Here is a 56,820-nt window from a genome sequence, read left to right as displayed (position 1 = left end):
GCGACTGGAGCGAGTTGTCGGGGCCCGCCACATTGCCGTGGGCGCCGATCTCGGCGATCCACTCAAGACCCAGCTCCTCGGCCTTCGCCTTGGACATGACGACGACCGCGGCCGCGCCGTCCGAGATCTGCGAGGAGGTGCCGGCCGTGATCGTGCCGTCCTTGGCGAAGGCCGGGCGCAGCTTGCCGAGGGACTCGACGGTGGTGTCGGCGCGCACGCCCTCGTCCTTGGCGAACAGGACCGGGTCGCCCTTGCGCTGCGGGATCTCGACGGGGGTGATCTCGGCCTCGAAGACGCCGTTCTTCTGGGCGGCCGCGGCGCGCTGGTGCGAGGCCGCCGCGATCGCGTCCTGCTCGGGGCGGGCGATGCCCAGGCGGGTGTTGTGCTTCTCCGTGGACTCCCCCATGGGGATGTTCTCGAAGGAGTCGGTCAGACCGTCGTACGCCATCGCGTCGAGCATCTCGATCGCGCCGTACTTGTAGCCCTCGCGCGACTTGGGCAGCAGGTGCGGGGCGTTGGTCATGGACTCCTGGCCGCCGGCGACCACGATGTCGAACTCCCCGGCGCGGATGAGCTGGTCGGCGAGCGCGATCGCGTCCAGACCCGACAGGCACACCTTGTTGATGGTGAGCGCGGGGACGTTCATCGGGATGCCGGCCTTGACGGCCGCCTGGCGCGCGGGGATCTGCCCGGCCCCGGCCTGGAGCACCTGGCCCATGATCACGTACTGGACCTGGTCGCCCCCGATGCCGGCCCGGTCCAGGGCCGCCTTGATGGCGAAGCCGCCGAGGTCGGCACCGGAGAAGGACTTGAGGGAGCCGAGGAGCCGGCCCATGGGCGTACGGGCGCCCGCGACGATCACTGAGGTGGTACCGGTCGTTCCAGACATGAGGCACGGCCCCTTGGGAGGTGAGGTGTGAACGAGGGTTTACTTCGAATGTACTGAGCGGTACTGCTCCACGTCACCGGGCAGCCGGTGTGATCGCGCGCACGTTGCGTAACCACCCCTGTGAGCGCTGCACTAAGGGCATGCTGACGCGAATCGACCACATCGGGATCGCCTGTTTCGACCTCGACAAGACTGTCGAGTTCTACCGTGCCACGTACGGATTCGAGGTGTTCCACACCGAGATCAACGAGGAGCAGGGCGTGCGCGAGGCCATGCTCAAGATCAACGAGACCGACGACGGGGGTGCCTCCTACCTCCAGCTCCTGGAGCCCACCCGCGAGGACTCCGCGGTCGGCAAGTGGCTGGCCAAGAACGGCGAGGGCGTCCACCACATCGCCTTCGGCACCGGGGACGTCACCGCCGACTCCGAGGCCATTCGCGGCAAGGGCGTACGCGTCCTCTACGACCAGCCCCGCACCGGCTCGATGGGCTCGCAGATCACCTTCCTGCACCCCAAGGACTGCCACGGCGTGCTCACCGAACTCGTCACTTCGGCCCCCCAGGGCACCGTCGCCCACTGAGCCCGCACCATGGAGGCCGGACCTCCGGATACTCGGCCCGGTACAGTGGGCGGTTCCGGGCCGGGGTCGGGTCGGGGCCTGGGACCCACGCCCCTGTTTTGATCTGACACCATTCACCGGGGGCCCGTCCGCTGTCACTCGCGGTCGGACGGCGCTCGTACGGGCAGTGTTCGCGACCAGGGGACGGATGGGACCGCGCAGTGCGGGGCTACGAACGCCAGGAGAGCCAGAGCCACCGGCCTGACGACCACCTCTCGCGGTTCGAGGCCGAGATGGAGCGGCTGAAGACCGAGCGGGAGAAGGCCGTTCAGCACGCCGAGGATCTCGGCTACCAGGTCGAAGTGCTGCGCGCCAAGCTCCACGAGGCGCGCCGCAATCTCGCGACCCGTCCCGCCTACGACACGGCGAACGTCGGCTACCAGGCCGAACAGCTGCTCCGCAACGCCCAGATGCAGGCCGAGCAGCTGCGCACGGACGCCGAGCGCGAGCTGCGCGACGCCCGCGCCCAGACCCAGCGCATCCTCCAGGAGCACGCCGAGCACCAGGCCCGGCTCCAGGCCGAGCTGCACGCCGAGGCCGTCAACCGCCGCCAGCGCCTGGACCAGGAGCTGGCCGAGCGCCGGGCCACCGTCGAGTCCCACGTCAACGAGAACGTGGCCTGGGCCGAGCAACTCCGCGCCCGTACCGAGGCGCAGGCCCGCCGGCTGATGGAGGAGTCCCGCGCCGAGGCCGAGCAGTCCCTCGCCGCGGCCCGCGCGGAGGCCACCCGGATCGCCGAGGAGGCCCGCCAACGCCTGGGCTCCGAGGCGGAGTCGGCGCGCTCCGAGGCGGAGGCGACGCTGCTGCGCGCCCGCAAGGACGCCGAGCGGCTCCTCAACGCGGCCTCCACGCAGGCCCAGGAGGCCACCTCCCACGCGGAGCAGCTGCGTACGACCACCACCGCCGAGTCCGACCAGGCCCGCCAGCAGGCCGCCGAGTTGAGCCGCGCCGCCGAGCAGCGGATGCAGGAGGCCGAGGCCGCGCTGCGCGAGGCGCGCGCCGAGGCCGAGCGGGCCGTCACCGAGGCCAAGGAGTCGGCGGCCAAGCAGGTCGCGAGCGCCGAGTCCGCCAACGAGCAGCGCACCCGCACGGCGAAGACCGAGATCGCCCGTCTGGTCGCCGAGGCCACGAAGGAGGCCGAGACCCTCAAGGCGGAGGCCGAGCAGGCCCTTGAGGACGCCAAGGCGGAGGCCGAGCGGCTGCGCACGGAGGCCGCCGAGAAGGCCCGCACCAGCGCCGCCGAGGATGCCGCGGCCCAGCTCGCCAAGGCCGCGCGCACGGCCGAGGAGGTCCTGACCAAGGCGTCCGACGACGCCCGCGAGACCACCCGCAAGGCGTCCGAGGAGGCCGAGCGGATCCGCCGCGAGGCGGACGCCGAGGCCGAGCGGCTGCGCGGCGAGGCGGCCGAGCAGGCCGACGAGCTCAAGGGCGCGGCCAAGGACGACACCAAGGAGTACCGGGCCAAGACGGTCGAGCTCCAGGAGGAGGCCCGCCGGCTGCGCGGCGAGGCCGAGCAGCTGCGCGCCGAGGCGGTCGCCGAGGGCGAGCGGATCCGGGGCGAGGCGCGGCGCGAGGCCGTCCAGCAGATCGAGGAGGCGGCCAGGACCGCCGAGGAGCTGCTCGCCAAGGCGAAGGCGGATGCCGACGAGCTGCGCACGACCGCGGGCAACGAGTCCGAGCGCGTACGCAATGAGGCCGTCGAGCGGGCCAACACCCTGCGCAAGCAGGCCGAGGAGACCCTGGACCGCACCCGCGCCGAGGCCGAGCGGATGCGCACGGAGGCCGAGGAGCAGGCCGAGCAGACCACAACGGACGCCGAGCGGGCGGCCGTTGGCCTGCGCGAGGAGACCGAGCGGGCGATAGCGGCCCGCCAGGCCGAGGCCGCCGAGGAACTGACCCGCCTGCACACCGAGGCCGAGCAGCGCCACGCCGCCGCCGAGCAGGCCCTCACCGATGCCCGCGCCGAAGGCGAGCGGATCCGGCGCGAGGCCGCCGAGGAGACCGAGCGGATCCGCACCGAGGCCGCCGAGCGCATCCGTACGCTCCAGGCGCAGGCCGAGCAGGAGGCCGAGCGCCTGCGCACCGAGGCCGCCGCCGATGCCTCGACCGCCCGTTCCGAGGCGGAGAACGCGGCCGTGCGGCTGCGCGCCGAGGCGGCCGCGGAGGCCGAGCGGCTCAAGTCCGAGGCGCAGGAGACCGCCGACCGGATGCGCGCGGAGGCCGCGGCCGCCGCCGAGCGGGTCGGCGCCGAGGCCGCCGAGGCGCTGGCCGCCGCGCAGGAGGAGGCCACCCGGCGCCGCCGCGAGGCCGAGGAGACGCTCAACTCGGCGCGCGCGGAAGCCGATTCGGAGCGCTCCCAGGCCCGCGAGCAGAGCGAGGAGCTGCTCGCCTCCGCCCGCAAGCGGGTCGAGGAGGCGCAGGCCGAGGCGCAGCGGCTCGGTGAGGAGGCCGACCGGCGCGCCACCGAGCTGGTGTCGACGGCCGAGCAGACCGCCAAGGACGTACGGGATTCGGTGTCCGGGCTCCGCGAGGAGGCCGAGCAGGAGATCGCGGGGCTGCGCAGTGCCGCCGAGCACGCGGCGGAGCGCACCACGAGCGAGGCGCAGGCGGAGGCGGACCGGGTCCGCGCCGACGCGCACGCCGAGCGGGAGCGGGCCGGCGAGGACGCGAGCCGTATCCGCACCCGTGCCCAGGAGGAGTCCGAGGCCGCGAAGGAGCTGGCCGAGCGGACCGTCGCGGACGCCATGGCCGAGGCGGAGAAGGCCCGTTCGGACGCCTCCGAGTACGCGCAGCGCATGCGCACCGAGGCCTCGGACGCGCTGGCCTCCTCCGAGCAGGACGCGGCCCGCACCCGGGCCGAGGCCCGCGAGGACGCCAACCGGATCCGCTCCGACGCCGCGAGCCAGGCCGACCGCCTGGTCGGCGAGGCGACGGCGGAGGCCGAGCGGCTCGCCGCCGAGTCGACCGCGGAGGCCGAGCGCCTCACCACCGAGGCCCAGCAGGTGCGGGTCGAGGGCCAGGCCGAGGCCGATGCGCTGCGCGCCGAGGCCCGCGAGGAGGCCGACCGGGTCACGTCCGCGGCCCTCGCGGAGGCCGAGCAGGTCACCACCGCGGCGCTCGCCGAGGCCGAGCAGGTCACGACGGCCGCCCGTGAACAGGCCGAGCGGGTCACCGGTCAGGCGCAGGCGGAGGCCGAGCGCACCACCAACGAGGCGAACGCGTATGCCGAGTTGGTCACCACCGAGGCCCGGTCGGACGCCGGCTCCACGCTGGGCGCGGCCAACGCCGAGGCCGAGCAGACCGTCAACGAGGCGCGCGCCGAGGCCGACCGGCTGCTCGACGAGGCCCGCCGGGCCGCCGACAAGCGGCGCTCCGACGCGGCCGAGCAGGCCGACCAGTTGATCGCGGAGGCGAGCGGCGAGGCCGAGCGGCTGCGGGCCGAGGCCGCCGAGACGGTGGGCTCCGCGCAGCAGGCGGCCGAGCGGATCCGCGCGGAGGCCGAGAAGAACCGGTCCCGTGCGGACGAGGCCGCCGAGAAGACGCGCACCGAGGCCCGCGAGGAGGCGGACCGGCTCCTCGACGAGGCGCGTACGGCCGCCGCCAAGCGGCGCGGCGACGCGGCCGAGCAGGCCGACCAGCTCATCAACAAGGCCCAGGAGGAGGCGCTGCGCGCCGCCACCGAGGCCGAGGAGCAGGCCGACACGATGGTCGGCGCGGCCCGCAAGGAGGCCGAGCGGATCGTCGCGGAGTCGACGGTCGAGGGCAACTCCCTGGTGGAGAAGGCCCGTACGGACGCCGACGAGCTGCTCGCGGGGGCCCGCGCGGACGCCACCGCCATAAGGGAGCGCACCGAGGAGGTGCGCTCGCGCACCGAGGCGGAGATCGAGGAGCTGCACGAGCGGGCCCGCCGCGAGAGCGCCGAGCAGATGAAGACGGCGGGCGAGCGCGTCGACAAGCTGGTGAAGGCCGCGACCGAGCAGTCCCAGGAGGCGCAGACCAAGGCCAAGGAGCTGGTGTCGGACGCCAACTCCGAGGCGGGCAAGGTGCGTATCGCCGCCGTGAAGAAGGCGGAGGCGCTGCTCAAGGAGGCCGAGACCAAGAAGGCCGAGCTGATCCGCGAGGCCACCGCACTGCGCGACGAGGCGGCTGCCGAGGCGCGCCGCACGGTCGAGGAGGGCAAGCGTGAACTCGACGTCCTGGTCCGCCGGCGGGCCGACATCAATGCCGAGATCTCCCGTGTCCAGGATGTACTTGAGGCGTTGGAATCATTCGAGGCGCCGACCTCGGGCGGCAAATCCGGCTCCGGCAGCGGTACTTCCGCAGGTGTCAAGGCAGGTGCGGCGGCCGGAGCGACTCGTTCGGGTGGCAAGTCTTCGGAGGGCTAGCCACTCAAAAGGCTGGACATTCTCCAGATCAAACGGGCATCCGCTCGATGACACGCCGCTTGGGCCCCTAGGATTCCCCCTATCACCTCACCGGTCTCATTCGACAGGAACCCCATGAGCGACACTTCCTCCCCCTTCGGCTTCGAGCTCGTGCGGCGTGGTTACGACCGCGGTCAGGTGGATGACCGCATTACCAAGCTCGTCGCCGACCGTGACAGTGCTCTGGCACGGATCACTTCTCTGGAAAAGCGCATCGAGGAGCTCCACCTCGAAACGCAGAACGCCCAGGCCCAGGTGAGCGACGCGGAGCCGTCGTACGCCGGTCTCGGTGCGCGGGTCGAAAAGATCCTGCGGCTGGCCGAGGAAGAGGCGAAGGACCTGCGCGAGGAGGCCCGTCGGGCCGCCGAGCAGCACCGGGAACTCGCCGAGTCGGCCGCTCAGCAGGTGCGCAACGACGCCGAGTCGTTCGCCTCCGAGCGCAAGGCGAAGGCGGAGGACGAGGGCGTTCGGATCGTCGAGAAGGCGAAGGGTGACGCCTCTCAGCTCCGTTCCGAGGCGCAGAAGGACGCGCAGTCCAAGCGCGAGGAGGCGGACGCGCTCTTCGAGGAGACCCGCGCCAAGGCCGCCCAGGCCGCCGCGGACTTCGAGACGAACCTGGCCAAGCGCCGCGAGCAGTCCGAGCGCGACCTGGCGTCGCGTCAGGCCAAGGCCGAGAAGCGCCTCGCGGAGATCGAGCACCGCGCGGAGCAGCTCCGCCTGGAGGCCGAGAAGCTGCGTACGGACGCGGAGCGCCGGGCGCGCCAGACGGTGGAGACGGCGCAGCGCCAGGCCGAGGACATCGTGGCCGACGCCAACGCCAAGGCCGACCGCATCCGTTCGGAATCCGAGCGCGAGCTGGCGGCCCTCACCAACCGCCGCGACTCGATCAACGCCCAGCTCACCAACGTCCGCGAGATGCTGGCGACGCTGACCGGTGCGGCCGTGGCCGCCGCCGGTTCCCCGGTCGACGACGAGCCCGTCTCGCGCGGCGTTCCGGCGCAGCAGTCCCGCTAGCGGCCCCGCAGCCCCTCCCCCGTGGGCTGCGGCCGCAGGCCCCGAAGCCCCCTGCCACTCCGGTGGCGGGGGGCTTTGTCCGCATTTAGCGTTGCCGCATGATCGAGCTTGAGGGCCTCACCAAGCGCTATGGCAGCAAGGTCGCCGTGGACCAGCTGTCCTTCCAGGTCAGACCCGGTGTGGTGACCGGCTTCCTGGGACCGAACGGGGCCGGCAAGTCGACGACCATGCGGATGCTGCTCGATCTGGACAACCCGACCAGCGGTTCCGTACGCATCGACGGGAAGCACTACCGCGAACTCGCCGAGCCGCTGAAGTACATCGGGGCGCTGCTCGACGCCAAGGCGATGCACGGCGGCCGCACCGCGTACAACAACCTGCTGTGCCTGGCCCAGTCCAACCGGATCCCGGCCGCACGGGTCTCCGAGGTCCTGGACACGGTGGGTCTGACGGCGGTGGCGAAGAAGAAGGCGAAGGGCTTCTCGCTCGGTATGGGGCAGCGGCTGGGAATCGCCTCCGCGCTGCTCGGCGACCCCGAGATCCTGATGTTCGACGAACCCGTCAATGGTCTGGACCCCGAGGGAATTCACTGGATCCGCAATCTGATGAAGCAGCTCGCGGGTGAGGGACGAACGATCTTCGTTTCGTCTCACCTGATGAGCGAAATGGCGCTCACGGCGGATCACTTGATCGTTATCGGGCAGGGCCGACTGCTCGCCGATACATCGATGGCGGATTTCATCCGGCAGAACTCCCGGAGTTTCGTACGACTCCGCTCGCCGCAGTGGGAACGGCTCCTGGACGTGCTGCACCAGGCCGGCGTCCCCTTCCTCCAGACCGGGGACGGCGCCATCGAGGTCGACAACGGCAGGATCGAGGCGCTCGGCGAACTGGCCGCCCAGCACCAGCTCGTGCTGCACGAGCTGTCCGGCCAGCAGGCCTCGCTCGAAGAGGCGTTCATGCAGATGACGGCGGGTTCGGTGGAGTACCACGCGCATGGCGCGACCACCCCGGGCGGCCCACCGGCCGCCCCGCCCGACCGGGGCGGCGCCCAGGAGCCGCCGCGGTGGGGCGCCCGCGGCCAGGACAAGGGGGTCTGAGCGATGGCATCGGTACCCGCGGTCCTGAAGTCCGAGTGGACCAAGATCCGTACGGTCTCCTCGACGACCTGGACGCTCGCCTGCGCCCTGATCGTCACGGTCGCGATCGGCGCCGCCCTCTGCGCGCTGATGCGGTCGCAGTTCGACGATCTGGGGCCGGCCGAGCGGCTGACCTTCGACCCCACGCTCATCAGCTTCTCCGGCATGATCCTGGGTCAGCTTGCGATGGTCGTCTTCGGCGTCCTGGTGGTCGGCACCGAGTACAGCTCGGGCATGATCCGCTCCTCGCTCGCCGCGGTGCCCCGGCGCGGCACCTTCCTGTTCTCCAAGCTCGCGGTGGCCACCCTGCTCGCGCTGGTGGTGGGCCTGGTGACCAGCTTCGTCACGTTCTTCCTCGGCCAGGCGCTGCTCGGCCCGCACCGGACGACCATCGGCGCGCCCAACGTGCTGCGGGCGGTCGTCGGGGCCGGGCTCTACATGGCGCTGATCGCGCTGTTCTCGATGGGCGTCGCCGCGATGCTGCGCAGCTCGATGCTCTCGCTCGGCATCCTGATGCCGTTCTTCTTCCTGATCTCGCAGATCCTCTCGGCGGTGCCCGGCGCCAAGACCGTGGCCCGTTACTTCCCCGACCGGGCCGGCTCCCAGATCATGCAGGTGGTGCCGGACGCCATGAACAGCGATCCGGCGCCGTACGGGCCGTGGGGCGGGCTCGGCATCATGGCGCTGTGGGTGATCGCCGCGCTCGCGGGCGGCTACCTCGTCCTCAGACACCGGGACGCCTGAGCCGGGACGGCCGCCGTCCGGTAGATCACGGCTTGGCCGGAACCGTCAAGGCCTGGATAAGCTCCTCACTCATACGGGGGCACGCCGGCCGCACGCCGGACACCGCCCCGACGACCCGAACCGTCGATGGGGCTGGAGAATGATCGAGGCAGTCGGCCTGACGAAGCGCTACGGCGCCAAGACGGCCGTGCACAACCTTTCCTTTCAGGTCCGCCCGGGCACGGTCACCGGGTTCCTGGGGCCGAACGGCTCCGGCAAGTCCACGACCATGCGCATGATCCTCGGCCTCGACCGGCCGACCTCGGGGCACGTCACCATCGGCGGCCACCCCTTCCGCGGTCTGCCCAACGCACCGCGCCAGGTCGGCGCGCTGCTCGACGCCAAGGCCGTGCACGGCGGGCGCAGCGCCCGCAGCCACCTGCTCTCGCTCGCCCAGCTCGCCGGCATCCCGGCCCGCCGGGTGGACGAGGTGCTCGGCGTGGTCGGCCTCCAGCAGGTCGCCAAGCAGCGCTCCAAGGGGTTCTCGCTCGGCATGGGCCAGCGGCTCGGCATCGCCGCGGCACTGCTCGGCGATCCCCAGGTGCTGCTCTTCGACGAGCCGGTCAACGGGCTCGACCCGGAGGGCATCCTGTGGGTGCGCAACCTGATGAAGCAGCTCGCCGCCGAGGGCCGCACGGTCTTCGTCTCCTCGCACCTGATGAGCGAGATGGCGGTGACCGCTGAGCACCTCATCGTCATCGGCCGCGGGCAGCTGCTCGCGGACATGAGCGTCAAGGACTTCATCTCGCACAACTCCGCGGACTTCGCCCGGGTCCGCGCGCCCGGCACCGACCCCGCCCAGCGCGAGAAGCTGACGTCCGCGCTGACCGAGGCGGGCGGCCAGGTGCTGCCCGAGCCGGACGGCGCGCTGCGGGTGACGGGCCTGCCGCTGCCCCGCATCAGCGAGGTGGCCCACGAGGCGGACGTACGCCTGTGGGAGCTCTCGCCGCACCAGGCCTCGCTGGAGGAGGCGTACATGCGGATGACGCAGGGCGCGGTCGACTACCGCTCGACGGCCGACCAGAAGGCCGGCCTCCAGCCCGCCGTGCCGCCCGGGTACGCGCCACCGCCGGTCATCCCCGACGTCCCGCAGCAGGGCTGGTACGCCCCGCCACCGCCCGGCCAGAACCCGTACGCGGCCGGACCTCCCCAGGCCCCGGTGCACCCGCCGCTCGGCTCGGACGCGGTCCGGCAGCCGGACCCGCAGGCCCCGGCCCGGCCGGCCCCGCGGCCGCCCGCCGCTCCCCCGGTTCCGCAGGCCCCGGACACGCCTGCCGCCCCGACCACGCCCGAGGACGCCCGATGACCACCCCGTACCAGCAACAGCCGCACGCCCCGCAGGCGCCGGGCCCGCAGCTCGGCACCTACACCTCGCCGATCGCTCAGCGCCGGCCCGGCTTCGGTGATGCGCTCGCCTCCGAGTGGACCAAGATCCGGTCGGTGCGTTCCACGATCTGGACGCTCGGGGTGCTGGTCGTGCTCATGCTCGGGCTCGGCCTGCTCTTCGCCGTCCTCCTCCGGGCCAACGACCGGGGGGAGACCAACACCCCGGTTCTGGTGTTCGGCGCCTTCGGCGTGCTCCTCGGCTCGATCTGCGTGATCACCCTCGGCGTGCTCACCATCTCCTCCGAGTACGGCACCGGAATGATCCGCACGACCTTGACGGCCTGCCCGAGCCGGGGGCGGATCCTGGCCGCGAAGTCGGTGGTCTTCTTCCTGATCTCGTTCGTCATCGTGACGGCGGGCGCCACTCTCGTCGCGATCCTCCAGACCGCCATGGTGCCGGACGGACCGAGGCCGACCTCCGGGGACTGGCTGCGGGCCACCGTCGGCGTCGGGTTCTACATCGCGATGCTGGGCCTGCTGTCGCTCGCGGTGGGTGCGCTGATCCGGCACTCCGCCGGCGCGATCACGATCATGATCGGGGTGGTGCTGCTGCCCCTGGTCCTCGCCATGTTCATGTTCACCGCCTCCCTGAGCGGCCTGCGGGACTTCCTCATGGCCTACTCGATCCCCAGCCAGCTGATCGCCCTCTACGGCGATCAGCTCTCGACACCGGGCCCGTCCGGCTGGGAGTCGCTGGGGATCATCACCGGCATCACCGCGGTCGCCCTCGGCGGCGCGTTCGTGTCCCTCAACTCCCGCGACGTATAGGGACGCCGGACCCGGCATCCCCACACCTGGGCGCGTTCGCCCGGTAGAGGGCCGGGCCGTTCAGTACCTGGGTGCGTTCCTGGACCGCTGCACCCGCGTGGTGCGGCGGTCCTTCGCGTTCCAGCAGGCCTTGTGCCAGTGCCGGCGCTCGTCCACGCCCCCGTACTCGGGCCAGGCCACCAGGTGCGGGGCGCCGGAGGGGATCTCCTGGTCGCAGCCGGGGCAGCGGTAGCGCTTGCCGGCCGCGCTGGCCCCCGCCACGTGCCGCACCGACCACTCCTCGCCCTGCCAGGACTCGGTGCCCTGGACACCGAAACGGTCGCCGCCCATCCGGCTCTCGGACTCGGGCGGGTTCTCGCCGCCCTTGGGGCGGTTGCGGCGCGGGGACACGTAGACACCTCACGGGGCGGGCCGGACGTTTCTCCCCAGCCTAGGCCCACCCGGTGCGGGTACCCGCCCGGGTGGAGGGCGCGGAGGTCTCCGGCGTCACTCGTTCGAGGGACTCTTAGCGGACAATCGCAAGAAGTTGGCGATGGGCCGTGCCTTTGGCACTTGTCAGGCGTTCTTGCCAGTAAGAGGGGGAGAGCCGCGTCGGCCGCAAGGAGGCAGAAGGCGATGCGTGTCGGAACTTTTGTACTGGCGGCCCAGTTTCCGGGCCAGGGGCAGGGAGAAACGCTCCATCGTGCGGTCAGGTCCGCCGAGGTGGCCGAGGAGTCCGGGCTTGACTCGGTGTGGCTGGCCGAACATCACTTCGTACCGTACGGGGTGTGCCCGTCCGCCGTGACGCTGGCGGCGTTATTGCTCGGGCGCACCCGGCGGATCAGGGTCGGCACGGCGGTCTCCGTGCTGCCGACGGCGCATCCGGTGGCGCTCGGCGAACAGGCCGCGCTGCTGCACCTCACTTCCGGCGGGCGCTTCTCGCTCGGCGTGGGGCGCGGCGGACCGTGGGTCGACCTGGAGGTGTTCGGCTCGGGCCTCTCGGCCTACGAGCAGGGCTTCCCCGAGTCGCTCGATCTGCTCCTGCGCTGGCTGCGCGAGCCCCGCGTGTCCGGCGAGGGGGAACGGTTCAGCTTTCGGGAGGTCCCGGTCGTGCCGCGGCCCGCGGAGATCCTGGACGGCGGCCCGGAGGACGCCTGCCCCGAGGTGATCGTGGCGTGCACGTCGCCCAGGAGCGTCAAGCTGGCCGCGGAACGCGGGCTTCCGATGCTCCTGGGGATGCACTGCGGCGACGAGGACAAGGCCGAGATGGTCGCGCTGTGGCGCAGGCAGGCGCTCGCGGCCGGCCACGCGCCGGAGAAGGTCGCGGCGGCGGGCCATGTGTCGGCCGGGGTGGCGCAGATCGCGGACCGGCGGGCCGAGGCCGCGGAGACGTTGATCAAGTCGATGCCGGGCTGGCTGAAGCAGGGGCTCGACGCCCATGTGACGGTCGACGGCCGCCACCGCGCGATGCGCGACCCGGTGGCGTACACCGAACTGCTCTGCGGTCTGCACCCCGTGGGCACCCCCAGGCTCGCGGCGGACCGCCTCGCGGCCACCTCCGAGCGCACCGGCATCACCCGCTTCGCCCTCCTGGTGGAGGGGTCGGGTGACCTGTCGGCGACGGAGGAGAACGTACGCAGACTCGGTACGGAGGTGCTACCGCTTCTGACGTAGCCCGGGCGGACGGGGCGCCGATACCGGAGGCCGCCCAAGTGGCCGCCGCTCCGCGTCAGTTGCACCTCCCGCGACGCGGAGCGACAGCGAAGACTTCAGCAGTCCCGGAGCTCCGGCGACTGGTTGAGCAGCTGACCCCTGATCGAGGTGAAGCGGGCGAGCCGCTCATCGGACGAGGGGTCCAGAGGGAACACCGCGACACGGTGGCAGTTCTGGAACGCCAGACGGACACCGAAGTGCCGCTGGAGCGCACCGCGAATGGCGTCACTCGCCAGGGCACGCAGCAACTGGCCGCGCGCCTGCTCGTCCGGCGGGGGCGTCTGGTTGTCGGCGAACGCTCCGCCGTCGACCTTCAGCTGGGCCACCAGAGAGCTGATCATCTCCCACGCGTAGGGCAGGGAGGTCCGGACGCAGTCGACGAAGGCGGCTTCGTCGACCTCGCCTCGCTCGGCCTGTTCGAGTAGGGCCGGTGAGACGTCGAGCGACATGGTTTCTCCTCTCGCGACCCCGGAAAGCGGGGCCTTACGGGCAGGGAAAGGGAGCATGACGGCCGTATCTCCCGACAACGCAGCGTGCGCGGCCGACAACCTCCCGCTTCCACGGTAGGCGCGATGTCGGGCCCGTGGCAGGTACTTGGCACATAACCGGCCAATAACGAACAGTGCACTCCAGGGCGAATCGCGTTCCGCGGGGAGAGTCGAGTAGCGTTGCCCACCATGCGTCTCGTCATCGCCCGCTGCTCCGTCGACTACGCGGGCCGCCTCACCGCCCATCTTCCGTCCGCCCCCCGCCTCATCCTGGTGAAGGCGGACGGCAGCGTCTCCATCCACGCTGACGACCGGGCCTACAAGCCCCTCAACTGGATGTCTCCGCCGTGCACCCTGAAAGTGGGGTCGGGGGACGACGAGGGCGTCTGGACCGTCATCAACAAAGCGGGCGAGAAGCTCATCATCACGATGGAGGAGGTCCTGCACGACTCCTCGCACGAACTCGGCGTAGACCCCGGCCTGATCAAGGACGGCGTGGAAGCACACCTCCAGGAGCTGCTCGCCGATCGGATCGACACCCTCGGCGAGGGCTACACCCTGATCCGCCGCGAATACCCCACCGCCATCGGCCCGGTGGACATCCTGTGTCGTGACGGTGACGGCAAGACGGTGGCGATCGAGATCAAGCGCCGCGGCGAGATCGACGGCGTCGAGCAGCTGACCCGCTATCTGGAGCTGCTCAACCGCGACCCGCACCTCGCCCCGGTCCAGGGCGTCTTCGCGGCCCAGGAGATCAAGCCCCAGGCCCGGGTGCTCGCCACCGACCGCGGCATCGGCTGCGTGGTCCTCGACTACAACGCCCTGCGCGGCATCGAGGACGACAAGCTCCGCCTGTTCTGACCAGGTGACCGCGGAAGCGGTACGTACGCGAAGGGGCCCGCAGAGTGCTGCGGGCCCCTTCGCGTATGCGCTGTCCGATCCGCGCGGTGGTCCTACGGGGTGGTCCTACGGGGTGGTCGACGCCGTCGGAGGCTTGGAGCCGGCCGGGCCGGGCGTCGGGGAGTGGGAGGCCTCGCTCGAAGGCGGCGGCGGTTTGGTGGAGGCCGGCGGGCTGCTGCCCCCGCTGTTCGACGGGGTGGGCGCGGTCGTACCCGTGGGCGAGGAGGAGCCGCTCGGCGAACCCGAGGGCGGCTTCGACGAGTGCGACGGCTGACCCGAGGGCGACGACGGCTTGCCCGAGGGGAACGGCTTGGTGGTGCCCGGGCCCGACGGACCGGAGGAGGGGCGGCCCGAGGAGCTCGGGCTGCCGCTGGTGCCGGGGACCGGGTGGCCCGAGGTGCCGGGCGTGGGGGTGGTGCCGGGCCTGCTCGGGCTCACCGGGCCGCCCCCCTTGTTGTCGCCCGGCTTGGCGCCGCCGCTGGGGTTGTTGGGGTCGGCGTCCAGACCGCCGGTCGAGCCGTCCTCGTTGGCGGACTGCTGTTGCGTCACGTCGCCGCCCTGGCCGCCCCCCTTGTCGTTGGAGGTCGCGCCGAGCGTGACCACGGTGCCGAGCACGGCGGCCAGCAGCGCGCCGGCGCCGGCCGCTACGAGGTTGCGCCGGGCTCCCCCGAACAGCGCCCGGCGCCGCGCCTCGGGCATCGCGCCGCCGACCGGGGCGGCCCGGCGGGTCACCAACGTGGCATCGGGACGCGGGAGTTGGGCCGTCACCATGGCCGAGGGCACGCCTCCGGGCGGCGCCTTGGACTCCTCGTACCGGGCCGCGGGCACCTCTTCCCCGCCGGGCGTACGGGAGAGCACGGGCAGGCCCCCCGAGCGGTCCTCGACGAGGGCGAGCGCACGGCGCCCGGCGACGGTGCCGCGCTTGTCGGAGAGTGCTCCGCGCAGCGCGATGGAGGCCTCCAGCTCGGCGCGGGCCCGGTCCAGGCCACCGTTGCAGAGCGCGAGGACGCCCAACTCATGATGGAAGTACGCCTCTTCGCCCACCTCGCCGGTGAGCCGGGCCGCCTCGGAGCCGGCCCGCAGGCTGCGCTCCCAGGCACTCCAGTGCAGTCCCGCGGCGAGCACGGGGGCCGCGGTGCGGGCCAGCTTGACGGCGGTGGCGGGGTGGTCGTCCTGGTCGCCGGGTACGAGCGCGCTCAGGGCGGCGAGCACCGCGTCCGCCTCACCGGCGGCCCGCTCGGGGGTGACGGAGGGGTGCCCGGTCCACCAGGTGTAGTGCTGGGCGGCGGCGTGGGCGCGCTCCCCCGCGCCGGTGTCGTAGCCGTTGCTCTCCAGCTGGGTGAGGACTCCGGCGGCGAGGCGGTAGCGGGAGCCGACCGGGGACAGGAGTCCGCTGCCGAGGAGTTCGCCGAGGGCGGCGTCCGCGTGGGTGTCGCCGATGAGCGCGGGCAGATGGGCCTGGTGCGGCACCTCGCCGCCGAGTGCGACCGCGAAGCGCAGGGTGTCCCGGGCGGCCTCGCTCAGCCGGGAGGCGAGCAGGGCCGCGGGGGCCGCGCCCTCGCCGAGCGTGGGCAGCGGGATCTCGCGGCCCTCGCCCGAGAACACCGACGCATCGGCCGACTCGTCCAGCGGAAAGCCGTACGCGTCACGGGAGTTGGGATCACCGCGCAGCTGGTCGCGCTGGCTCAGCAGGGCGCCGGCCTGGACGAAGCGCAGGGGCAGGCCCTCGGACTCGAACCAGAGGTCGCCCGCCCAGTTGGCCTCCTCGTCGGTCAGCGCCCGGTCGACGGCCTGCTCCAGGAGTTCGAGCGAGGCGCTGCGGCCGAGGCCGCCGAGGAAGACCTCCTCGATGCCCGAGTCGGGGTGCGGGGCGGGTACTTCGGGGGTCGCGGCGAGCACATAGGCGCACTCGGGCGTGGCCAGCAGGAGTTCTTCGAGGGGGGCCCCGCCGAATTCGAGGTCGTCGAGGACCACGACGGCACCGATGTCGTGGACGCGGCCGAGCAGCGTGGCCCGGTCCGGCCGGTGCAGCGAGGTGTGGAACACCGTTGCGTACAGCTCGTGGAGCAGCTCGGTGGAGGTGCGGCGGTGGCCCGAGAGGCGTACGACGCCGTCGGGTGCGAGGTCGGCGCAGTCGCCGGCGACCGCGTCCAGCAGGGCGCTGCGCCCGGAGCCCGCCGGCCCGGTGAGCCGCACGGAACGGCCGCGGCCGAGCAGGCGCACGAGCCGGGCGCGTTGCTCCTCGCGTTCGAGCAGGGCGGGGGTGGGGGCCATCAGGCCGGGCGGCAGGGGCGGCCGGGCGGCCCGTTCGCCCTCGGCCCGCTCGGCGGCGCTGCGCCGCACGGGGGCTCCGGGTATCTCACCCGGCGGGCAGTTCTCGATCTCGCTGCCGTCGATCGGATTGACCGTCAGGAGGAAGTCGCCTGCGACGAGCTGGACCGTGCGCGCGAGTCCGGCCGCGCGCTGTCCGAAGTCGGGTGTGACGGGCTCCCTGTCGCGTGCGGAGTGCTGCGGTCCGGCGCCGGGTTCAGCGTGTGCGCCCGCAACGCCGACCGTGTCGTCGGCATGGCTGAACTCTTCCGGTCCCCGGTTCATCGGGTCCATGGTGAAAGCCCCCAGATGCGTGGTGCGTAAGGATTGCCCCTCCCGGCCCTTGCACACTTCGCTCTTCGCTGTCGCTTCTGGTCCGGTGCCCGCCGTGTGGGTTCGTCGATCGGCGGGAAGCCGAACCCTAGACTCCGCACAGTATCTACGAACGGGCGGGGTGCCGCCCCGCCCAAGACGTCACAGTCTCGTGAGGATTGCGCGCGGAGTCCGTTTCCCGCACTCCTGTCCCGCTCCGGTCCCGGCACCTCCCGCCCGGCGGACGTCCACCGGACAGGCTCTAGACGCGGGGCAGCGCCTCGGCGACGATGCCGCCCTCGATCGCGAGGATGCGGTGCAGCCGGGTGGCGACCAGGAGGCGCTGCATCTGGGGCGGCACGCCCCGCAGCACGAGGCGCCTGCCGCACCGCCCGGCCCGGCGGTGGGCTCCCATGATCACGCCGAGTCCGGTGGCGTCCCACGAGTCCAGTTCGGTGAGGTCGAGCACGAGGTCACCGGCCCCGTCGTCGACCGCCGAGTGCAGGGCCGTACGGGCGTCCGCCGCGCTGCGGACGTCGAGGCGGCCCCCGACGACCAGCTCGACGTGGTCGCCCCTGATGTGCATATGCGCTCCCGAGAGTGCTTGGCTTTTCGACAACCGACTCAACAACTGACTGCCCCACGGCCACAGAAGTTGCCGCCCGTGAGCGAACCGATACCTAATTCACCCCAGGGAGTGAGGTCCGGGGGCGGTCGGCGGTTCAGTGCTTGTAGAAGCCCTGCCCGCTCTTGCGACCGATGTCACCCGCGTCCACCATCCGGCGCATCAGCTCCGGCGGGGCGAACTTCTCGTCCTGGGACTCGGTGTAGATGTTGCTGGTGGCGTGCAGCAGGATGTCCACGCCGGTGAGGTCGGCGGTGGCGAGCGGGCCCATCGCGTGGCCGAAGCCCAGCTTGCAGGCGAGGTCGATGTCCTCGGCGCTGGCCACGCCCGACTCGTACAGCTTGGCCGCCTCGACGACGAGCGCCGAGATGAGCCGGGTGGTGACGAAGCCGGCCACGTCGCGGTTGACCACGATGCAGGTCTTGCCGACCGACTCGGCGAACTCCCGTGCCGCGGCGAGGGTTTCGTCGCTGGTCTTGTAGCCGCGCACCAGCTCGCACAGCTGCATCATCGGGACCGGCGAGAAGAAGTGGACGCCGACGACCCGCTCGGGGTGCTCGGTGGCCGCCGCGATCTTGGTGATCGGGATGGCGGAGGTGTTGGAGGCGAGCACGGTCTCCGGGCGCACGATCTTGTCGAGCGTGCGGAAGATCTCGTGCTTGACCTCCAGCTTCTCGAAGACGGCCTCGACGACGATGTCGGCGTCGGCGGCCGCGTCCAGATCGGTGGTCGTGGTGATGCGGGCGAGCGCCGCCTCGGCGTCCTCGGCGGCCAGCCTGCCCTTGCTCACGAACCTGTCGTACGAGGCCTTGATGCCGTCGGTGCCCCGGGCGAGGGCCTCGTCGGTGACGTCGCGCAGGACGACGTCCCAGCCCGCCTGGGCCGAGACCTGCGCGATACCGGACCCCATGAGTCCGGCTCCGATGACGGCGAGCTTCCTGGCCACGACGCTTCCCTCCAACAGGTTTCCAACCAAGCCTTCTTGAGCCTTCCTGGCGGAGGCTATCGGCCGGGCGGGCTTCTGGGAGTGCTTAGAGATGCGCGTCACGTCTCAGATGACGGACATCACACCGGGCGGCGTGAGGTGGGTCTCAGCGGGCGCCCCGTACGGCGTAGTTGAGCACCTTGTCCCCCAGGAGCCCCTCCATCTCGTCGATCAGGACGAGCACCTCGCGGGAGACCGCCCGGGGGTCGCGGCCGGCCATCATCTCGCGGCCGATGGCGGACATGACCGTCTGGTGGACCCAGTTGATCTGACCCGCGATCAGGGCGGGCAGCGGCTCGCCCGGCCCCGCGCCGACCTCCTCGCGCAGGGTCGCCTCCAGGTTCGCGAGCACGTCCTGGCCGACCGCCCACAGCCGGGCCTTGAGCGCGGGCGAGCCGTCGATGACGGCCATGAACCGGCTGTAGCCCTCCATCAGGCCGACCCTCGGCGAGACGGACTCGACCTCGGCGCGCAGCTCGCGAAGGACGGCCTCGGCGGCCGACTCCCCGTCGTCACGGCCGCGCACCCAGCGCGAGAGCCGGTCGACGATGCCCCGGCTGCGGTCGAGGAACAGGTCCTCCTTGGCGGGGAAGTAGTTGTAGACGGTGTTCACCGAGACGTCGGCCACCTCGGCGATCTCCGCGATGGTGACCGCGTCGAAGCCGCGCTCCAGGAAGAGCCCGGTGGCCAGGTCCGAGATCCGCTGCCTGGTCTCGCGCTTCTTCCGCTCCCTGAGCCCTTCTGCCATGGCCCCAGCGTAGGCGATGTTCTGCACCTTCTTAAATTTTGGAGTCATTGCAAATTTTAAGCGACTCTGTTTTTCTGTCCTCATGGCAATCATCAGCACGGCCGGGCTCGCCCGGACGTTCCGGAGCAAGGCCGGCCCGGTCGAGGCGGTGCGCGGGATCGACCTGACGGTCCGGGCCGGCGAGATCCTCGGCTTCCTCGGCCCCAACGGCGCGGGCAAGACGACCACCCTGCGCATGCTCACCACGCTGCTCCCGCCGACCGGGGGCGCCGCGACCGTGGCAGGACACGACCTGCTGCGCGATGCGGCCGGGGTGCGCCGGGCCTGCGGTTACGTGGCCCAGTCCGGGGGCGTCGACCCGAACATCTCGGTACGCGAGGAGCTGGTCACCCAGGGCCGCCTCTACCGGCTCACCAAGCCCCAAGCCGCCCTGCGCGCACGGGAGTTGACAGCCGACCTCGGCCTCGACGGGCTGCTGGAGCGCAAGACGTCAACGCTCTCCGGCGGCCAGCGCCGCCGCCTCGACATCGCGATGGGCCTGATGCACCGGCCCGAAGTGCTCTTCCTCGACGAGCCGACCACCGGGCTCGACCCGGGCAGCCGCGCCGACCTGTGGGACCTGGTCCGCCGGATCCGCGCGGACCACGGCACCACCGTGTTCCTCACCACCCACTACCTGGACGAGGCCGACGCGCTCGCCGACCGCCTGGTGATCGTCGACAGGGGCGTGATCGTGGCCGACGGCACCCCGGCCGGCCTCAAGTCCCGTTACGCGGGCGGCCCGGACGCCTCCCTCCAGGACGCCTTCCTCGCCATCACCGGGCGCACGGCCGCACCGCAGGACTCCGCCCCCGTAGCCGTCTAGGACTCCCCATGAACCTCGCCCCGCTGCTCTCCGACACCGCGCTGATCTTCGGCAGATACGCCCGCCAGACCCTGCGCTCCAAGTTCCAGATCCTCTTCGGCGTGCTGATGCCGCTGCTCTACCTCCTCTTCTTCGGCCCCCTCCTGACCCGGATGCCGCTGGGCTCAAGCGGCAGCTCCTGGCAGGTCCTGGTCCCCGGCCTGCTCCTCCAACTCGCCCTGTTCGGAGCCTCGTTCGCCGGTTTCGCGGTCATCATCGAGAGCAGCTGGGGCGTCGTGGAGCGGATGCGCGTCACGCCGGTCTCGCGGTTCGCCCTGCTGCTCGGCCGGGTGCTGCGGGACTCCGCGCTCTTCGTCTTCCAGGCGGTGCTGCTGGTGCTCGCCGCCCTGGTGATGGGCCTGCGCGCCCCTCTCGCGGGCATCCTCATCGGCTTCGCCTTCGTGGCGCTCCTGACCCTGTCCCTGGCCTCCCTGTCGTACGCGCTCGCCATGAAGGTGCGCACCCCGCAGGGGTTCGGCCCGGCGATCAACGCCATCGCGATGCCGTCGATGCTGCTCTCCGGGCTCATGCTGCCCATGTCGCTCGCACCGGGCTGGCTGAACGTGCTGTCGCACTTCATGCCGTTCCGCTATCTGGTGGACGCGGTGCGCTCCGCCTACCTGGGCTCGTACGCGACCACGACCATGCTGTACGGGGGCCTGGTGGCGGCCGGTTTCGCCGCGCTGGCCGTGACGGTGGGCACACGCGTCTTCCGGACGGCCGGAGCGTAACTACTCTGGCGGCATGGTCAATCTGACGCGCATCTACACCCGCACCGGCGACCAGGGCACGACCGCCCTCGGCGACATGAGCCGGACCGCCAAGACCGATCTGCGGATCTCGGCGTACGCCGACACGAACGAGGCCAACGCCGTCATCGGCACGGCGATCGCGCTCGGGCAGCTGTCCGAGGAGGTCGTGAAGGTGCTGGTCCGGGTCCAGAACGACCTGTTCGACGTGGGGGCGGACCTCGCCACGCCGGTCGTCGAGAACCCGGAGTACCCGCCGCTGCGGGTCGAGCAGTCCTACATCGACAAGCTGGAGGCGGACTGCGACCGCTTCCTGGAGGACCTGGAGAAGCTCCGCAGCTTCATCCTGCCCGGCGGCACGCCCGGCGCGGCGCTGCTGCACCAGGCGTGCACGGTGGTACGGCGCGCGGAGCGCTCGACGTGGTCGGCCCTGGAAGTACACGCCGCCGTCATGAACCCCCTGACGGCGACGTACCTCAACCGCCTGTCCGACCTCCTGTTCATCTTGGCGCGTACGGCGAACAAGGCGGTGGGGGATGTGCTGTGGGTGCCGGGTGGGGAGCGGTGAGGCTCGGGGGGTCGTATCAGCTCGGGGGGTGATTCCCCTGACCCTCTGCGCAGCTCCCCGCGCCCCCAGCCCCCTGTCGCCCTCGCACCGTGCGTGGTAGCTCGCGCAGTTCCCCGCGCCCCCAACCCCGTTTTCCTCTGCGGGCCTTGCGTGGCTGCTCGCGCCCCCAACCCCGTTTCCGTCCGTCCACCGTGCGTGGCCGGACGCGCAGTTCCCCGCGCCCCTCAAAACCCGTTTTCGTCTGCGGGCCTTGCGTGGCTGCTCGCGCAGTTCCCCGCGCCCCTGAAAGCCTCGGTGCTGGCCCGCGCTGGGCATCTTCGCCTGGCTGGCTGCTCGATGCGGGCCGGTATGGGCATCTTCAGCCCGTCCGGCGTTTGAGGACGAGCGCCCTTTAGGCGCGACGGGGGTGCAGGGGGCGGAGCCCCCTGCGGGGGTTCGAGGGGCTCCGCCCCTCAAGGGGGTCTGGGGCGCAGCCCCAGGGGCCGGACCCATCGACCCCGCCGCACGGGCGGGTGGGCGGGCAAACCCCCCGGGGCCCGGGGCGCAGCCCCAGGGGGCGGACCCGGCGCACGGGCGGGTAGGCAAACCCCAGGCTCAGGGGTTGGCGGAGGCGTCCGCGTCGGCCGCCGCCGCGGCCGACTCCGCGTCGCTGACCTTCGCCTCCATCTGCCGCTCCGTCCCGGACGAGGACGACCCCGCCGCCCCGGGCCGGGGCCCGGACCCGTGCCCACACCCCGTGGCAAACGCGGCCAGCAGAGCCGCGGCAACCACCGCGCCCCGCACCCCCCGCCCCCGCCCCCGCACCCGCCCCCACATCACTTGCCGCCGTTGTTGGACGAACACCACGCCGCCACGTCCTTGAGGTCCTTCTGACGCTGCTGAAGGGTCGTCACAAGCCCCTTGCGATAGGCCAGCTTGTGGTCGAGCAGGGTGCCGATCGCCGCGTGGCCCTCCTTCTTCGCATTGTCCGCCCGCTGCTGCATACGCGCCACCGAGCCCACGGTCGTGGCACCCCCGTCGAGGCGGTTCAGGGCCCGCTCGACGTGCTTCTCGGCCTTGGACTCGCGCTTGCAGATGCCCTTCGCGCCGTCGCCCGTGGGCGGCTTCGCCGTGGTGGCCGGGGCGGGCGTGGAGTCCGCGAAGGCGCTGGGCGCCGTGACGGTCAGTACGGCCGTCGCGGCGAGCACCGCCGCCGCGATCCGGCGACCTCCGGACGTGCTTCGAAACGTGGCGTTGCGCATGACTGCTGCCTCCCAGATGTACGGATTTCCGGTTCACCCGGGAGGCTAGGAAGGCTCTTTGTGGGAACTCTGTGATCGCTCCGCGGTGACCGTCAACCAGTCCCGTCGAAGCGGGAGTTCACCTTCCCTACCGGGATCCGAGCCGGGCAGCCGAACCGTGCACCGAGTGCCGATGCCGTCGGGCCCCGCTCCGAGTTCGGCCCTGCCCCCGTGCAGCGCCGCCTGCTGGGCGACGAGGGTCAGGCCGAGGCCGGAGCCGGTACTGACCGGCCCCCGGTGGAAGCGGCGGAACACCTTCTGCCGATCGGCGGGCGCGATGCCGGGGCCGCGGTCGTCGACGGTGATCAGTACCTGGCCGTCCGCGAGGCCGACGGCCACCGCGATCTCGGCCCGCCCCCGCGGGTCCCGCCCGTGCGCCAGCGCGTTGCGCAGCAGGTTGTCGAGCAGGATGCGGATGCCGGGCTCCCAGCCGTGCAGCGGCGCGGGCCCCGCGCTCAGTGTGAGCACGGCATCCGGGGCACGCCGACGTGCCTCGGCGACGGCGGCATCCGCGACCTCCGCCACGTCGAACACCCGGAACGCGTCGGCCTCCACCAGATCCCCGCGTCCCAGCTCGCGCAGGGCCACCAGCATCCCGAGCAGTCGCCCGTGCTCGCGCCCGAGGTCCTCGACGACCTCGGCCCGCTCGGCGTCCGGCAGATTCGGGTGGGCCAGCACATCGAGGTTGGTGCCCATGCTCATCAGCGGGTTGCGCAGCTCGTGCGAGGCGGCCGCGGAGAACGAGCGGGCGGTGTCCAGGGCCTGCGCGGTGCGAGCGGCCTGCTCGTCGTAGCGGGCCAGGACCGTCCGCAGGGTGGCGGCCAGGTCGTCCACCTCGACGATCCCGGTCGGCCGGTGCTCCAAACGCACCGACGTGGTCCGCGGGTCCAGCCCCGCCGCCGCCTTCCGCAGCCGCCCGAGCGGCCGGGTCGCGGCGCTCGCGATCGCCCAGGCGAGCAGCGCGGACAGCGGGGCGGCGAACAGCGCGGTGGTCACCACGCGCCTGCGGACCAGGGCGACCTCGGTGCGGCTCGCGGTGTCCGGTGAGAACACCCACAGGGTGCCCGAGACCTGCGCTCCCCCGACCGGCAGCGCGTACGCCCGCCAGCTGCGCCCCCCGCCCCGCACGGTGACCGGGCTCCGGCCCGGTGCCGGTAGCGCCACCGAAGGGCCGGGCTGGGGCCCGCCGCTGAAGGTGCCGTCGGGCCCGGTGAGCCGTACGCCGACGTCCAACGCGGCGTTGAACAGCCTGCGTTGGCGGTTCTCCTCGGCGGTCGGCTGCCCGTTGGCGGCGGCCCGCAGCAGTGTGCGGGCGTCCTCGGCGACGGCGGTGGCCCGGGTCTTGAGGTGGCTGTCCTCCGCGCTGTGCAGGTCCCGCGCGACCAGTGTGAGCAGCAGCCAGCCGCAGGCCAGGACGAGCAGCGGAACGGTGACACCCACGGCGATCGCGATCCGCGTGGCGAGCTTCACGGCCGCTCCCGAAGGACGAAGCCGACCCCGCGCACGGTGTGCAGCAGCCGGGGCGCCCCGTCGGCCTCCAGTTTGCGGCGCAGATAGCTGACGAAGGTGTCGACGGCGTCGGTGCGTACGTCGAAGTCGTACCCCCAGACCCGTTCGAGCAGCTGGTCCCGGCTCAGGACGAGACCGGCGTTGCGCGCGAGCGCCTCCAGGAGCGCGAACTCGCGCCGGGTGAGGTCGAGGGGCCGTCCGTCGCGGTGGGCGGTGCGGGCCGCCGGGTCGATGACCAGGCCGCAGGCGCGGACCACGTCGTGCGGGGCGGGCGGGCGGCGGCGCAGCAGGGCGTGCAGACGCAGCACCAGCTCCTGGAGCGCGAACGGCTTGACCAGGTAGTCGTCGCCGCCGGCCTGGAGGCCGGCGATGCGGTCGGCGGTCTCGTCGAGCGCGGAGAGCATCAGGACCGGCAGATCGTGCCCGGCCGCGCGCAGCGTCCGGCACACCTCGATACCGCTCATACCGGGCATGGACACGTCCAGGACCAGCACATCGGGCGGCCCCAGCTCGATCGCGGCCAGCGCGGCCCGGCCGCTGTCGGCGGTGCGGACCCGGAACCCGTCGAGCCGCAGGCCCCGGTCGAGCGAGCGGCGCACCGCGTCGTCGTCGTCCACGACCAGGACCTCTCCGGCACGGCCGGACCCGCTCATCCGCGCTCCCCCACTCCATCCGCCAGTCCGCTATCGACGGGTCAGCGTACGGTCCTCGGCTGTGTGCTTCCGGGGGCGGTCGGAGGGGGGCTTCAGGAAGCGGTCGAGGAGCGAGGGCTTGGGCTCCCCGTCCTTGCCCGGGAACAGGGTGTAGCTCAACGCGATGACCGCGTTGACGCCGATCACGATCAGCATCCGCCCCTGCCACATCCGCAGCGACGCGGTGCTGCCGTCGCCGCCCACGTACCAGATCGCGGCCTGGAGCAGGGCGATCGCGAGCAGCGCGGACACCGTGAAGCGGCCGGCCGTCCGCCACTCGTACGCCATCCTCGCGACGCCTCCCGCGGGCGTCCTGGACGGCCGCGGGCCACCCGCGAAACGGTAGGCGACCCAGGCGTCGGCGCGGGTCACCAGGTAGTGGCCCATTCCGGCGGAGAAGCCGATGTAGACGGCGGCGAGGCCGTGCTTCCAGTCCGGCTGCGCGCCGTGCTTCAGGTCGACGGCGGTCACCACGAGCAGCACCACTTCCAGGAGCGGCTCACACAGCAGCACCGCCACGCTCGCCCGGGGCATGCGGGCGAGGTAGCGCAGGGCCAGGCCCGCGGCCAGCAGGACCCAGAACCCGACTTCACAGGCGATGATCAGCGTCACGATCACGGCGGTCTCCTCTCGTACTGCCCACTCGGGGAGCCCCGCACGTCGTACGGCGTCGTACGGCGTCGTACGACTCAGGGCACCCTCCAAGGCTGGCCCGCGCGCGCCCGCCCCTCGTCGTCGTCAGTGACGAAAGGCGACTGCATCCTTCGATGTAGCGGCACTTCCACTGGTGAGGGGAGGCCCGGGCCCGGGCGGCCGTGTTGGATGGGACCGTGACCTCGTTTCTCCGACCGCACCGCGACGACGTCCTCATCGCCGTCGCCGGCCTGCTCGGCGGCCTCGCGCTGTGGGCCGTCGGACTGCACACCCAGGGCGGCCGTCCGCTGGGCGGCGCTTGGGTGCTGCTGCCGCTCGTGGGGACGGCCGGCCTCGAACTGCTGCGCCGCACCAGGCCCCAGACCGGCCTCGTCCTCGGCACCGTCCTGCTGGTGCTCGACCAGTTCACGCTCGGCAGCCTGGCCACGGTCGTGATGTTCACCGACCTCGTGTACGCGGCCGTCGTGTACGGCACCCCGGCCGCCGCGCGCCGCATCCCGGTCACGACCGGGCTCATCACCATCGGCATGACGATCGGCTTCCTCGCCTGGTTCCACAAGCCGGAGGCGCTGCTCATCGGGGTGGTGACCGGCCTGGTCTCGTTCGTGCCGGCCACCACCGGGGCGCTGGTGCGCAATCATCGCGAGGCCGCCGACAGCGCCCGGCTGCGGGCCGAACAGACCGCGCTGCTCGCCGAGATGGACCGCAGCCAGGCGGTGGTCGCCGAGCGCGCCCGGATGGCCCGCGAGCTGCACGACATGGTCGCCAACCACCTCTCGGCGATCGCGATCCACTCCACGGCCGCGCTCTCCCTGGACGACCCGGCGACCACCCGGCAGGCCCTCACCGTGATCCGTGAGAACAGCGTGGACGGGCTCGCCGAGATGCGCCGGCTGATCGGACTGCTGCGCGACACCAGCGGGCACGACGAGCCGGCCGCGGCGCCCACCCTGGCCGGCCTCGACGCGCTGATCGCCCAAGCCCGCGTCAACGGGGCCGACAGCGGGCTCGGATTCGCCCTCACCGACCGCCGTGCCGCCGAGGATCCGCTGCCCGCGCCGGTGGAGCTCGCCGCGTACCGGATCGTGCAGGAGTCCCTCACCAACGCGCTCAAGCACGCGGCGCCCGGGACCGTCGAGGTCGTCGTCACCGGCGTGGACGGTCTTCTCACGGTGGTTGTCACCAGCCCCTACGGTGACCGGGCCGGGCCGCGCGCACCCGGCTCGGGGGCCGGGCTCATCGGGATGCGCGAGCGGACCGAGCTGCTCGGCGGCACCTTCGCCGCGGGCCCCGAGAAGACGTCGGACGGCACCGAATTCTGGCAGGTGCGGGCCCAACTGCCCGCGGAGGAAAGGGCGTTGAACGCATGACCATCCGGGTACTGGTCGCCGAGGACCAGTCGGCGGTACGCGCGGGGCTCGTCCTGATCCTCTCCAGCGCCCCGGACATCGAGGTGGTCGGCGAGGCGGCGGACGGCGAGCGGGCCGTCGAGCTGGCCCGCGAACTGCGCCCCGATCTGGTCCTGATGGATGTGCAGATGCCGAGGCTCGACGGCGTCTCGGCGACCGCGGCGGTGACCGGCGAGGGCCTCGCCGACGTCCTGGTCCTGACCACCTTCGACCTCGACGAGTACGTCTTCGGTGCGCTGCGGGCCGGCGCCTCGGGCTTCCTGCTCAAGAACGCGGACGCCAAGGACCTGATCGAGGCGGTGCGGACGGTGGCGCGCGGCGAGGGGCTCATCGCCCCGGCCGTCACCCGGCGCCTGATCGCGGAGTTCGCCTCGTCCGCGCGCCCGGCGGCGCCGCGGCGCCCGGCCGCCCTCGACGCCCTCACCCGGCGCGAGGGCGAGGTGCTCTCCTGTCTGGGCCGGGGGCTGTCCAACGCGGAGATCGCGACCTGCCTGGACATGGCGGAGGCCACGGTGAAGACCCACGTCAGCAGGCTGCTCGGCAAGCTGGAGCTGCGCAGTCGGCTCCAAGCCGCCGTCCTGGCACAGGAGTTGGGACTCTGAGGCTCCGGAAGCCGTCGAAGGTCTGGACCTCTTGACGGTTGGTCCAGACCTTTCTACGCTCACCGCACACTGCTGTGGTGGGCAGGCCATCCCTGGAGCTCTGCGGCACGCCCACCGGACGGAGCAGGGTCCCACCCCCACCACCGTCGCACCACACGGGAGCAGCCTTGAGAACCGCACGCAAGCGCTTCAGATCAAGAGCCGCAGCGGCCCTGACCGCACTCACCCTTCCCCTGGCCGCACTCATCGGCCTGGCCTCCCCCGCCGAGGCCGCCACCTCGGCGACCGCCACCTACGCCAAGTCCTCGGACTGGGGCACGGGGTTCGGCGCCGGCTGGACCATCAAGAACACCGGCACCACCGCACTCAGCTCCTGGACCGTGGAGTGGGACTACCCCTCGGGTACGTCCGTGACCTCGGCCTGGGACGCGGACGTCACCAGCTCCGGCACCCACTGGACCGCCAAGAACAAGTCGTACAACGGCGCCATCGCCCCCGGCGCCAGCGTCAGCTTCGGCTTCAACGGCGCGGGCTCCGGCTCGCCCTCGGGCTGCAAGCTCAACGGCGGCTCCTGTGACGGGAGTTCGACGCCGCCCGGCGACACCCCGCCCTCGGCCCCCGGCACCCCGACCGCGAGCAACGTCACCGACACCGGTGTCTCGCTCTCCTGGTCCGCCGCGACCGACGACAAGGGCATCAAGAACTACGACGTCTACCGGGGCTCCGCGAAGATCGCGACCGTCACCGGCACGACGTACGCCGACTCGGGCCTGACCAAGGGCACGACCTACACCTACAGCGTGACCGCGCGCGACACGGCCGACCAGACGGGCCCCTCCTCGGGCTCGGTCACCGTGACGACCACCGGCGGAGGCGGCGGCCCCGGCCCCGGCCCCGGCGGTGACAAGGTGCGGCTCGGCTACTTCACCGACTGGGGCATCTACCAGCGCAACTACCAGGTGAAGAACATCGTCACCTCGGGCTCGGCGAGCAAGCTGACCCACATCAACTACGCGTTCGGCAACGTCACCAACGGGCAGTGCGCCATCGGTGACGCCTACGCCGACTACCAGAAGACGTACGACGCGTCCTCCAGCGTGGACGGCACCGCCGACACCTGGGACCAGCCGGTCGCGGGCAACATCAACCAGCTCCGCGAGCTGAAGAAGAAGTACCCGAACATCAAGATCCTGTGGTCCTTCGGCGGCTGGACCTGGTCCGGCGGATTCGGCGCGGCCGCGGCCAACCCGACGGCCTTCGCGAACTCCTGCTACTCGCTGGTCAAGGACCCGCGCTGGGCCGATGTCTTCGACGGCATCGACATCGACTGGGAGTACCCGAACGCCTGCGGCCTGTCCTGCGACACCAGCGGGGCCACGGCCCTGACGAACGTGCTCTCCGCGCTGCGCGCCAAGTTCGGCAGCTCGGCGCTCGTCACGGCGGCGGTCACCGCCGACGGTTCGACGGGCGGCAAGATGGACGCGGCCGACTACGCGGGCGCGGCGGCCTATGTCGACTGGTACAACGTGATGACGTACGACTTCTTCGGCGCGTGGGACGCCAAGGGGCCGACCGCCCCGCACTCCCCGCTCACGTCGTACAACGGCATCCCGATCGCGGGCTTCAACACGGACGCGGCGATCAGCAAGTTCATCGGCAAGGGCGTCCCGGCGAGCAAGCTCAACCTGGGCATCGGTTTCTACGGCCGCGGCTGGACGGGCGTCACCCAGGACGCCCCCGGCGGCACGGCGACGGGACCCGCGCCCGGCACCTATGAGCAGGGCATCGAGGACTACAAGGTCCTCAAGACCGCCTGCCCCGTGACCGGCACGATCGCGGGCACGGCGTACGCGCACTGCGGGTCCAACTGGTGGAGCTATGACACGCCGGCGACGATCGGCGGGAAGATGACGTACGTGAAGAACCAGGGTCTCAGGGGAGCGTTCTTCTGGGAGTTCAGCGGTGACACGTCGAATGGTGAGTTGATCTCGGCGATCGACAGCGGCCTCAAGTAACCCGGGCCGATCTGCCCGACCCCTGCCTGACCCGGAAAGCGGGTCCGTCCCCCGCCCCGGGTCAGGCTTTCGTCTGCGGGCCGTGGGGGCCGTTCGCGCAGTTCCCCGCGCCCCTAAAGGCACTGGGTGCTGCGGCGTCTTCAGCCCGTCCGGCGTTTGAGGACGAGCGCCGTTCAGGCGCGAACGGGGGTCTGGGGGCGGAGCCCCCAGGGGCACTTCAACCCCCGGAGGGTTGCGGGAAGGGGCGGGGTGGGGCAGCTCCCAGGGTCTGGGGCGGAGCCCCAGGGGGCCGGGGGCCTATGCCACGTTGACCCGCTGGCCGGGCGGGGCCGCCTCCAGCCAGGCGAGGAAACCGGTCAGCGCGTCCTCGCTCATCGCCAGCTCAAGCCGCGTACCCCGATGCGTACAGCCGAGGATGATCGCGTCGGACAGCAACGCCAGCTCCTCCTCGCCCTCGGGCACCCGGCGGGACACCACGTCGATGGCGGACCGCTCAAGAACGCGACGCGGCCTCGGCGCGTACGAGAAGACGCGGAACCACTCGATCCGGTCGCCGTTGTAGCGGGCCACCCCGTACACCCAGCCCTTGCCGCTGGTGTCCGGCACCTCCGGAAGGTTCCAGCGCAGACTGCAGTCGAACGTGCCGCCCGACCGCTGGATCAGCCGCCGGCGCAGACCGAAGACGAAGAGTCCCACCAGTACCAGCGCGACAACCAGACCACACACAAGCAGAGCGAGGGTCATCTACACCGACCTCCTCGCTCAACCAGTAATCCAGCAACGGAAAAATCTGCCTGCATCGCCTCAGCCGCGACCGGCTCCGGAAAATTCCGGACCGAGCCGCGGCTGAGGGAAATCTCCGGCGGGGGTGCTAGCGCACCGCCACCGCACGCAGTCGTACATCGGCGCGTCGCTCAGCGGCGGCGTCCGACTCCGACTTCGCGCTCTCCAGCGCACGCTCGGCACGCTGGACATCGATCTCGTCCGCCAGCTCGGCGATCTCGGCCAGCAGCGAAAGCTTGTTGTCGGCGAAGGAGATGAATCCACCGTGCACCGCCGCGACGACGGTGCTGCCCTCGCTCGTACGGATCATCACCGGGCCCGACTCCAGCACACCAAGGAGCGGCTGGTGACCGGGCATGACGCCGATGTCGCCGGACGTGGTGCGCGCGACGACCAGGGTGGCCTCGCCGGACCACACGCTGCGGTCCGCGGCGACGAGCTCGACGTGCAGCTCAGTAGCCAAGGTTGGCTCCTCGGGTCACCACCCGGCGGTTCGGCCGGGTGTTGGGTCGAATTCTAGTAGGCGTACACGAAGGGGCGGGACGCACCCGCCCCTTCGCGCGGTCGGGCGCGTCAGGAGACGCCCAGCTCCTTGGCGTTGGCCTTGAGGTCTTCCAGGCCACCGCACATGAAGAACGCCTGCTCGGGGAAGTGGTCGTACTCGCCGTCGCAGATCTGGTTGAACGCCGTGATCGACTCTTCCAGCGGAACGTCCGAACCGTCGACGCCGGTGAACTGCTTGGCGACGTGCGTGTTCTGCGACAGGAAGCGCTCCACGCGGCGGGCGCGGTGCACGACCAGCTTGTCCTCTTCGCCGAGCTCGTCGATGCCGAGGATGGCGATGATGTCCTGGAGGTCCTTGTACTTCTGCAGGATCGTCTTGACGCGCATGGCGGCGTCGTAGTGCTCCTGCGCGATGTAGCGCGGGTCCAGGATGCGGGACGTGGAGTCCAGCGGGTCCACGGCCGGGTAGATGCCCTTCTCGGAGATCGGACGGGAGAGAACCGTCGTCGCGTCGAGGTGGGCGAACGTGGTGGCCGGGGCCGGGTCGGTCAGGTCGTCCGCGGGGACGTAGATCGCCTGCATCGAGGTGATCGAGTGACCACGGGTCGAGGTGATGCGCTCCTGGAGGAGACCCATCTCGTCGGCCAGGTTCGGCTGGTAGCCCACCGCGGAGGGCATGCGGCCGAGCAGGGTCGACACCTCGGAACCCGCCTGGGTGTACCGGAAGATGTTGTCGATGAAGAAGAGGACGTCCTGCTTCTGGACGTCACGGAAGTACTCCGCCATCGTCAGACCGGCCAGGGCGACCCGCAGACGCGTGCCCGGCGGCTCGTCCATCTGACCGAAGACCAGGGCGGTCTTGTCGATGACGCCCGAGTCCTGCATCTCCTCGATGAGGTCGTTGCCCTCACGGGTGCGCTCACCGACGCCGGCGAACACCGACACACCGTCGTGGTTGTTGGCCACGCGGTAGATCATTTCCTGGATGAGGACGGTCTTGCCGACACCGGCACCACCGAACAGGCCGATCTTTCCACCCTTGACGTACGGGGTGAGAAGGTCGATGACCTTGACGCCGGTCTCGAACATCTCGGTCTTCGACTCAAGCTGGTCGAAGTTGGGGGCCTTGCGGTGGATCGGCCAGCGCTCGCCGATGTTGGCGTTCTCCTCGGGCTTGTTCAGCACCTCACCGAGGGTGTTGAACACCTTGCCCTTGGTGAAGTCGCCGACCGGCACCGTGATGCCGTTGCCCGTGTCGGTCACCGGGGCCTGGCGGACCAGGCCGTCGGTGGGCTGCATCGAGATCGCGCGGACGATGCCGTCACCCAGGTGCTGGGCGACTTCGAGCGTCAGCGTCTTGAGCTTGCCGTCCTCGGCCGGGTCGGCCACCTGGACGTGCAGCGCGTTGTAGATGTCCGGCATCGCGTCGACGGGGAACTCCACGTCGACGACCGGGCCGATGACCCGGGCGACGCGGCCCGTGGCAACGGCCGTCTCAACAGTGGTCGTCATTACTTGTCACTCCCCGCGGTCGCGTCGGCCAGCGCACTGGAGCCACCGACGATCTCGCTGATTTCCTGGGTGATTTCGGCCTGGCGGGCCGCGTTGGCAAGCCGGGAGAGGCTCTTGATGAGCTCTCCGGCGTTGTCGGTGGCCGACTTCATCGCGCGGCGACGGGCGGCGTGCTCGGAAGCGGCCGACTGAAGCAGCGCGTTGTAGATGCGGCTTTCGACGTAGCGCGGCAGCAGGGCGTCGAGGACGTCCTCCGCCGACGGCTCGAAGTCGAAGAGCGGAAGGATCTCGTCCTTCGTGCCCGTCTGTTCCTGAGCCTTCTCCAGCGACAACGGCAGCATCCGGTTGTCGACCGGCGTCTGCGTCATCATCGACACGAACTCCGTGAAGACGATGTGCAGTTCGTCCGCTCCGCCCTCGGCCGTCTCCGTCTGGATGGCCTCGATCAGCGGTGCGGCCACCTGCTTGGCGTCCGCGTAGGTCGGGCTGTCGGTGAAGCCGGTCCACGACTGTGAGACCTTGCGCTCACGGAAGCCGTAGTAGGCGACACCCTTGCGGCCGACGATGTACGTGTCGACCTCCTTGCCCTCGCCGCGCAGCCGCTCCGAGAGCCGCTCCGCGGCCTTGATGGCGTTGGAGGAGTAGCCGCCGGCCAGACCGCGGTCGCTCGTGACGAGCAGGACCGCGGCGCGGGTCGGGGCCTCGGCCTCGGTGGTGAGCGGGTGCTTGGTGGTGGAGCCGGTCGCCACCGCGGTCACCGCACGGGTGAGCTCGGTCGCGTACGGCGTGGAGGCCGCCACCTGGCGCTGCGCCTTGACGATGCGCGAGGCGGCGATCATCTCCATCGCCTTGGTGATCTTCTTGGTCGCGGTGACGGATCGGATGCGACGCTTGTAGACCCGGAGCTGCGCTCCCATGAGTCAGGTCCCTTCCGTCGTCGTCACTTGCTGGTGCTGACCGGCGCGTCGTCGCCCAGGAGCTTGCCGTCCGAGGTCTCGAACTGCCGCTTGAAGCCGGCGATGGCGTCGGCCACGGACTGGAGCGTGTCGTCCGACATCTTGGCGCCCTCGGCGATCGAGGTGAGGAGCTCCTTGCGCTCGCGGCGCAGGTACTCCAGCAGCTCGGCCTCGAAGCGGCGGATGTCCTCCACGGGCACGTCGTCCATCTTGCCGGTGGTGCCGGCCCAGATGGAGACGACCTGCTCCTCGACCGGGAACGGCGAGTACTGCGGCTGCTTCAGCAGCTCGACCATGCGCTTACCGCGCTCAAGGGAGGCCTTGGAAGCGGCGTCCAGGTCGGAACCGAAGGCGGCGAACGCCTCCAGCTCGCGGTACTGGGCGAGGTCGACACGCAGTCGGCCGGACACCTGGCGCATGGCCTTGTGCTGCGCGGAACCACCGACTCGGGAGACGGAGATACCGACGTTCAGCGCGGGGCGCTGACCGGCGTTGAACAGGTCCGACTCCAGGAAGCACTGGCCGTCGGTGATGGAGATGACGTTGGTCGGGATGAACGCCGACACGTCGTTCGCCTTGGTCTCGACGATCGGCAGACCCGTCATCGAACCGGCGCCCATGTCGTCCGACAGCTTCGCGCAGCGCTCCAGCAGACGCGAGTGCAGGTAGAAGACGTCGCCCGGGTAGGCCTCGCGGCCCGGCGGACGGCGCAGCAGCAGGGACACGGCGCGGTAGGCGTCGGCCTGCTTCGACAGGTCGTCGAAGATGATGAGGACGTGCTTGCCGTCGTACATCCAGTGCTGGCCGATGGCCGAACCGGTGTACGGCGCAAGGTACTTGAAGCCGGCCGGGTCGGACGCGGGCGCGGCGACGATCGTCGTGTACTCCAGCGCGCCGGCCTCTTCCAGGGCGCCACGCACGGAGGCGATGGTCGAGCCCTTCTGGCCGATGGCGACGTAGATGCAGCGGACCTGCTTCTTCGGGTCGCCCGAGCGCCAGTTGTCGCGCTGGTTGATGATCGTGTCGACGGCCAGAGCGGTCTTGCCGGTCTGACGGTCACCAATGATCAGCTGACGCTGGCCACGGCCGATCGGCACCATCGCGTCGACGGCCTTGTAACCGGTCGCCATCGGCTCGTGCACCGACTTACGGACCATGACGCCCGGAGCCTGGAGCTCCAGGGCGCGGCGGCCGTCGGTCTCGATCTCGCCGAGGCCGTCGATCGGGTTGCCGAGCGGGTCGACGACGCGGCCGAGGTAACCCTCGCCTACGCCGACCGAGAGCACCTCACCGGTGCGCTGCACCGGCTGGCCCTCTTCGATTCCGCTGAACTCGCCGAGGACGATCGCACCGATCTCGCGCTCCTCAAGGTTGAGGGCGAGACCAAGGGTTCCGTCCTCGAACCGCAGCAGCTCGTTCGCCATGGCCGAGGGAAGTCCCTCGACCTTCGCGATGCCGTCGCCGGCAACGCTGACCGTACCGACCTCCTCGCGCGAGGCCGCGTCCGGCTGGTACGACTGGACAAAGGTCTCCAGCGCGTCCCGGATCTCCTCCGGCCGGATCGTGAGCTCCGCCATCTGGGTTCCCTGCTCTCCTTGTTGGGCCCGAAGTTTCTAAGGGGGTCTGGGGGCCGACCCCCAGGAATCTTCTGCAATTTCTGCACGGCCCAACCGGGCCGCAGGTGTTGCTAATTCAGTTGCTGTGCCGACCCCGGGGTCAGCGAGCCAGCCGCCGGTTCGCCTCTTCGAGGCGCTCCGCGATGGTGCCTTCGATGACCTCGTCGCCGACGCGCACCGAGATCCCGCCGAGGACCTCGGGGTCCACGTCGAGGTTCAGGTGCATCTGGCGGCCGTAGATCTTCGCCAGAGCCGCGCCGAGACGCGCCTTCTGGATGTCGGTCAGCGGGATCGCCGAGGTGACCACGGCCACCATCCGGTCCCGACGGCCCGCGGCGAGCTTGGAGAGGGACTCAAGTCCCGATTCCAGGCTACGTCCACGCGGCCGGGTCACCAGACGGACGACCAGACGCTCGGTGACCGGGTTCGCCCTGCCGCCCAGCAGGCTGCGCAGCAGCTCGCCCTTGGCCGCGACCGTGGCGGTGCGGCTGGTGAGCGCGGAGCGCAGTGCGGGGCTGGAGGTGACGATGCGGCCGAACCGGAACAGCTCGTCCTCGACGTCGTCCAGAGCGCCCGACTGCTGCGCGGCGGTGAGGTCGGCGGTGCTCGCCAGTTCCTCCAGCGAGTCCACCAGGTCACGGGACTGCGACCAGCGGGAGCGGACCATGCCGCTCACCAGGTCGGCGGTCTCGCCGCCCACCTGGCCGCCGAGCAGACGCCCGGCCAGCTCGGCCTTGGCCTCGCCGGCCTGCGCCGGGTCGGTCAGGACCCGACGCAGCGAGACCTCGCGGTCGAGCAGCGTGGTGACGGCGGCCAGCTCGTCGCCGAGCTTCGCCGCGTCGACGGACGTGCTGTCCATCAGAACGTCGAGACGCTCACGTGCGGCGGCCAGTGCCTCGCGGCTCGCACCGTTCATCGGACGGCCTCGGCCTTCTCCTCAAGCTCGCCGAGGAAACGGTCGATGGTGCGGCTCTGGCGGGCGTGGTCCTCAAGGGACTCGCCGACCAGCTTGCCGGCCAGGTCGGTCGCCAGCTTGCCCACGTCCTGACGGAGCGAGTGCGCGGCGGCCTTGCGGTCGGCCTCGATCTGGGCGTGGCCGGCAGCGATGATCTCCTCACGCTGCCGCTGGCCTTCCGCCCTCATCTCCTGGATGAGCGCGGTGCCCTGCTCGGTCGCCTCCTGGCGCAGGCGGGCAGCCTCGTGGCGGGCCTCGGCGAGCTGCGCCTTGTACTGCTCAAGGACGCTCTGGGCCTCGGTCTGAGCGGCCTCGGCCTTCTCGATACCGCCTTCGATGGCCTCGCGACGCTCGTCCAGAACCTTGTTGATGTTCGGGAGGAGCTTCTTGGCGAGGAAGCCGAAGACGATGACGAAGGCGAGGAGGCCGATGACGAGCTCAGGCCACGGCGGGACGAGGGGGTTTTCCTTGCCCTCGGCCGCCAGCTGAACCATGGTGAGGTTCACATCAGTGCCTTTCGTCGGATCGGTCTAGTCGTGACTGTTCGTCAGCTGTAGACGAACGGCATGACCAGACCGATCAGGGCGAGCGCCTCACAGAAGGCGAAACCCAGGATCTGGTTGGCGCGGATGAGGCCGGCCGCTTCGGGCTGACGGGCGAGAGCCTGCGTGCCGTTACCGAAGATGATGCCGACGCCGACGCCCGGGCCGATCGCGGCGAGGCCGTAACCGATGGAGCTGAGCGAGCCGGTGACGCCGGTGGAGGCAGCGAGGATCTGGGACATGCCAGTTCTTCCTTCTCTTTCACGGACCGGTGGGGGTTGGCCACCGGACGACTGGGGGTATGGAGGGAGCGGACGGTCAGTGGTGCTCGGCGGCAGCACCCTGGAGGTAGCTGCAGGCCAGGAGCACGAACACATATGCCTGAACGGCCTGGATGAAGAGCTCGAAGCCGGTCATCACGATGACCATCACGAACGAGACGCCGGAGTACGCGATGCCGATGCCGTTGAGCATGTACCAGCTGGCGATCGTGAACAGGAGCAGCAGGGTGTGACCGGCGAACATGTTCGCGAAGAGTCGCACCGCGTGCGTGAAGGGCCGGACCAGCACGTTCGAGAAGAACTCGATGACCATGACCAGCGGCAGGACGGCGCCGAGCGACTTGTCGTAGCCGGTGAGGTTCTTGAAGCCGCCGACGAAGCCGTGCCGCTTGAAGGTGACGCTCATCCAGCAGATGTAGACGATCGCGGCGAGCACCGCGGGGTACGCGATGATCGACGTCACCGGGAACTGGGCGAGCGGGATGATCGACCAGAGGTTCATCATCCAGACGAAGAAGAACAGCGAGACCATGAGGGGGACCCACTTCTCGCCCTCCTTCTTGCCCATCGTCTCGTAGACGATTCCGCGGCGCACGAAGTCGTAGCCGGCCTCGCCGATCATCTGGAGCTTGCCGGGAGACTTCACCTGGGGCTTGCGGAAGGCCGCCCAGAAGAAGCCGACGATGACGACCGAGCCCAGCAGGGCCAGCAGCATCGGCTTGTTGAAGTACAGGCCGTTGGTGTCGCCCCAGAGCGGCTCGAAGAGGAACGAGTGCAGGCCGGGACCCTCGAAGCCACAGCCGTTCGACTGGAAGATGTGGCAGCTCGGATCGAAGGCGAGCACCTGCGTCGGGTCAGCACTCACCGCGGGCTCCTTCAGCGTGGCGCATAGGTACGGCAACCTCGTTGTGTCGGCGCGGCGCACAGCCGCGGTTCGGCACTGGACTGGTGTTACGGATGATGGGGCGGCGGTCGGGCATCAAGCCTCGCGATTGAGCAGGCGTCAGCTCAGATGCCCGCGCCCGCAGTGCCGCAGTTGGCACCGGACGATAGCAGGGTCCTGAACACGCATTTATTCCGGCCCTACCGTTCACGACGACGGCCCCGTCTTTTCGGGCTTGCTGCCCTCGGCGGTATCCGGTTCGACGTAAAGAATCTTCGCCTTCATGTGCGCACGCGCCTGTGCGCCGATCCAGACGAGGGTCAGCGCGACGAGGGTGGCGGCGAAGCATTTGGGGTTGAACAGCGTCGTGTTCTTGAAGACCGCGACAAAGATGAAGAGCAGGAGCAACTGCGCGGTGTACAGCATCAGTCCCATCGCCTGGAACAGATGCGGAAGCGATTTGGCAGTGCGTTCCAGGACGACGAGTCCGATGCCCATGAAGAGGATCACGACCAGCGTCGCGACGATGGCGCCCACCGCTCCCTTGCCGCCCGCGACCACACCGCTGATCACGGCGGCAACAGCGCCCGCGGCAGCGGTGGGTAGGACGGTGGGGAGAAGAGTGCGTGCGTCGTTGGACGGCATGGCGGCAGCTCCGCTTGCTGGTGGGGGCAAAGTGGTGTCGTCATGGACGAGCGTAAGCCCGGGCCGAGTTGGTCCCTCGGGCCAACGGACCGTCGCACTACGGTCCTTCGGCTCTGGCGCCGGGTCTCGTGAACCGTATCACAAACTATTTGATGAGGTCTTTACCATGGAAGTGTGACGGTCGGCACACTTGAGAGTGACGCCGCGCGTTTGTGCACAACCGGCTGCGAGATGTCTGGTATTGGGCATCGACGCGGCAAATCGTCAGCGCGATGCACCGGTCTTACGTCGGTCGGGGAAACGCGAACGGGGGCCGATCGCTGTCGCCCCGTTGACGCCGGAGACTCCGGCGACCACGGGAGTGCGTTCGCCGCGCACCGCCTCGTCCTCCTCGGCGGCCATCGAGTGCACCGCCTCCGGTTCCCCCTGCGCGTGCCGGTAGCGCGGCGGCACGAAGCGCTCGGCCCACTGCGGGGTGCGCGGGGCGAACCGCGGCAGCAGCAACAGGACGAGTCCGACCGCGCTCAGCGCGACGATCATCAGCACGATCCACATCGACGCGGAGTGCACCGAGTAGGAGACCGCGCCGAAGGCGATGAGCGCCGACCAGAAGTACATGATCAGGACCGCCCGGCTGTGCGAATGTCCGATCTCCAGGAGCCGGTGGTGCAGGTGTCCGCGGTCCGCGGCGAACGGCGACTGGCCGTTCCAGGTCCTGCGGACGATCGCGAGCACCAGGTCGGCCATCGGGATCGCGATGATCGTCAGCGGCATGAGCAGCGGGATGAAGACCGGCAGCATCGCGTGCGTGGCATCGCGGGTGCCGCCGAAGTTGAGCTTCATCGCGTCCGGGTCGACCTGGCCCGTGATGGAGATCGCGCCGGCCGCGAGCACCAGGCCGATCAGCATCGAGCCGGAGTCGCCCATGAAGATCCTGGCCGGGTGCATGTTGTGCGGCAGGAAGCCCAGGCACATGCCCATCAGGATGGCGGCGAACAGCGTCGCGGGGGCCGCCGCCTCGATCCCGTACCCGTACCAGAGCCGGTAGGCGTACATGAAGAAGGCCGCCGAGGCGATGCACACCATGCCGGCCGCGAGGCCGTCGAGGCCGTCGACGAAGTTCACCGCGTTGATGGTGATCACGACGAGCGCGACCGTGAGCAGCGTGCCCTGCCAGGAGGTCAGCGAGACCGAGCCGATGCCGGGGATGGGCAGCCACAGGATGGTCAGACCCTGCATGACCATGACGCCCGCGGCGATCATCTGGCCGCCGAGCTTGATCAGGGCGTCGATCTCGAACTTGTCGTCGAGGACACCGATCAGCCAGATCAGCGCGGCGCCGGAGAGCAGGGCTCTGGGTTCGTTCGACTGGAAGACGGCGTTGAGGCCGTCGAGGTGGTCGGCGACCAGCAGTCCCGCGCACAGACCGCCGAACATGGCGATGCCACCGAGCCGCGGCGTCGGTTCCCGGTGCACATCGCGCGCACGGATCTCCGGCATCGCACCGACGGCGATGGCGAACTTCCGCACCGGCCCGGTGAGCAGGTAGGTCACCGCGGCCGTGACGCACAGCGTCAGCAGGTATTCACGCACGGGCTGCCCCAGAGGTATCGCTGGCCATCTCAGCCCCACACCCTAGCTTCGCGCGCATGTGGTTGAAGACATTCGTATCCGGCAGATGGTTGCAGGTACCCCGCAGGAGCGGGGATAAGCCCGTATTTCTGCCCCTATGCGAATCCTGTGAAAAGCCCCGAACGCCGAAAACAGGCCCCTCTTATGGACGCTTCGATCAGCGTGGGAGGGTCTCGGGACGCCGGTCTCAAGGAGGCGGGAATCGCCGTGCCAGTTCCCGCACTTCCGCCCGTGTCCCCGGATCCTCCCGCATCGCCATCGCGAAGAGCACCGCGATTCTGGCCATTTCCGCCTCGCCCATTCCCTGGCTGGTGACGGCGGCCGTGCCGAGCCGGATGCCGCGGGCCTCCGCGTGCGGCAGGGCGCAGGAGTCGAGGACGAGCCCGGCGCCCGCGAGCCGGCCGCGCGCGGTCCGGCCGTCGACGCCGAAGGGCGCCGGGTCGGCGAGCACGAGGTGGGTGTCGGTGCCGCCGGTCACCAGCCCGAACCCCTCGGCGAGCAGTCCCTCCGCGAGGATGCGTGCGTTGGCGACCACCTGGTGGGCGTACCCGGAGAACGCGGGCGTGGACGCCTCGCCGAAGGCGACGGCCTTGGCAGCGATCGTGTGCATCTGGGCGCCGCCCTGGGTGAAGGGGAAGACCGCGCGGTCGATGCGGGCGGCGAGGTCGGCGCCGCACAGGGTCAGTCCGCCGCGCGGCCCGCGCAGCACCTTGTGGGTGGTCGCGCACACGACATCGGCGTACGGGACCGGGCTGGGCGCCGCTCCCCCGGCGACCAGACCGATGGGGTGCGCGGCATCCGCGATGAGGTGGGCGCCCACGTCGTCGGCGATCTCGCGGAAGGCCTGGTAGTCGGGGTGCCGGGGGTAGGCAATCGAGCCGCACACGATGGCCTTGGGCCGGTGCTCGACCGCCAGGTCCCACACCTCGCCGTAGTCGATGAGCCCGGTGTCCGGCTCGACGCCGTACCCGACGAAGTCGAACCAGCGCCCCGAGAAGTTGGCGGGCGAGCCGTGCGTGAGGTGTCCGCCGTACGGCAGGCCCATCGCCAGAACGGTGTCTCCCGGCTTCAGGAGCGCCGCATAGGCCGCCAGTACCGCCGAAGTCCCCGAATGCGTCTGTACGTTGGCGTGAGCGGCTCCGAACAGGGCCTTGGCGCGGTCGACGGCGATGCGTTCGGCGACGTCCACGACTTCGCAGCCGCCGTGGTGGCGGGCGCCGGGGTATCCCTCGGCGTATTTGTTGCCGAGCTCCGAGCCCAGGGCCGCGCGGACGGCCGGCGAGGTGAAGTTCTCGGCGGCGATCAGCTGGAGCGAGGTGGCCTGCCGCTCGGCCTCGCCGAGCAGCACATCGGCCATTTCGGGGTCCTGGCGCCGTACGGCCTCGAACCCCGCGCGTTCATCGGTGCGGCTGTCTACGGAGATGACCGGCATGAACTCAGCGTAGGCCGCAACCGCCGGGGGCGCCCGGCGTGTGGGGAGGCGGTACTCCGGGTGGTGTCAGTGGTGGGTCGGGACGCCGGTGAGGGCGGTGACGACCGGGTCCAGGGCCTGGTTGATCTCGTCCCCGATGGAGCGGAAGAACGTGATCGGGGCGCCGTAGGGGTCGTTGACCTCGTCGGCCTCGGCGTTCGGCGCGAGCAGCCAGCCGCGCAGCGCGGCCGCGGCCCGCACCAGTGCCCTGGCCCGCTCGACCATGCCCTCCTGGAGGGGGTCGGGCAGCGTGGCCGGGTCTATGGCCCGGACGAGACGGGTGAACTCCTTCAGGGTGAAGGTGCGCAGGCCCGCGGAGTGGCCCATCGAGATGACCTGGGCCCGGTGGTCGCGGGTGGCCGTGAGGACCAGGTCCGCGGTGATGACGTGCTCGTCGAGGAGCTCGCGCCCGGTGAAGCCGGTCGCGTCCGCGCCGAAGTCGGCGAGGACGGCGGCGGCGTTGGCCTCCATCGGAGCGCCCTCGTGCCCCCAGGTGCCGGCGCTCTCCACGATGAGGCCGCCCGTGAACGGGTCCCCGAGCCGGTCGCTCAGGGCATGGCGGGTCAGCCGCTCGGTGATGGGCGAGCGGCAGACGTTGCCGGTGCTGACGTGGAGGATGCGGAACGAGTCCACCGCGGGGTGAACCGTGCCTATGCCACGCCCCTCAGGGGCGGTCAATTGGCCACCTCAAGGTCGGGTACCACCTTGCGCAGCTCGTCCGCGTCGAGCGCACCGGCGCGCAGCAGCACCGGCACCTTGCCCGTGACGTCGACGATCGAGGACGGGACGATGCCCGGGGTCGGGCCGCCGTCCAGGTACACGGAGACGGAGTCCCCGAGCATGCCCTGGGCCGCGTCGCAGTCCTCGGGCGCCGGGTGGCCCGTGAGGTTGGCGGAGGACACGGCCATCGGGCCGACCTCGGTGAGCAGCTCGATGGCGACCGGGTGCAGCGGCATCCGGATCGCGACGGTGCCGCGGGTGTCGCCGAGGTCCCACTGGAGCGACGGCTGGTGGCGGGCGACCAGGGTCAGGGCGCCGGGCCAGAACGCGTCGACCAGCTCCCAGGCCTGCTCGGTGAAGTCGGTGACCAGGCCGTGCAGGGTGTTCGGCGAGCCGATGAGCACGGGGGTCGGCATGTTGCGGCCGCGGCCCTTGGCGTCGAGCAGGTCCCTGCAGGCCTGCGTGCTGAACGCGTCGGCGCCGATCCCGTACACGGTGTCCGTCGGCAGCACCACGAGCTCACCGCGGCGGACGGCGGACGCGGCTTCGCGCAGACCGGTGGTGCGGTCGGTCGCGTCGTTGCAGTCGTATCGCCGAGCCATTAGCGGGCCTCCTCGTACACATACACGGTCTGGGGGTGGGAGCGGATCACGGGGTGGCCTTGCGGGCCGTGGCGAAGCGGGGGCGCTTGTTCAGGTCGGGGTGGTCGGCGGCGTCCACCCAGCCGGCCTCCTCGTTGAAGATCCACGGCACTTGGCCACCCTGGGTGTCGGCGTGCTCGATGACGACGAGCCCGCCGGGCCGCAGCAGGCGGTGCGCGGTCCGTTCGATGCCCCGGATGGTGTCGAGACCGTCCTCACCGGAGAACAGCGCGAGCTCGGGGTCGTGGTCGCGCGCCTCGGGGGCGACGTACTCCCACTCGGTGAGCGGGATGTACGGCGGGTTCGAGATGACCAGGTCGACCTGGCCGTCGAGCTCGGGCAGCGCGGTCAGCGCGTCGCCCTGGTGGAGAACGACGCGGGACCCCTCGACGTTCTTCCGCGTCCACTCCAAGGCGTCCTCGGACAGCTCCACGGCGTGCACGCGCGAGCGCGGCACCTCCTGCGCCATGGCGAGCGCGATGGCGCCCGAACCGGTGCACAGGTCGACGATGAGCGGCTCGACGACGTCCATCGCGCGGACGGCGTCTATGGCCCAGCCGACCACGGACTCGGTCTCCGGGCGCGGCACGAACACCCCTGGCCCGACTTGGAGTTCGAGGTAGCGGAAGAAGGCGCGGCCGGTGATGTGCTGGAGCGGTTCGCGGGCCTCGCGGCGCGCGATCGCCTCCCAGTAGCGGGCGTCGAAGTCGACGTCCTTGACGTTGTGCAGCTCTCCCCGCTTGACGCCGTGGATGTGCGCGGCGAGCTCCTCCGCGTCGAAGCGCGGGGAGGGCACGCCGGCGTCGGCCAGCCGCTGGGTGGCCTGGGCCACCTCGGCAAGCAGCACGCTTCGGGGGCCTGGGGGTCGCCCCCCAGAGTTTTGCTGCACGCTGGTCCTCCGGCAGTCGTACGGGGGTGTGATTACTGGGCGGCCGCGAGCTTGGCGGCGGAGTCCGCGTCGACGCAGGCCTGGATCATCGCGTCCAGGTCGCCGTCGAGCACCTGGTCCAAGTTGTACGCCTTGAAGCCGACCCGGTGGTCCGAGATGCGGTTTTCCGGGAAGTTGTACGTCCGGATCTTCTCGGAGCGGTCGACCGTGCGCACCTGGCTGCGGCGCGCGTCGGCGGCCTCCTGCTCGGCGGCCTCCTGAGCGGCGGCGAGCAGCCGGGAGCGCAGGATGCGCATGGCCTGCTCCTTGTTCTGGAGCTGGCTCTTCTCGTTCTGGCAGGAGGCGACGACGCCGGTGGGCACGTGCGTGATGCGCACGGCGGAGTCGGTCGTGTTGACGGACTGGCCGCCGGGGCCCGAGGAGCGGTACACGTCGATGCGGAGGTCGTTCATGTTGATCTCGACGTCGACCTCCTCGGCCTCGGGCGTGACGAGCACGCCGGCGGCGGAGGTGTGGATGCGGCCCTGCGACTCGGTCGCGGGCACGCGCTGCACGCGGTGTACGCCGCCCTCGTACTTCATCCGCGCCCAGACGCCCTGGCCGGGCTCGGTCGCGCCCTGGCCGCCCTTGGTCTTCACGGCGACCTGGACGTCCTTGTAGCCGCCCTGGTCGGACTCGGTGGAGTCGATGATCTCGGTCTTCCAGCCGACCCGCTCGGCGTAGCGCAGGTACATGCGCAGGAGGTCGCCGGCGAACAGGGCCGACTCGTCACCGCCCGCACCCGCCTTGATCTCCAGGAGTACGTCCTTGTCGTCGCTGGGGTCGCGCGGGACCAGGAGCAGGCGGAGCTTCTCGGTGAGCTGCTCGCGCTGTGCGGTCAGGTCCTTGACCTCGGCGGCGAAGTCCGGGTCGTCGGCCGCGAGCTCGCGGGCCGTCTCGATGTCCTCGCCCGTCTGCTTCCAGGCACGGTAGGTCCCGACGATCGGCGTCAGCTCGGCGTAGCGCTTGTTCAGCTTGCGCGCGTTGGCCTGATCGGCGTGGACCGAAGGGTCGGCGAGCTTCGTCTCAAGGTCGGCGTGCTCGCCGATCAGGTCCTCGACCGCTTCGAACATCGGTTGCTCCTGGGGTTCAAACGGAGAAGTAGGTCTTGACGGCAAAGCGCCGGTCGCGGCGCCCCCGGAACGGAGGCGCCGCGGACCGGCGCAGTTGGCTCGCTACTTCTGGGCGGAGCCGGCAGCGGCCTTGCCGAAGCGGGCCTCGAAGCGGGCCACGCGGCCGCCGGTGTCCATGATCTTCTGCTTGCCCGTGTAGAACGGGTGGCACTCGGAGCAGATTTCGGCGCGGATGGAGCCGCCGCCGATCGTGCTACGGGTGGTGAAAGCCGCGCCACAGGTGCAGCTGACCTGGGTCTCGACGTACTCGGGGTGAATGTCGCGCTTCAAGGTGTCTCCTAGGTTCGGGAGGGCGCCGGGTCGCAGGCGCGGATTGCGCATACGTGAACCGGGGCCGACGTACCAGTCTGCCAGGACTGGCCGCATCTCCCAAAACCGGGGTGCGGGCCCATCTATTCCCGGGCCCGCCGGACGGTGGCACGGGCCGCTACTGCCCGCCCACGTAACCGCTCGCGGTGCCCTTGTCGCCGGCCGAGTCGGCGGTCGCGGACGCCGGGATCGGCTGGTCCTTGGCGAGGGCGTCCCAGACCTGCCGGGACTGCTCGGGGAGCGGGCTGACCCGGTTGGGGTCGAGCTTGTCGTACTGCACCGGCAGCGTGATCATCTTGACGTTCGAGGCGTCCAGGCCCTTGAGGCCGTTGGCGAAGCCGATCAGCGAGTTGACGGAGCTGATGTCCGAGTCGGTGGTGATCGCCTTGGTGGCCGCGTCGGCGAGACCGTAGAGCTTGGCCGGGTTGCTGAACACGCCGACGCTCTTGATCTGGCCGATCAGGGCCTTGATGAAGGCCTGCTGGAGCTGGATGCGGCCGAGGTCGCTGCCGTCGCCCACCACACCGTGCCGGGTGCGGACGAGGCCGAGCGCCTGCTCGCCGTTGAGGGTGTGCGTGCCGGCCGGCAGGTCGAGGTGGCTCTTGTCGTCCTTGATCGGCTTTTTGGTGGTGACGGGCACCCCGCCGAGCTGGTCGATGAGCTTCTTGAAGCCGGTGAAGTCGACCTCGACGTAGTGGTCCATGCGGATGCCGGACATCTGCTCGACGGTCTTGACGGCACAGGCCGGGCCGCCGACCTCGTACGCCGTGTTGAACATCTGCCGCTTGGCGCCGGGGTCGGTCTTGCCGTCCTGCGTGGTGCAGGAGGGGCGCGTGACCAGGGCGTCGCGCGGGATGGAGACCACGCTGGCCGTCTTGTGGCCCTGGTACACGTGGATGACCATCGCGGTGTCGGACCGGGCGCCGCCCCCGTCGTCGCCGTACTCCTTGTTGGCACCGGCCCGTGAGTCGGAGCCGAGGACCAGGATGTCCTCCGAGCCGTTGTCGACGTTCTGCGGGCGTCCGGTGCCGAGCTGGGCGTTGATGTCGACGCCCTTGAGGTTGCCGTTGAGCTTGAAGTACACGTAACCGAGTCCGCCCCCGCCGACGAGCACCACGCCGGCCGCACTCCAGGCGGCTATCCGCACGGCGCGACGGCGCGTGCTGGGGCGCTTGCGGCGCTTGCCGGCCCCGCGTATTCGGCTGCTGCGTGTGCCCTGCTCGGTCATGGTCTCCTCAGTTCTCGGTGCTCCTCCGATTACCCCCTGCCCAGTCCTTCAGGCACGGATTGTCGACACGTGTCGGACGTCGAAGCACCAAGCAGGGTTGCACAGGGTTCTAAGAAGGCCATAAGAGCGCATTCCGGCCGACGCGCAACCCGGAACCCGTCCCACCGCCCTCACCTGCGGTTTCGCGAGGGCTCGCGGCCGCGTCCGGGGCGGTCGCGGCCGCCGGGCGTGTGTCGAATGCCTCAGCCGGCACCGCGGGGGACGACCGGTCGGCGCGAGACCCCGCGAGGCACACGCCGGGCCCCGGTGCGATCCCGCCGCACACGAGAGCGCCCCCGGCACCGAAGTGCCGGGGGCGCTCTCAACTGGCCCTGCTGGAACCGGAGTTACTAGTCGTTGCCGTTGCCGTTGCCCGGCCCCGGCGTCGTCTTCTGGATCTGGAGCAGGAACTCGGCGTTCGACTTCGTCTGCTTCATCTTGTCCAGGAGCAGCTCGATGGCCTGCTGCTGGTCGAGCGCGTGCAGCACCCGGCGCAGCTTCCAGACGACCGCGAGCTCGTCGCTGCCGAGCAGGATCTCTTCCTTGCGGGTGCCGGACGCGTCCACGTCCACCGCCGGGAAGATGCGCTTGTCGGCGAGCTTGCGGTCGAGCTTGAGCTCCATGTTGCCGGTGCCCTTGAACTCCTCGAAGATCACCTCGTCCATGCGCGAGCCGGTCTCCACGAGCGCGGTGGCGAGGATGGTCAGCGAGCCGCCGTCCTCGATGTTGCGCGCCGCACCGAAGAAGCGCTTCGGCGGGTAGAGCGCGGTCGAGTCGACACCACCGGAGAGGATGCGTCCGGAGGCCGGGGCCGCCAGGTTGTACGCACGGCCCAGGCGGGTGATCGAGTCGAGCAGCACGACCACGTCGTGACCGAGCTCGACGAGACGCTTGGCGCGCTCGATGGCCAGCTCGGCGACGGTGGTGTGGTCCTCGGCGGGACGGTCGAAGGTCGAGGAGATGACCTCGCCCTTCACCGACCGCTGCATGTCGGTGACCTCTTCCGGACGCTCGTCGACCAGGACGACCATCAGGTGGCACTCGGGGTTGTTGTGGGTGATCGCGTTGGCGATCGCCTGCATGATCATGGTCTTGCCGGTCTTCGGCGGGGCCACGATCAGGCCTCGCTGGCCCTTGCCGATCGGCGACACGAGGTCGATGATCCGCGTGGTCAGCACGCCCGGGTCGGTCTCCAGACGGAGCCGGTCCTGGGGGTAGAGCGGAGTCAGCTTGTTGAACTCCGGACGGCCCCGGCCGGAGTCGGCGGCCATGCCGTTGGAGGAGTCCAGGCGCACCAGCGCGTTGAACTTCTCGCGGCGCTCGCCGTCCTTGGGCTGGCGGACGGCGCCGGTGACGTGGTCACCCTTGCGCAGCCCGTTCTTGCGGACCTGGGCGAGCGAGACGTACACGTCGTTCGGGCCGGGCAGGTAGCCGGAGGTCCGGATGAACGCGTAGTTGTCGAGGATGTCGAGGATGCCCGCGACGGGGATCAGGACGTCGTCGTCGGCGACCTGCGGCTCGGCGCCGAACTCGTCACGGCCACCGCGGCGGCCACGGCGGTCGCGGTAGCGTCCGCGCCGGCCACGGCGGCTGCCGTCGTCGTCGAAGTCGTCCTGCGGGCCGTTGTTGTTCTGCTGCTGGCCCTGGCCCTGACCCTGCTGCTGGCCACCCTGGCCGCCTTGGCGCTCCTTGCGCTGGCCGCCCTGCTGGTCCTCGCCCTTGCCCCGGCGGTCGCCACGGTCACCGCGGTCGCCACGCTCTCCGCGCTCGCCGCGGTCACCGCGCTGGCGGTCCCGGCGGTCACCGCGGTCGCGGCGCTCCCGGCGGCCCTCGGCGGTGTCGACGGCCTCGGCGGCCTTCGACTCGGGCTGGGCCTCGGTCTTGACCTCGGCCCTGGCCTCCGTCTTGGTGACGGTCTCGGCGGCGGCCGAGGCGGACTCGGGGCTGCCGGAGGGCGCGGTGGCGCGGCGGCGGCGGCGCTCGCCCGCGGGCTGGTCGTCCTGGTCGGAGACCTTGGGGGACGGCTGGCCGGGGATGTCGATCTGCTGCTGCGCGGACTGCTTCTCGGCGGGCGCGGCGGCCTCGTCGCCGGTGCGGGCCTTGGAGGTGGCGCGGCGCTTCGGCTTGGTCTCGGCGTCGGCGGACGCGGCGGCGCTCTTGGCCGGGGCCGAGGAACCGCCTCCGGCCTGCGCCTCCTTGATGACCTCGATCAGCTGGCTCTTGCGCATGCGCGCGGTGCCCCTGATGCCGAGGCCGGACGCGACCTGCTGCAGCTCGGCCAGGACCATGCCGTCGAGGCCGGTGCCGGAGCGGCGGCGCCGTGAGGTGGTGCCAGAGGCAGCACCTGCGGCGGGCGCGGAGGTGTCGACAGAGCTGTCGGCAGTCACGCCCATCAGATCGGTGGTGTCGCTCACGAAGGGTCCTTCCCTGGAGCGGACGTCGGCCTGTCTGGCTCGGCGACCGGTTGTGCTGTCCGGCTGCGGCCTGTGATCTTCTCGACCACTGATCGTGCCGGGGCGGTGGCCCGCCGCGTACGGCGGAGAGACAAAAGTGCGTGGGTTCCGGCCCGAGATCCCCCTACTCGGCCCCTGCCGGGAAAAAGCGTGGGGTGTCGTGCCGGTTCCGGAGCGTGCTCGCAACTGCTCAGGCAGGCTGCACAGGCAGTTGGGGAGGCTCTCGGAAGAATGGCGGTCCCTGAAGGGGACACGAAGCACCGCGCCACGAAGACGACCGATGCAGACTTGAGGTTAACACTACCGGATCCAACAAACATTCCCCCTCTCGTTCACCGGCAAGCCGTGCTTCCCGCGCCCGTACCTACGCCCCGAGCGGCAGGACGCTCGCACCCGCGGCGTCGAGATTGAGCCGGTTGGCGGCCCATCCCTCCCCCGCAAGGGCGGCGACCTTGTCGGCCGCGCCGTCCTCGACCAGTGCGAGGACCGTGGGCCCCGCGCCGGAGATGACCGCGGGCACACCGTCCGCGCGCAGCCGGTTGACCAGTGCCACGCTGTCCGGCATCGCCGGTGCGCGGTACTCCTGGTGGAGCCGGTCCTCGGTGGCGGCGAGCAGCAGTTCGGGACGCCTGGTCAGGGCCTCCACGAGCAGGGCCGCCCGGCCGGCGTTGGCCGCGGCGTCGACGTGCGGGACCGTGCGCGGGAGCAGCCCGCGGGCCGTCTCCGTCAGGACCGCCTTACCGGGCACGAAGACCACCGGAACGATGGAATCCGCCGGGTCCATCCTGATCGCGCGGGCCGCTCCGCCGTCCATCCAGGACAGCGTGAACCCGCCGAGCAGACAGGCGGCCACGTTGTCGGGGTGTCCCTCGATCTCGGTCGCGAGCTCAAGCAGCGCCGCGTCGTCGAGCCGGGCGTCGCCGCCTATCGTCACGGCGCGCGCGGCGACGATGCCGGCGCAGATGGCGGCGGAGGAGGAACCGAGGCCGCGGCCGTGCGGGATGCGGTTGGCGCAGACGACCTCAAGGCCGCGCGGCTGCCCGCCGAGCAGGTCGAAGGCGGTGCGCAGGGACCGTACGAGGAGGTGGCTCTCGTCGCGGGGCAGCGTCTCGGCGCCCTCGCCCGCGATGTCGATGCCGAGGCCGGAGTCGGCGACGCGGACGACCACGTCGTCGTACAGCCCCAGCGACAGGCCCAGGGAGTCGAAGCCCGGACCGAGGTTGGCGCTGGTGGCGGGGACGCGCACCCGTACGGCGGCGGCGCGGAATGCGGGACCGGCCATCGCTCTGATGACTCCTTGTGAGGCTGCTGCTGGTGTCTGCTGCGAGGTTTTCGAAGACGTACGGAACACCCGAGGGCCACGTGGGCGACTGCACCACGGCATATGCGGCGGGGCGGGTTGGGTACAGCCTATCGAAGGAAGGTTCTGTGGCGACATAGGGCGCACAGGAGGCGCACGATGCGTGTCGCGAGCCCCCTGTGCCCCTACGTAGGGACTTGTCCGGCTTTACGTACGCGTCCCGGTGGTGCGGGACGCGTACGTGGGGCGGCGCGCCGGCGAACTACGCGAGACCGAGGCGCTCGGCCGCGGCCGCCGCGTCGACCGGAACGGTGACGGGCTGCGGGGCTCCGGCGACGGCCCAGTCGGGGTCCTTGAGGCCGTTACCGGTCACCGTGCACACGATCTTCTGGCCCGGGTCGACCAGGCCGCGCTCGGCGGCCTTGAGCAGACCGGCGACCGAAGCGGCGGAGGCCGGCTCGACGAAGACGCCCTCCTGCGAGGCCAACAGGCGGTACGCGCGCAGGATCTCACGGTCCGTCACCTCGTCGATGAACCCGCCGGACTCGTCCCGCGCCGCCAGCGCGAACTGCCAGGACGCCGGGTTGCCGATGCGGATCGCGGTGGCGATCGTCGAGGGGTCCTTGACGACCTCGCCGCGCACGATCGGCGCCGAGCCGGACGCCTGGAAGCCCCACATGCGCGGGGTGTGCGTCGAGATGCCGTCTCCGGCGTACTCCTTGTAGCCCTTCCAGTACGCCGTGATGTTGCCGGCGTTGCCCACGGGCAGGACGTGGATGTCGGGGGCGTCGCCGAGCGCGTCCACGATCTCGAACGCGGCGGTCTTCTGGCCCTCGATCCGCACCGGGTTGACCGAATTGACCAGCGCCACCGGGTAGTTGTCGGACAGCGAGCGCGCCAGCGTGAGGCAGTCGTCGAAGTTGCCGTCGACCTGGAGGATCTTGGCGCCGTGGATGAGTGCCTGGCCCATCTTGCCCAGCGCGATCTTGCCCTGCGGCACGAGGACCGCGCACACCATGCCGGCCCGCACCGCGTAGGCGGCGGCGGAGGCCGAGGTGTTGCCGGTGGAGGCGCAGATGACCGCCTTGGCGCCCTCCTCCTTCGCCCGGGTGATCGCCATCGTCATGCCGCGGTCCTTGAAGGACCCGGTCGGGTTGGCGCCCTCGACCTTGAGGTGGACCTCGCAGCCCGTGCGCTCGGAGAGCACCTGCGCGGGCACGAGGGGCGTGCCGCCCTCGCGGAGGGTGACGACCGGGGTCGTAGCGGAGACGGGGAGCCGGTCCCGGTACTCCTCGATGATTCCGCGCCACTGGTGGGTCATTGCTGGTTACTCCCCTTCAACACGCATGATGCTGGCGACACCACGCACGGTGTCGAGCTTGCGCAGGGCGTCCACGGTCCCGGTGAGGGCCGCGTCGGCCGCGCGGTGGGTGACGACGACGAGGGAGGCCTCACCGTCCTTGCCGGACTGCCGCACGGTGTCGATGGACACCCCGTGCTCGGCGAAGACCGTCGCCACCTGGGCGAGCACGCCCGGCTTGTCGGCCACGTCGAGGCTGATGTGGTAGCGGGTCACGACATCGCCCATCGGGCTCACGGGCAGCTGCGTGTACGCCGACTCCCCGGGCCCGGTGGATCCGGCGAGCTTGTTGCGGCAGACCGCGACCAGGTCGCCGAGCACGGCGGACGCGGTCGGGGCGCCGCCCGCGCCGGGCCCGTAGAACATCAGCTGTCCGGCGGCCTCGGCCTCGACGAACACCGCGTTGTACGCGCCCCGCACGGAGGCCAGCGGATGGTCGAGCGGGATCATCGCCGGATGGACCCGGGCGGTCACGGAGTCGCCGTCGGCGGCGCGCTCGCAGATCGCGAGCAGCTTGATGGTGCAGCCCATCTGGCGCGCCGAGGCGAAGTCGGCGGAGGTCACCTCGGTCATGCCCTCGCGGTACACGTCGTCGAGGCGGACCCGGGTGTGGAAGGCGATGCCGGCGAGGATCGCGGCCTTCGCGGCGGCGTCGAAGCCCTCCACGTCGGCGGTCGGGTCGGCCTCGGCGTAGCCGAGCGCGGTGGCCTCGTCGAGGGCCTCCTGGTAGCCGGCGCCCGTCGAGTCCATCTTGTCGAGGATGAAGTTGGTCGTGCCGTTCACGATGCCGAGGACCCGGTTGACCTTGTCGCCGGCGAGGGACTCGCGCAGCGGGCGGATCAGCGGGATCGCGCCGGCCACGGCGGCCTCGTAGTACAGGTCCCGGCCGTGCTCGACGGCGGCCGCGTGGAGTGCGGCGCCGTCCTGGGCGAGCAGCGCCTTGTTCGCGGAGACGACCGAGGCGCCGTGCTCGAAGGCGGTGGTGATGAGGGCGCGGGCCGGCTCGATCCCGCCGATGACCTCGACCACGACGTCGATGTCGCCGCGTTTGACCAGCGCGGTGGCATCGGTGGTGACCAGGGCGGGGTCGATGCCCTCACGCACCTTGGAGGGCCGGCGGACGGCGACTCCGGCGAGCTCCACGGGTGCGCCGATGCGCGCCGTGAGGTCGTCGGCGTGCGTCGTCATGATGCGCGCCACCTCTGAGCCGACCACTCCGCAGCCCAGCAGCGCCACCTTCAGCGGACGCGTACGCATCATCCGACCTCGTTTCCTCTTCAAACCTGCAATGCGAACCAGTCTCACTCACCGGACCGGGGTTTCTGCCCCCGGTCCGGATCCTGAGACAAGTATTTCATTCACCCGACGTCGAGACGCAGGAGATCTTCCTCCGTCTCCCGCCGGACGATCACCCGCGCGGAACCCTCGTTCACGGCGACGACCGGCGGGCGCAGCGCGTGGTTGTAATTGCTGGCCATGGAGCGGCAGTACGCCCCGGTGGCCGGCACCGCGATCAGATCGCCCGGCGCGAGATCGGCGGGCAGGAACGCGTCACGCACCACGATGTCACCGCTCTCGCAGTGCTTGCCGACCACCCTGACCAGCATCGGCTCGGCGTCGGAGGTGCGCGAGACGAGCGCGACCGAGTACTCGGCGTCGTACAGCGCGGTACGGATGTTGTCCGACATGCCGCCGTCCACGCTCACATACGTGCGCAGCCCTTCGAGCGGCTTGATGGTGCCGACCTCGTACAGCGTGAACGCCGTAGGACCGACGATCGCGCGGCCCGGCTCGACCGAGATGCGGGGCACGCGCAGGCCCGCGGCGGCGCACTCGCGCGTGACGATCTCACTGAGCGCCTTGGCGATCTCGTGCGGCTCACGGGGGTCGTCGTCCGAGGTGTAGGCGATGCCGAGGCCGCCGCCGAGGTCGATCTCGGGCAGCTCGACGCCGTGCTCGTCGCGCACCTCGGCGAGCAGCTGGACGACGCGGCGCGCGGACACCTCGAAGCCGGCCATGTCGAAGATCTGCGACCCGATGTGCGAGTGGATGCCGACCAGTTCGAGCCCGTCGAGCTTGAGTGCGCGGCGCACGGCCTCGGCGGCCTGGCCGTCGGCGAGACCGATGCCGAACTTCTGGTCCTCGTGCGCGGTGGCGATGAACTCGTGGGTGTGGGCCTCGACGCCGACCGTGACGCGGATGAAGGCCTTCTGCACGGTGCCCAGCTCCTGGGCGATGTGCGCGACGCGCACGATCTCCTGGAAGGAGTCGAGCACGATCCGCCCGACCCCGGCCTCGACGGCCCGCCGGATCTCGGCCTCGCTCTTGTTGTTGCCGTGGAAGGCGATGCGCTCGGCCGGCATCCCCGCGTCCAGGGCGGTGACCAGCTCGGTGCCGGAGCAGACGTCGAGGTTCAGCCCCTCCTCGTGCAGCCAGCGCACAACGGCCCGCGACAGGAAGGCCTTTCCGGCGTAGAACACGTCGGCGTCGCGTCCGAAGGCGTCGGCCCAGGCCCGGCAGCGCTCACGGAAGTCGGCCTCGTCGAGGAAGTAGGCGGGGGTCCCGAACTCCTCGGCCAGGCGCGACACTTCGAGCCCGGCGACGGTGACCTCGCCGTCCCCGTTGCGCCGCACCGTGCTCGACCAGACCTTCGGGTCGAGGGAGTTGAGGTCGGCGGGCGGCGCGGAGTAGTGCCCCTCGGGCAGCACATCGCCGTGGCGGGGGCCGGCGGGGTGGGCGGATCGGCTCATGTTCTGTACGTCTCTTCTCTTACACGTCTGCGGTCACCACGGCGGGCGACGGTGATGTCCGTCCGCGCATGTCACAGGAGTTCGGGTGCGTCGATGCCGAGCAGGGACAGGCCACCGGCCAGCACCGTCCCGGCGGCCTCGGCGAGGGCCAGCCGCGAGCGGTGGGCGGCCGAGGGTTTCTCGTCGCCGAGCGGCAGCACCGCGTGCTGGAAGCGGAGCAGTTCGTCGGCCACGGCTTCGAGGTGCCGGGCGAGCCGGTCGGGTGCCCGGTGCCGGGCGGCGCCTTCGAGCACGCCGGGGTGGTCGTGGAGCAGCCCGAGCAGCCGCTCCCCCTCGGGGACGGCCCCGGGCTCGGCCGTGAATCCCAGCTGAAGCGCGTTGCGGGTGAGGGCACGGCTGCGGGAGTACGCGTACCGCACACGGAAGAGGGGGTTGCTCTCGCGCTGGGCCAGCAGTGCCTCGACATCGATGCGCGGCCGGTCGTGCCGGGCGGCCCGGAGCAGGGCCCAGCGGGCGGCATCGCCCCCGACGAGCCCGACGAGCCCCGGCGTGGGACACGGGACGACCGCGAGCACCTCCCCCGGCGCCCCTTCCCCCACCCCTTCCGCTTCCGCTTCCGTTTCCGCTTCCGGGACGATCCGTGCGTCGGCCCCCTGGCTCCGCAGCAGCCGCACGACGACCTCGACGACGATCCGCGCCCGCTCCTCGGCCACGGCGGCGAAGTCGTACGCCTCCCCGCGCAGCGCGTCCCCGTATCCGTACGCGGCGGGCGACGCGAGCACCTGCCGCACCACCCCGCACTGGACGTCTCGCTCCAGGGTGATGTTGAGGAAGCCGGGCCCGCTGATCTCGACGAGGGCGATACCGGGCCGGCCGGCGATCCGTGCGCGCAGCACCTCGGCGACCTCGCGGGGCGGCCGGCCGGTCGCCGCGGCCAGCTTGAGGGCGATCCCGCTGGCGTAGTCACCCCCGCCGCCGGGCCTCGGCCGCTCGACCTTGACGGTCTCGGGAACCATGCCGCCGATCGAACCCAGGGCACCCTCGTCGACCGCGCTGCGCACGGCGCGCACGACGGTACGGGAGAGCTCTGCGGGGGTCACGGGACAAGCGTATGGGAGAGGGGGGGTCCCTCCGCGAACCGGTTTCGCCATACGGGCAGAACGGCGGGCTCGGGTCACCTCGACCGGGGCTCAGCCCCGGCTGCTGCCGGCCCGCCCGGGCTCCCTGCTGCCGTCGGCAGACGGCGGAGCCTCCCGGTGCAGCAGCAGTTGCCGTACGACCCTGATGAGCTCGGCGGGCTCGAACGGCTTCGCGAGGAAGGCGTCGACCCCGGCCGCGAGACCGGTCTCCACCTCGTACTGGGTGCAGGCGCTGATGATCGCGACGGGCAGCCCGCTGGTCCGCGGATCGGAGCGTAGCCGAGCGGCCGTACGCAGCCCGTCGAGCCGGGGCATCATCACATCGAGGGTGACCATGTCCGGGCTGACCCGGTGCACGACCTCCAGGCATTCGGCACCATCGGCCGCGGTCACGACCTCGAAGCCCTCCAGCTCAAGGTTGACCCTGATCAACTGCCGGATGACCTTGTTGTCGTCCACCACAAGGACCCGGCCGGACACGCCTGACACACCTTGAGGTTAGGTGCGGGGAGGGCACCGCGTCCGGGTTTTCCCCACTTCCACCCCGCCCGGGCGACACGGCCCGCCGAGGGGACCGAAATACCTGTTCACAGCCACCCCGAGAGAGCTGGTAGGGTTCTACCCGTCGCCGCCAAACACGGTGAACGCCCCCGTAGCTCAGGGGATAGAGCAACGGCCTCCGGAGCCGTGTGCGCAGGTTCGAATCCTGCCGGGGGCACTTCGCTTCAACCGTCCAGATCAGATGGTTGACGAGCGCGAGTGCCAAGCTTGAAGAGCGGGATCCAGTACTACTGGGTCCCGCTTTTCGTTGTCTTCGTGTGCGGTGTCTCCGTGCGGTGTCTCCGTGCGGTGCCGACAGCTCCATGCAGTGCCGACAGCGGTTTCCGTGTGGCTCTTCGCGGACGTGGTGCCCGTGCCGTTCGCCCGTGAGCCGCACACGAGGGCAGGGCCTCAGGGGTCTCCAGAGAGTTCCTCAGGAGGCCCGCGCAAAGAGGTCTGGCAGGCCTTCCAAGGCCGCTTGACCCCCACGGACGCCGGCGGCCCCGATACGGACCCGCCTGCTCCCTCAGGGCCGGGGCACCCGAGGCTGATGAGACTGGCCCGCTCAGCATCCGACGACCCGCTTGAGTGGTTCCTCTACTTGGGTGTGGTCGTCGTCTATGCCCTCGGCCGCTGGTTCTTCGCCTGGCGGCAGGCTCGCCGTGACGGCCAAATCCACCCCTTGCGCGCCGTGTTGGCCGAGGACGACGATTCCGAGACCATGCGGCGGACACCGTACGGCGGCTTCAGTTCCTACCGGCAGTTCTTCGGCTTCGTCGGCAGCGCCGCTGCGGTGGCCCTGATTGCGTCCCTGACCCACGGCCGGCTTCAGGTCTCGCTGATGTGGACCATCGTTCCGCTGCTGACCCTGGCGTTGGCATATCTCGATTTCCGACTGCCCCGTAAGGCACGTGACCGACGCGGTGAACGCAGAAAAGCCCCGCACCAGATCCGTATTTCTACAGATCATGATGCGGGGCTTTCCCCAAAAATTGTTCGGCGGCGTCCTACTCTCCCACAGGGTCCCCCCTGCAG

General features: G+C 70.9%; 52 protein-coding genes and 1 tRNA gene (1 of these 53 only partly in view). 17 read left to right on the top strand and 36 right to left on the bottom strand.

The features are described 5' to 3' along the window. Nucleotides 1-889: the 5' portion of an acetyl-CoA C-acetyltransferase gene (locus CG740_RS24795; RefSeq protein ID WP_100577471.1), read on the bottom strand. The gene continues 314 nt to the left of window position 1, outside the view; only the first 889 of its 1,203 coding nucleotides appear in the window; its start codon is at nt 887-889; the stop codon falls past the left edge of the window. A gap of 140 nt (nt 890-1,029) precedes the next feature. On the opposite strand from CG740_RS24795, the gene mce reads away from it, so the two are divergent. From mce to CG740_RS24760, 7 genes are all read left to right on the top strand, one after another. Next, nucleotides 1,030-1,470 carry a methylmalonyl-CoA epimerase gene (gene mce / locus CG740_RS24790; RefSeq protein WP_100577470.1) on the top strand — a complete coding sequence of 147 codons (441 nt, stop codon included), beginning with the start codon at nt 1,030-1,032 and terminating at the stop codon, nt 1,468-1,470. Nucleotides 1,471-1,670: 200 nt separating this feature from the next. Next, nucleotides 1,671-5,894, top strand: a complete 4,224-nt coding sequence (gene scy, locus CG740_RS24785; protein WP_100577469.1) for a polarized growth protein Scy — start codon at nt 1,671-1,673, stop codon at nt 5,892-5,894. A gap of 114 nt (nt 5,895-6,008) precedes the next feature. Then, nucleotides 6,009-6,947 carry a cellulose-binding protein gene (locus CG740_RS24780; protein WP_100577468.1) on the top strand — a complete coding sequence of 313 codons (939 nt, stop codon included), beginning with the start codon at nt 6,009-6,011 and terminating at the stop codon, nt 6,945-6,947. Nucleotides 6,948-7,045: 98 nt separating this feature from the next. After that, nucleotides 7,046-8,047, top strand: a complete 1,002-nt coding sequence (locus CG740_RS24775; protein WP_100577467.1) for an ABC transporter ATP-binding protein — start codon at nt 7,046-7,048, stop codon at nt 8,045-8,047. Between the two features lie 3 nt (nt 8,048-8,050). Then, nucleotides 8,051-8,830 carry an ABC transporter permease gene (locus CG740_RS24770; RefSeq protein WP_100577466.1) on the top strand — a complete coding sequence of 260 codons (780 nt, stop codon included), beginning with the start codon at nt 8,051-8,053 and terminating at the stop codon, nt 8,828-8,830. A gap of 139 nt (nt 8,831-8,969) precedes the next feature. After that, nucleotides 8,970-10,175, top strand: coding sequence for an ABC transporter ATP-binding protein (locus CG740_RS24765; protein ID WP_100577465.1), 1,206 nt, complete (start codon nt 8,970-8,972; stop codon nt 10,173-10,175). Then, nucleotides 10,172-11,023 (top strand): ABC transporter permease, encoded by an 852-nt coding sequence (locus CG740_RS24760; protein WP_100577464.1) that lies wholly within the window; start codon nt 10,172-10,174, stop codon nt 11,021-11,023. Before CG740_RS24765 ends, CG740_RS24760 begins: the two co-directional genes overlap by 4 nt. Nucleotides 11,024-11,083: 60 nt before the next feature. Here the strand turns inward: CG740_RS24760 and CG740_RS24755 are convergent, their stop codons facing one another. Then, entirely contained in the window at nt 11,084-11,413 is a 330-nt protein-coding gene (locus CG740_RS24755; protein WP_100577463.1) for an ATP/GTP-binding protein, read from the bottom strand. A gap of 225 nt (nt 11,414-11,638) precedes the next feature. Between CG740_RS24755 and CG740_RS24750 the strand changes: the two genes are divergently transcribed. Further along, complete coding sequence (locus CG740_RS24750) at nt 11,639-12,676, top strand: LLM class flavin-dependent oxidoreductase (RefSeq protein ID WP_100577462.1); 1,038 nt, start codon at nt 11,639-11,641, stop codon at nt 12,674-12,676. A 95-nt stretch (nt 12,677-12,771) separates the two neighbouring features. Here the strand turns inward: CG740_RS24750 and CG740_RS24745 are convergent, their stop codons facing one another. After that, nucleotides 12,772-13,164: an SCO5389 family protein gene (locus CG740_RS24745; protein ID WP_100577461.1), complete on the bottom strand. Its 393-nt coding sequence runs from the start codon at nt 13,162-13,164 to the stop codon at nt 12,772-12,774. A 228-nt stretch (nt 13,165-13,392) separates the two neighbouring features. Between CG740_RS24745 and nucS the strand changes: the two genes are divergently transcribed. Then, complete coding sequence (gene nucS, locus CG740_RS24740) at nt 13,393-14,064, top strand: endonuclease NucS (protein ID WP_199846560.1); 672 nt, start codon at nt 13,393-13,395, stop codon at nt 14,062-14,064. Nucleotides 14,065-14,169: 105 nt separating this feature from the next. On the opposite strand, the gene CG740_RS24735 is transcribed toward nucS, so the two are convergent. The 4 genes from CG740_RS24735 to CG740_RS24720 all read right to left on the bottom strand — a co-directional run bounded on the left by CG740_RS24735 (nt 14,170) and on the right by CG740_RS24720 (nt 19,083). Continuing rightward, nucleotides 14,170-16,707, bottom strand: coding sequence for an ATP-binding protein (locus tag CG740_RS24735; protein WP_100577459.1), 2,538 nt, complete (start codon nt 16,705-16,707; stop codon nt 14,170-14,172). A 280-nt stretch (nt 16,708-16,987) separates the two neighbouring features. Further along, complete coding sequence (locus CG740_RS24730; RefSeq protein ID WP_100577458.1) at nt 16,988-17,311, bottom strand: STAS domain-containing protein; 324 nt, start codon at nt 17,309-17,311, stop codon at nt 16,988-16,990. A 136-nt stretch (nt 17,312-17,447) separates the two neighbouring features. After that, the gene (locus CG740_RS24725) at nt 17,448-18,296 is read right to left on the bottom strand and encodes a 3-hydroxyacyl-CoA dehydrogenase family protein (RefSeq protein ID WP_100577627.1); all 849 of its coding nucleotides are present in this window, start codon (nt 18,294-18,296) and stop codon (nt 17,448-17,450) included. A 145-nt stretch (nt 18,297-18,441) separates the two neighbouring features. Continuing rightward, on the bottom strand, nt 18,442-19,083 hold the full coding sequence (locus CG740_RS24720; RefSeq protein ID WP_100577626.1) for a TetR/AcrR family transcriptional regulator: 642 nt from the start codon (nt 19,081-19,083) through the stop codon (nt 18,442-18,444). Nucleotides 19,084-19,165: 82 nt separating this feature from the next. Here CG740_RS24720 and CG740_RS24715 point away from each other — a divergent pair, with 82 nt between their 5' ends. From CG740_RS24715 to CG740_RS24705, 3 genes are read left to right on the top strand one after another with little or no spacing between them, the layout of a single operon-like run. After that, nucleotides 19,166-19,948 (top strand): ABC transporter ATP-binding protein, encoded by a 783-nt coding sequence (locus CG740_RS24715; RefSeq protein WP_100577457.1) that lies wholly within the window; start codon nt 19,166-19,168, stop codon nt 19,946-19,948. A gap of 8 nt (nt 19,949-19,956) precedes the next feature. Next, nucleotides 19,957-20,718, top strand: a complete 762-nt coding sequence (locus CG740_RS24710) for an ABC transporter permease (protein WP_100577456.1) — start codon at nt 19,957-19,959, stop codon at nt 20,716-20,718. A gap of 13 nt (nt 20,719-20,731) precedes the next feature. Beyond that, nucleotides 20,732-21,304 (top strand): cob(I)yrinic acid a,c-diamide adenosyltransferase, encoded by a 573-nt coding sequence (locus tag CG740_RS24705; RefSeq protein ID WP_100577455.1) that lies wholly within the window; start codon nt 20,732-20,734, stop codon nt 21,302-21,304. A gap of 815 nt (nt 21,305-22,119) precedes the next feature. On the opposite strand, the gene CG740_RS24695 is transcribed toward CG740_RS24705, so the two are convergent. From CG740_RS24695 to CG740_RS24680, 4 genes are read right to left on the bottom strand one after another with little or no spacing between them, the layout of a single operon-like run. Beyond that, the gene (locus CG740_RS24695; protein ID WP_100577454.1) at nt 22,120-22,545 is read right to left on the bottom strand and encodes a hypothetical protein; all 426 of its coding nucleotides are present in this window, start codon (nt 22,543-22,545) and stop codon (nt 22,120-22,122) included. Between the two features lie 45 nt (nt 22,546-22,590). Further along, the gene (locus CG740_RS24690) at nt 22,591-24,054 is read right to left on the bottom strand and encodes a sensor histidine kinase (protein ID WP_100577453.1); all 1,464 of its coding nucleotides are present in this window, start codon (nt 24,052-24,054) and stop codon (nt 22,591-22,593) included. Further along, a complete protein-coding gene (locus tag CG740_RS24685; RefSeq protein ID WP_100577452.1) occupies nt 24,051-24,746 on the bottom strand; it encodes a response regulator transcription factor in 696 nt (231 codons plus the stop codon). The genes CG740_RS24690 and CG740_RS24685 overlap by 4 nt, the downstream gene beginning before the upstream one ends. A gap of 30 nt (nt 24,747-24,776) precedes the next feature. Continuing rightward, the gene (locus CG740_RS24680; protein ID WP_100577451.1) at nt 24,777-25,403 is read right to left on the bottom strand and encodes a hypothetical protein; all 627 of its coding nucleotides are present in this window, start codon (nt 25,401-25,403) and stop codon (nt 24,777-24,779) included. A gap of 212 nt (nt 25,404-25,615) precedes the next feature. Here CG740_RS24680 and CG740_RS24675 point away from each other — a divergent pair, with 212 nt between their 5' ends. From CG740_RS24675 to CG740_RS24665, 3 genes are all read left to right on the top strand, one after another. Further along, nucleotides 25,616-26,809: a sensor histidine kinase gene (locus CG740_RS24675; RefSeq protein WP_100577450.1), complete on the top strand. Its 1,194-nt coding sequence runs from the start codon at nt 25,616-25,618 to the stop codon at nt 26,807-26,809. Beyond that, nucleotides 26,806-27,450 (top strand): response regulator, encoded by a 645-nt coding sequence (locus CG740_RS24670; protein ID WP_100577449.1) that lies wholly within the window; start codon nt 26,806-26,808, stop codon nt 27,448-27,450. Before CG740_RS24675 ends, CG740_RS24670 begins: the two co-directional genes overlap by 4 nt. Nucleotides 27,451-27,617: 167 nt before the next feature. After that, complete coding sequence (locus tag CG740_RS24665) at nt 27,618-29,465, top strand: glycoside hydrolase family 18 chitinase (RefSeq protein ID WP_100577448.1); 1,848 nt, start codon at nt 27,618-27,620, stop codon at nt 29,463-29,465. Between the two features lie 297 nt (nt 29,466-29,762). On the opposite strand, the gene CG740_RS24660 is transcribed toward CG740_RS24665, so the two are convergent. The 25 genes from CG740_RS24660 to CG740_RS24540 form a co-directional block, all read right to left on the bottom strand. Next, nucleotides 29,763-30,209 carry a DUF2550 domain-containing protein gene (locus tag CG740_RS24660; protein ID WP_100577447.1) on the bottom strand — a complete coding sequence of 149 codons (447 nt, stop codon included), beginning with the start codon at nt 30,207-30,209 and terminating at the stop codon, nt 29,763-29,765. 127 nt (nt 30,210-30,336) lie between these two features. Next, on the bottom strand, nt 30,337-30,711 hold the full coding sequence (locus CG740_RS24655) for a F0F1 ATP synthase subunit epsilon (RefSeq protein WP_100577446.1): 375 nt from the start codon (nt 30,709-30,711) through the stop codon (nt 30,337-30,339). Between the two features lie 110 nt (nt 30,712-30,821). Then, a complete protein-coding gene (gene atpD, locus CG740_RS24650; protein ID WP_100577445.1) occupies nt 30,822-32,264 on the bottom strand; it encodes a F0F1 ATP synthase subunit beta in 1,443 nt (480 codons plus the stop codon). After that, nucleotides 32,264-33,181 (bottom strand): F0F1 ATP synthase subunit gamma, encoded by a 918-nt coding sequence (locus CG740_RS24645; RefSeq protein ID WP_100577444.1) that lies wholly within the window; start codon nt 33,179-33,181, stop codon nt 32,264-32,266. Before CG740_RS24645 ends, atpD begins: the two co-directional genes overlap by 1 nt. A gap of 23 nt (nt 33,182-33,204) precedes the next feature. Further along, nucleotides 33,205-34,797, bottom strand: a complete 1,593-nt coding sequence (atpA, locus tag CG740_RS24640) for a F0F1 ATP synthase subunit alpha (RefSeq protein ID WP_100577443.1) — start codon at nt 34,795-34,797, stop codon at nt 33,205-33,207. A 139-nt stretch (nt 34,798-34,936) separates the two neighbouring features. Next, nucleotides 34,937-35,752 carry a F0F1 ATP synthase subunit delta gene (locus CG740_RS24635; protein WP_100577442.1) on the bottom strand — a complete coding sequence of 272 codons (816 nt, stop codon included), beginning with the start codon at nt 35,750-35,752 and terminating at the stop codon, nt 34,937-34,939. Further along, nucleotides 35,749-36,285 carry a F0F1 ATP synthase subunit B gene (locus tag CG740_RS24630; protein WP_100577624.1) on the bottom strand — a complete coding sequence of 179 codons (537 nt, stop codon included), beginning with the start codon at nt 36,283-36,285 and terminating at the stop codon, nt 35,749-35,751. The genes CG740_RS24635 and CG740_RS24630 overlap by 4 nt, the downstream gene beginning before the upstream one ends. 53 nt (nt 36,286-36,338) lie before the next feature. Next, on the bottom strand, nt 36,339-36,575 hold the full coding sequence (locus CG740_RS24625; protein ID WP_100577441.1) for a F0F1 ATP synthase subunit C: 237 nt from the start codon (nt 36,573-36,575) through the stop codon (nt 36,339-36,341). Between the two features lie 76 nt (nt 36,576-36,651). Next, entirely contained in the window at nt 36,652-37,479 is an 828-nt protein-coding gene (gene atpB / locus CG740_RS24620) for a F0F1 ATP synthase subunit A (protein WP_100577440.1), read from the bottom strand. A gap of 225 nt (nt 37,480-37,704) precedes the next feature. Beyond that, nucleotides 37,705-38,142, bottom strand: coding sequence for a hypothetical protein (locus CG740_RS24615; protein ID WP_100577439.1), 438 nt, complete (start codon nt 38,140-38,142; stop codon nt 37,705-37,707). A gap of 264 nt (nt 38,143-38,406) precedes the next feature. Next, nucleotides 38,407-39,735 carry an MraY family glycosyltransferase gene (locus tag CG740_RS24610; protein ID WP_234376468.1) on the bottom strand — a complete coding sequence of 443 codons (1,329 nt, stop codon included), beginning with the start codon at nt 39,733-39,735 and terminating at the stop codon, nt 38,407-38,409. A gap of 226 nt (nt 39,736-39,961) precedes the next feature. Then, on the bottom strand, nt 39,962-41,206 hold the full coding sequence (gene glyA, locus CG740_RS24605; RefSeq protein WP_100577437.1) for a serine hydroxymethyltransferase: 1,245 nt from the start codon (nt 41,204-41,206) through the stop codon (nt 39,962-39,964). 66 nt (nt 41,207-41,272) lie between these two features. Continuing rightward, nucleotides 41,273-41,923 (bottom strand): arsenate reductase/protein-tyrosine-phosphatase family protein, encoded by a 651-nt coding sequence (locus CG740_RS24600; protein WP_100577436.1) that lies wholly within the window; start codon nt 41,921-41,923, stop codon nt 41,273-41,275. After that, complete coding sequence (locus tag CG740_RS24595) at nt 41,920-42,567, bottom strand: L-threonylcarbamoyladenylate synthase (RefSeq protein WP_100577435.1); 648 nt, start codon at nt 42,565-42,567, stop codon at nt 41,920-41,922. The genes CG740_RS24600 and CG740_RS24595 overlap by 4 nt, the downstream gene beginning before the upstream one ends. A gap of 46 nt (nt 42,568-42,613) precedes the next feature. Beyond that, nucleotides 42,614-43,495: a peptide chain release factor N(5)-glutamine methyltransferase gene (gene prmC / locus CG740_RS24590; RefSeq protein ID WP_100577434.1), complete on the bottom strand. Its 882-nt coding sequence runs from the start codon at nt 43,493-43,495 to the stop codon at nt 42,614-42,616. Nucleotides 43,496-43,527: 32 nt separating this feature from the next. Further along, nucleotides 43,528-44,607: a peptide chain release factor 1 gene (gene prfA / locus CG740_RS24585; protein WP_100577433.1), complete on the bottom strand. Its 1,080-nt coding sequence runs from the start codon at nt 44,605-44,607 to the stop codon at nt 43,528-43,530. Between the two features lie 102 nt (nt 44,608-44,709). After that, nucleotides 44,710-44,937, bottom strand: a complete 228-nt coding sequence (gene rpmE / locus CG740_RS24580; protein ID WP_053726981.1) for a 50S ribosomal protein L31 — start codon at nt 44,935-44,937, stop codon at nt 44,710-44,712. Between the two features lie 157 nt (nt 44,938-45,094). After that, the gene (locus CG740_RS24575) at nt 45,095-46,204 is read right to left on the bottom strand and encodes an LCP family protein (RefSeq protein ID WP_100577432.1); all 1,110 of its coding nucleotides are present in this window, start codon (nt 46,202-46,204) and stop codon (nt 45,095-45,097) included. 389 nt (nt 46,205-46,593) lie between these two features. Continuing rightward, complete coding sequence (rho, locus tag CG740_RS24570; RefSeq protein ID WP_100577431.1) at nt 46,594-48,657, bottom strand: transcription termination factor Rho; 2,064 nt, start codon at nt 48,655-48,657, stop codon at nt 46,594-46,596. 403 nt (nt 48,658-49,060) lie between these two features. Continuing rightward, the gene (gene thrB / locus CG740_RS24565; RefSeq protein WP_100577430.1) at nt 49,061-49,978 is read right to left on the bottom strand and encodes a homoserine kinase; all 918 of its coding nucleotides are present in this window, start codon (nt 49,976-49,978) and stop codon (nt 49,061-49,063) included. Between the two features lie 280 nt (nt 49,979-50,258). Beyond that, on the bottom strand, nt 50,259-51,317 hold the full coding sequence (gene thrC / locus CG740_RS24560) for a threonine synthase (RefSeq protein WP_100577429.1): 1,059 nt from the start codon (nt 51,315-51,317) through the stop codon (nt 50,259-50,261). A gap of 6 nt (nt 51,318-51,323) precedes the next feature. Further along, nucleotides 51,324-52,616 (bottom strand): homoserine dehydrogenase, encoded by a 1,293-nt coding sequence (locus tag CG740_RS24555; RefSeq protein WP_199846559.1) that lies wholly within the window; start codon nt 52,614-52,616, stop codon nt 51,324-51,326. A 98-nt stretch (nt 52,617-52,714) separates the two neighbouring features. Further along, entirely contained in the window at nt 52,715-54,106 is a 1,392-nt protein-coding gene (gene lysA, locus CG740_RS24550) for a diaminopimelate decarboxylase (RefSeq protein ID WP_100577428.1), read from the bottom strand. A gap of 71 nt (nt 54,107-54,177) precedes the next feature. Continuing rightward, entirely contained in the window at nt 54,178-55,206 is a 1,029-nt protein-coding gene (nrtL, locus tag CG740_RS24545) for an ArgS-related anticodon-binding protein NrtL (protein ID WP_100577427.1), read from the bottom strand. Nucleotides 55,207-55,296: 90 nt separating this feature from the next. After that, nucleotides 55,297-55,725, bottom strand: coding sequence for a response regulator (locus CG740_RS24540; protein WP_100577426.1), 429 nt, complete (start codon nt 55,723-55,725; stop codon nt 55,297-55,299). A 166-nt stretch (nt 55,726-55,891) separates the two neighbouring features. Here CG740_RS24540 and CG740_RS24535 point away from each other — a divergent pair. Continuing rightward, nucleotides 55,892-55,963: transfer RNA gene (locus tag CG740_RS24535), tRNA-Arg, on the top strand. A gap of 372 nt (nt 55,964-56,335) precedes the next feature. Then, nucleotides 56,336-56,820, top strand: a 485-nt coding sequence (locus tag CG740_RS24530) for a hypothetical protein (protein WP_159030401.1), incomplete at its 3' end; no start/stop codon positions are given.

Source organism: Streptomyces sp. CB01201, assembly GCF_002803085.1.
Taxonomy (GTDB): domain Bacteria; phylum Actinomycetota; class Actinomycetes; order Streptomycetales; family Streptomycetaceae; genus Streptomyces; species Streptomyces hundungensis.
This window is presented reverse-complemented; position numbering and strand designations above follow the sequence as displayed.

What these genes read in the sequence shown, in the direction of transcription:
- mce (WP_100577470.1), top strand. Translation starts at nt 1,030, where the DNA reads ATGCTGACGCGAATCGACCACATCGGGATCGCCTGTTTCGACCTCGAC.
- CG740_RS24780 (WP_100577468.1), top strand. Translation starts at nt 6,009, where the DNA reads ATGAGCGACACTTCCTCCCCCTTCGGCTTCGAGCTCGTGCGGCGTGGT.
- CG740_RS24775 (WP_100577467.1), top strand. Translation starts at nt 7,046, where the DNA reads ATGATCGAGCTTGAGGGCCTCACCAAGCGCTATGGCAGCAAGGTCGCC.
- CG740_RS24770 (WP_100577466.1), top strand. Translation starts at nt 8,051, where the DNA reads ATGGCATCGGTACCCGCGGTCCTGAAGTCCGAGTGGACCAAGATCCGT.
- CG740_RS24765 (WP_100577465.1), top strand. Translation starts at nt 8,970, where the DNA reads ATGATCGAGGCAGTCGGCCTGACGAAGCGCTACGGCGCCAAGACGGCC.
- CG740_RS24760 (WP_100577464.1), top strand. Translation starts at nt 10,172, where the DNA reads ATGACCACCCCGTACCAGCAACAGCCGCACGCCCCGCAGGCGCCGGGC.
- CG740_RS24750 (WP_100577462.1), top strand. Translation starts at nt 11,639, where the DNA reads ATGCGTGTCGGAACTTTTGTACTGGCGGCCCAGTTTCCGGGCCAGGGG.
- CG740_RS24745 (WP_100577461.1), bottom strand. Translation starts at nt 13,164, where the DNA reads ATGTCGCTCGACGTCTCACCGGCCCTACTCGAACAGGCCGAGCGAGGC.
- nucS (WP_199846560.1), top strand. Translation starts at nt 13,393, where the DNA reads ATGCGTCTCGTCATCGCCCGCTGCTCCGTCGACTACGCGGGCCGCCTC.
- CG740_RS24735 (WP_100577459.1), bottom strand. Translation starts at nt 16,707, where the DNA reads ATGGACCCGATGAACCGGGGACCGGAAGAGTTCAGCCATGCCGACGAC.
- CG740_RS24730 (WP_100577458.1), bottom strand. Translation starts at nt 17,311, where the DNA reads ATGCACATCAGGGGCGACCACGTCGAGCTGGTCGTCGGGGGCCGCCTC.
- CG740_RS24720 (WP_100577626.1), bottom strand. Translation starts at nt 19,083, where the DNA reads ATGGCAGAAGGGCTCAGGGAGCGGAAGAAGCGCGAGACCAGGCAGCGG.
- CG740_RS24715 (WP_100577457.1), top strand. Translation starts at nt 19,166, where the DNA reads ATGGCAATCATCAGCACGGCCGGGCTCGCCCGGACGTTCCGGAGCAAG.
- CG740_RS24710 (WP_100577456.1), top strand. Translation starts at nt 19,957, where the DNA reads ATGAACCTCGCCCCGCTGCTCTCCGACACCGCGCTGATCTTCGGCAGA.
- CG740_RS24705 (WP_100577455.1), top strand. Translation starts at nt 20,732, where the DNA reads ATGGTCAATCTGACGCGCATCTACACCCGCACCGGCGACCAGGGCACG.
- CG740_RS24695 (WP_100577454.1), bottom strand. Translation starts at nt 22,545, where the DNA reads ATGCGCAACGCCACGTTTCGAAGCACGTCCGGAGGTCGCCGGATCGCG.
- CG740_RS24685 (WP_100577452.1), bottom strand. Translation starts at nt 24,746, where the DNA reads ATGAGCGGGTCCGGCCGTGCCGGAGAGGTCCTGGTCGTGGACGACGAC.
- CG740_RS24670 (WP_100577449.1), top strand. Translation starts at nt 26,806, where the DNA reads ATGACCATCCGGGTACTGGTCGCCGAGGACCAGTCGGCGGTACGCGCG.
- CG740_RS24660 (WP_100577447.1), bottom strand. Translation starts at nt 30,209, where the DNA reads ATGACCCTCGCTCTGCTTGTGTGTGGTCTGGTTGTCGCGCTGGTACTG.
- atpD (WP_100577445.1), bottom strand. Translation starts at nt 32,264, where the DNA reads ATGACGACCACTGTTGAGACGGCCGTTGCCACGGGCCGCGTCGCCCGG.
- CG740_RS24645 (WP_100577444.1), bottom strand. Translation starts at nt 33,181, where the DNA reads ATGGGAGCGCAGCTCCGGGTCTACAAGCGTCGCATCCGATCCGTCACC.
- atpA (WP_100577443.1), bottom strand. Translation starts at nt 34,797, where the DNA reads ATGGCGGAGCTCACGATCCGGCCGGAGGAGATCCGGGACGCGCTGGAG.
- CG740_RS24635 (WP_100577442.1), bottom strand. Translation starts at nt 35,752, where the DNA reads ATGAACGGTGCGAGCCGCGAGGCACTGGCCGCCGCACGTGAGCGTCTC.
- CG740_RS24630 (WP_100577624.1), bottom strand. Translation starts at nt 36,285, where the DNA reads ATGGTTCAGCTGGCGGCCGAGGGCAAGGAAAACCCCCTCGTCCCGCCG.
- CG740_RS24625 (WP_100577441.1), bottom strand. Translation starts at nt 36,575, where the DNA reads ATGTCCCAGATCCTCGCTGCCTCCACCGGCGTCACCGGCTCGCTCAGC.
- CG740_RS24615 (WP_100577439.1), bottom strand. Translation starts at nt 38,142, where the DNA reads ATGCCGTCCAACGACGCACGCACTCTTCTCCCCACCGTCCTACCCACC.
- glyA (WP_100577437.1), bottom strand. Translation starts at nt 41,206, where the DNA reads ATGCCGGTCATCTCCGTAGACAGCCGCACCGATGAACGCGCGGGGTTC.
- CG740_RS24595 (WP_100577435.1), bottom strand. Translation starts at nt 42,567, where the DNA reads ATGGCTCGGCGATACGACTGCAACGACGCGACCGACCGCACCACCGGT.
- prfA (WP_100577433.1), bottom strand. Translation starts at nt 44,607, where the DNA reads ATGTTCGAAGCGGTCGAGGACCTGATCGGCGAGCACGCCGACCTTGAG.
- CG740_RS24575 (WP_100577432.1), bottom strand. Translation starts at nt 46,204, where the DNA reads ATGACCGAGCAGGGCACACGCAGCAGCCGAATACGCGGGGCCGGCAAG.
- thrB (WP_100577430.1), bottom strand. Translation starts at nt 49,978, where the DNA reads ATGGCCGGTCCCGCATTCCGCGCCGCCGCCGTACGGGTGCGCGTCCCC.
- thrC (WP_100577429.1), bottom strand. Translation starts at nt 51,317, where the DNA reads ATGACCCACCAGTGGCGCGGAATCATCGAGGAGTACCGGGACCGGCTC.
- CG740_RS24555 (WP_199846559.1), bottom strand. Translation starts at nt 52,616, where the DNA reads ATGATGCGTACGCGTCCGCTGAAGGTGGCGCTGCTGGGCTGCGGAGTG.
- lysA (WP_100577428.1), bottom strand. Translation starts at nt 54,106, where the DNA reads ATGAGCCGATCCGCCCACCCCGCCGGCCCCCGCCACGGCGATGTGCTG.